Annotated in this window: 49 protein-coding genes (2 of these 49 only partly in view); 34 read left to right on the plus strand and 15 right to left on the minus strand. The window is 69.8% G+C overall.

The window, feature by feature from the left end; translation table 11 throughout:
• Nucleotides 1-705, plus strand: partial view of a type 2 periplasmic-binding domain-containing protein gene (locus D3272_RS10210; protein ID WP_129219056.1) — the 3' portion only. The gene continues 321 nt to the left of window position 1, outside the view; the window shows 705 of its 1026 coding nt (coding positions 322-1026); its start codon lies beyond the left edge, outside the window; it ends in the stop codon at nt 703-705.
• 16 nt (nt 706-721) lie between these two features.
• Here D3272_RS10210 and mbfA read toward each other — a convergent pair whose 3' ends face one another.
• The 4 genes from mbfA to D3272_RS10230 all read right to left on the minus strand — a co-directional run bounded on the left by mbfA (nt 722) and on the right by D3272_RS10230 (nt 4749).
• Entirely contained in the window at nt 722-1681 is a 960-nt protein-coding gene (gene mbfA, locus D3272_RS10215; protein ID WP_129219057.1) for an iron exporter MbfA, read from the minus strand.
• A 61-nt stretch (nt 1682-1742) separates the two neighbouring features.
• Nucleotides 1743-2105 carry an AtuA-related protein gene (locus D3272_RS10220; protein WP_129219058.1) on the minus strand — a complete coding sequence of 121 codons (363 nt, stop codon included), beginning with the start codon at nt 2103-2105 and terminating at the stop codon, nt 1743-1745.
• Entirely contained in the window at nt 2102-3445 is a 1344-nt protein-coding gene (locus tag D3272_RS10225; protein ID WP_129219059.1) for an acyclic terpene utilization AtuA family protein, read from the minus strand. Before D3272_RS10225 ends, D3272_RS10220 begins: the two co-directional genes overlap by 4 nt.
• Nucleotides 3442-4749, minus strand: coding sequence for a CitMHS family transporter (locus D3272_RS10230; RefSeq protein WP_129219060.1), 1308 nt, complete (start codon nt 4747-4749; stop codon nt 3442-3444). Before D3272_RS10230 ends, D3272_RS10225 begins: the two co-directional genes overlap by 4 nt.
• A 110-nt stretch (nt 4750-4859) precedes the next feature.
• Here D3272_RS10230 and D3272_RS10235 point away from each other — a divergent pair, with 110 nt between their 5' ends.
• The 5 genes from D3272_RS10235 to D3272_RS10255 all read left to right on the plus strand — a co-directional run bounded on the left by D3272_RS10235 (nt 4860) and on the right by D3272_RS10255 (nt 10985).
• Nucleotides 4860-5780 (plus strand): LysR family transcriptional regulator, encoded by a 921-nt coding sequence (locus D3272_RS10235; protein WP_129219061.1) that lies wholly within the window; start codon nt 4860-4862, stop codon nt 5778-5780.
• 587 nt (nt 5781-6367) lie between these two features.
• Nucleotides 6368-7282 carry a substrate-binding domain-containing protein gene (locus tag D3272_RS10240; RefSeq protein WP_129219062.1) on the plus strand — a complete coding sequence of 305 codons (915 nt, stop codon included), beginning with the start codon at nt 6368-6370 and terminating at the stop codon, nt 7280-7282.
• 88 nt (nt 7283-7370) lie between these two features.
• Nucleotides 7371-8882, plus strand: coding sequence for a sugar ABC transporter ATP-binding protein (locus tag D3272_RS10245; protein ID WP_129219063.1), 1512 nt, complete (start codon nt 7371-7373; stop codon nt 8880-8882).
• Entirely contained in the window at nt 8869-9852 is a 984-nt protein-coding gene (locus tag D3272_RS10250) for an ABC transporter permease (protein ID WP_129219064.1), read from the plus strand. The genes D3272_RS10245 and D3272_RS10250 overlap by 14 nt, the downstream gene beginning before the upstream one ends.
• Before the next feature lie 32 nt (nt 9853-9884).
• Nucleotides 9885-10985 carry an alcohol dehydrogenase catalytic domain-containing protein gene (locus D3272_RS10255; protein WP_245496480.1) on the plus strand — a complete coding sequence of 367 codons (1101 nt, stop codon included), beginning with the start codon at nt 9885-9887 and terminating at the stop codon, nt 10983-10985.
• A 126-nt stretch (nt 10986-11111) separates the two neighbouring features.
• Here D3272_RS10255 and D3272_RS10260 read toward each other — a convergent pair whose 3' ends face one another.
• On the minus strand, nt 11112-11837 hold the full coding sequence (locus tag D3272_RS10260) for a GntR family transcriptional regulator (RefSeq protein ID WP_129219065.1): 726 nt from the start codon (nt 11835-11837) through the stop codon (nt 11112-11114).
• A gap of 181 nt (nt 11838-12018) precedes the next feature.
• Here D3272_RS10260 and D3272_RS10265 point away from each other — a divergent pair, with 181 nt between their 5' ends.
• The 10 genes from D3272_RS10265 (at nt 12019) to D3272_RS10310 (ending at nt 24705) form a co-directional block, all read left to right on the plus strand.
• Nucleotides 12019-13158, plus strand: a complete 1140-nt coding sequence (locus tag D3272_RS10265; protein WP_129219066.1) for a sugar ABC transporter substrate-binding protein — start codon at nt 12019-12021, stop codon at nt 13156-13158.
• A 71-nt stretch (nt 13159-13229) separates the two neighbouring features.
• Nucleotides 13230-14804: a sugar ABC transporter ATP-binding protein gene (locus tag D3272_RS10270; protein ID WP_245496481.1), complete on the plus strand. Its 1575-nt coding sequence runs from the start codon at nt 13230-13232 to the stop codon at nt 14802-14804.
• Nucleotides 14801-16855, plus strand: a complete 2055-nt coding sequence (locus D3272_RS10275) for an ABC transporter permease (RefSeq protein ID WP_129219067.1) — start codon at nt 14801-14803, stop codon at nt 16853-16855. Before D3272_RS10270 ends, D3272_RS10275 begins: the two co-directional genes overlap by 4 nt.
• Nucleotides 16856-16932: 77 nt before the next feature.
• Complete coding sequence (locus D3272_RS10280; protein WP_129219068.1) at nt 16933-17709, plus strand: SDR family oxidoreductase; 777 nt, start codon at nt 16933-16935, stop codon at nt 17707-17709.
• A 24-nt stretch (nt 17710-17733) separates the two neighbouring features.
• Nucleotides 17734-18678 (plus strand): 3-hydroxyacyl-CoA dehydrogenase, encoded by a 945-nt coding sequence (locus tag D3272_RS10285; protein WP_129219069.1) that lies wholly within the window; start codon nt 17734-17736, stop codon nt 18676-18678.
• An 11-nt stretch (nt 18679-18689) separates the two neighbouring features.
• On the plus strand, nt 18690-19622 hold the full coding sequence (kce, locus tag D3272_RS10290) for a 3,5-dioxohexanoate:acetyl-CoA acetone transferase (protein WP_129219070.1): 933 nt from the start codon (nt 18690-18692) through the stop codon (nt 19620-19622).
• Between the two features lie 41 nt (nt 19623-19663).
• Complete coding sequence (locus D3272_RS10295; RefSeq protein ID WP_129219071.1) at nt 19664-20539, plus strand: SMP-30/gluconolactonase/LRE family protein; 876 nt, start codon at nt 19664-19666, stop codon at nt 20537-20539.
• A 203-nt stretch (nt 20540-20742) separates the two neighbouring features.
• A complete protein-coding gene (locus tag D3272_RS10300) occupies nt 20743-21405 on the plus strand; it encodes a (2Fe-2S)-binding protein (RefSeq protein WP_129219072.1) in 663 nt (220 codons plus the stop codon).
• 4 nt (nt 21406-21409) lie between these two features.
• Nucleotides 21410-22432, plus strand: coding sequence for an FAD binding domain-containing protein (locus D3272_RS10305; protein ID WP_129219073.1), 1023 nt, complete (start codon nt 21410-21412; stop codon nt 22430-22432).
• A gap of 2 nt (nt 22433-22434) precedes the next feature.
• Nucleotides 22435-24705, plus strand: a complete 2271-nt coding sequence (locus tag D3272_RS10310) for a xanthine dehydrogenase family protein molybdopterin-binding subunit (RefSeq protein WP_428977979.1) — start codon at nt 22435-22437, stop codon at nt 24703-24705.
• 156 nt (nt 24706-24861) lie between these two features.
• Here the strand turns inward: D3272_RS10310 and D3272_RS27265 are convergent, their stop codons facing one another.
• Nucleotides 24862-26931: a beta strand repeat-containing protein gene (locus tag D3272_RS27265; protein ID WP_165361300.1), complete on the minus strand. Its 2070-nt coding sequence runs from the start codon at nt 26929-26931 to the stop codon at nt 24862-24864.
• Nucleotides 26932-26950: 19 nt separating this feature from the next.
• Here D3272_RS27265 and D3272_RS10320 point away from each other — a divergent pair, with 19 nt between their 5' ends.
• Together D3272_RS10320 and D3272_RS10325 are read left to right on the plus strand one after the other, a co-directional pair.
• Nucleotides 26951-27232 carry a hypothetical protein gene (locus tag D3272_RS10320; protein ID WP_129219074.1) on the plus strand — a complete coding sequence of 94 codons (282 nt, stop codon included), beginning with the start codon at nt 26951-26953 and terminating at the stop codon, nt 27230-27232.
• Between the two features lie 578 nt (nt 27233-27810).
• On the plus strand, nt 27811-28314 hold the full coding sequence (locus D3272_RS10325) for a MarR family winged helix-turn-helix transcriptional regulator (RefSeq protein WP_129219075.1): 504 nt from the start codon (nt 27811-27813) through the stop codon (nt 28312-28314).
• Nucleotides 28315-28329: 15 nt separating this feature from the next.
• On the opposite strand, the gene D3272_RS10330 is transcribed toward D3272_RS10325, so the two are convergent.
• Nucleotides 28330-29109 (minus strand): alpha/beta fold hydrolase, encoded by a 780-nt coding sequence (locus tag D3272_RS10330; RefSeq protein ID WP_129219076.1) that lies wholly within the window; start codon nt 29107-29109, stop codon nt 28330-28332.
• Nucleotides 29110-29228: 119 nt separating this feature from the next.
• Between D3272_RS10330 and D3272_RS10335 the strand changes: the two genes are divergently transcribed.
• From D3272_RS10335 to D3272_RS10345, 3 genes are all read left to right on the plus strand, one after another.
• Entirely contained in the window at nt 29229-29885 is a 657-nt protein-coding gene (locus D3272_RS10335) for a GntR family transcriptional regulator (RefSeq protein ID WP_129219077.1), read from the plus strand.
• Nucleotides 29886-29935: 50 nt separating this feature from the next.
• Nucleotides 29936-31465, plus strand: a complete 1530-nt coding sequence (locus D3272_RS10340; protein WP_129219078.1) for an aldehyde dehydrogenase — start codon at nt 29936-29938, stop codon at nt 31463-31465.
• Nucleotides 31466-31574: 109 nt separating this feature from the next.
• A complete protein-coding gene (locus D3272_RS10345) occupies nt 31575-33002 on the plus strand; it encodes an MFS transporter (protein WP_129219079.1) in 1428 nt (475 codons plus the stop codon).
• Here the strand turns inward: D3272_RS10345 and D3272_RS10350 are convergent.
• Nucleotides 32962-33960 carry an AraC family transcriptional regulator gene (locus tag D3272_RS10350; protein WP_207210183.1) on the minus strand — a complete coding sequence of 333 codons (999 nt, stop codon included), beginning with the start codon at nt 33958-33960 and terminating at the stop codon, nt 32962-32964. The genes D3272_RS10345 and D3272_RS10350 overlap by 41 nt on opposite strands.
• Nucleotides 33961-34097: 137 nt before the next feature.
• On the opposite strand from D3272_RS10350, the gene D3272_RS10355 reads away from it, so the two are divergent.
• On the plus strand, nt 34098-35291 hold the full coding sequence (locus D3272_RS10355) for an MFS transporter (protein ID WP_129219081.1): 1194 nt from the start codon (nt 34098-34100) through the stop codon (nt 35289-35291).
• Between the two features lie 88 nt (nt 35292-35379).
• Here the strand turns inward: D3272_RS10355 and D3272_RS10360 are convergent, their stop codons facing one another.
• The 3 genes from D3272_RS10360 to D3272_RS10370 form a co-directional block, all read right to left on the minus strand.
• Nucleotides 35380-36615, minus strand: a complete 1236-nt coding sequence (locus D3272_RS10360) for a serine hydrolase domain-containing protein (protein ID WP_129219082.1) — start codon at nt 36613-36615, stop codon at nt 35380-35382.
• A gap of 42 nt (nt 36616-36657) precedes the next feature.
• Nucleotides 36658-37884, minus strand: coding sequence for a glycogen synthase (gene glgA, locus D3272_RS10365; protein ID WP_129219083.1), 1227 nt, complete (start codon nt 37882-37884; stop codon nt 36658-36660).
• 723 nt (nt 37885-38607) lie between these two features.
• A complete protein-coding gene (locus D3272_RS10370) occupies nt 38608-39603 on the minus strand; it encodes a LacI family DNA-binding transcriptional regulator (protein ID WP_129219131.1) in 996 nt (331 codons plus the stop codon).
• A 355-nt stretch (nt 39604-39958) separates the two neighbouring features.
• Between D3272_RS10370 and D3272_RS10375 the strand changes: the two genes are divergently transcribed.
• From D3272_RS10375 to D3272_RS10400, 6 genes are all read left to right on the plus strand, one after another.
• A complete protein-coding gene (locus tag D3272_RS10375) occupies nt 39959-40834 on the plus strand; it encodes a sugar ABC transporter substrate-binding protein (RefSeq protein ID WP_245496490.1) in 876 nt (291 codons plus the stop codon).
• Between the two features lie 166 nt (nt 40835-41000).
• Complete coding sequence (locus tag D3272_RS10380; protein ID WP_129219085.1) at nt 41001-42119, plus strand: ABC transporter permease; 1119 nt, start codon at nt 41001-41003, stop codon at nt 42117-42119.
• Nucleotide 42120: 1 nt separating this feature from the next.
• Nucleotides 42121-42903, plus strand: a complete 783-nt coding sequence (locus D3272_RS10385; RefSeq protein ID WP_129219086.1) for an ATP-binding cassette domain-containing protein — start codon at nt 42121-42123, stop codon at nt 42901-42903.
• Between the two features lie 50 nt (nt 42904-42953).
• The gene (locus tag D3272_RS10390) at nt 42954-43763 is read left to right on the plus strand and encodes a TIM barrel protein (protein WP_129219087.1); all 810 of its coding nucleotides are present in this window, start codon (nt 42954-42956) and stop codon (nt 43761-43763) included.
• A gap of 71 nt (nt 43764-43834) precedes the next feature.
• Nucleotides 43835-44821, plus strand: coding sequence for an inositol 2-dehydrogenase (gene iolG, locus D3272_RS10395; protein WP_129219088.1), 987 nt, complete (start codon nt 43835-43837; stop codon nt 44819-44821).
• Nucleotides 44822-45484: 663 nt separating this feature from the next.
• Nucleotides 45485-45976, plus strand: coding sequence for a GNAT family N-acetyltransferase (locus tag D3272_RS10400; RefSeq protein ID WP_428977982.1), 492 nt, complete (start codon nt 45485-45487; stop codon nt 45974-45976).
• 55 nt (nt 45977-46031) lie between these two features.
• Here the strand turns inward: D3272_RS10400 and D3272_RS10405 are convergent, their stop codons facing one another.
• Together D3272_RS10405 and D3272_RS10410 are read right to left on the minus strand one after the other, a co-directional pair.
• Nucleotides 46032-47153, minus strand: coding sequence for a Nif11-like leader peptide family natural product precursor (locus tag D3272_RS10405; protein ID WP_129219089.1), 1122 nt, complete (start codon nt 47151-47153; stop codon nt 46032-46034).
• 114 nt (nt 47154-47267) lie between these two features.
• Complete coding sequence (locus tag D3272_RS10410) at nt 47268-49493, minus strand: EAL domain-containing protein (protein WP_129219090.1); 2226 nt, start codon at nt 49491-49493, stop codon at nt 47268-47270.
• 273 nt (nt 49494-49766) lie between these two features.
• Here D3272_RS10410 and D3272_RS10415 point away from each other — a divergent pair, with 273 nt between their 5' ends.
• The 3 genes from D3272_RS10415 (at nt 49767) to D3272_RS10425 (ending at nt 52542) form a co-directional block, all read left to right on the plus strand.
• Nucleotides 49767-50810: a LysR family transcriptional regulator gene (locus D3272_RS10415; protein WP_342634174.1), complete on the plus strand. Its 1044-nt coding sequence runs from the start codon at nt 49767-49769 to the stop codon at nt 50808-50810.
• Between the two features lie 103 nt (nt 50811-50913).
• The gene (locus D3272_RS10420; protein WP_129219091.1) at nt 50914-51666 is read left to right on the plus strand and encodes a glucose 1-dehydrogenase; all 753 of its coding nucleotides are present in this window, start codon (nt 50914-50916) and stop codon (nt 51664-51666) included.
• A 108-nt stretch (nt 51667-51774) separates the two neighbouring features.
• Nucleotides 51775-52542 carry an SDR family NAD(P)-dependent oxidoreductase gene (locus D3272_RS10425; protein WP_129219092.1) on the plus strand — a complete coding sequence of 256 codons (768 nt, stop codon included), beginning with the start codon at nt 51775-51777 and terminating at the stop codon, nt 52540-52542.
• Nucleotides 52543-52740: 198 nt separating this feature from the next.
• On the opposite strand, the gene D3272_RS10430 is transcribed toward D3272_RS10425, so the two are convergent.
• A complete protein-coding gene (locus tag D3272_RS10430) occupies nt 52741-53625 on the minus strand; it encodes a LysR family transcriptional regulator (protein ID WP_245496482.1) in 885 nt (294 codons plus the stop codon).
• Between D3272_RS10430 and D3272_RS10435 the strand changes: the two genes are divergently transcribed.
• The 3 genes from D3272_RS10435 (at nt 53573) to D3272_RS10445 (ending at nt 56292) form a co-directional block, all read left to right on the plus strand.
• Nucleotides 53573-54862, plus strand: coding sequence for a Gfo/Idh/MocA family protein (locus D3272_RS10435; protein ID WP_245496483.1), 1290 nt, complete (start codon nt 53573-53575; stop codon nt 54860-54862). The two genes, D3272_RS10430 and D3272_RS10435, sit on opposite strands and share 53 nt — an antisense overlap.
• 145 nt (nt 54863-55007) lie before the next feature.
• Nucleotides 55008-55403 carry a GFA family protein gene (locus D3272_RS10440; protein WP_129219095.1) on the plus strand — a complete coding sequence of 132 codons (396 nt, stop codon included), beginning with the start codon at nt 55008-55010 and terminating at the stop codon, nt 55401-55403.
• A 1-nt stretch (nt 55404) separates the two neighbouring features.
• Nucleotides 55405-56292 carry an alpha/beta fold hydrolase gene (locus tag D3272_RS10445; RefSeq protein WP_129219096.1) on the plus strand — a complete coding sequence of 296 codons (888 nt, stop codon included), beginning with the start codon at nt 55405-55407 and terminating at the stop codon, nt 56290-56292.
• A 62-nt stretch (nt 56293-56354) separates the two neighbouring features.
• Here D3272_RS10445 and D3272_RS10450 read toward each other — a convergent pair whose 3' ends face one another.
• Nucleotides 56355-57452 carry the 3' portion of a TadE/TadG family type IV pilus assembly protein gene (locus D3272_RS10450; protein WP_165361302.1) on the minus strand. The gene runs 219 nt beyond the window's last position, so only the last 1098 of its 1317 coding nucleotides appear in the window; its start codon lies off the right edge, out of view; its stop codon occupies nt 56355-56357.

Genomic DNA, 57452 nt, shown 5'->3' on the forward strand with positions numbered 1-57452 from the left:
CCCTCGACCTCGGCGGCGATCGCCTTCGGCGCCAGCTTCGCCCGCCCCATGTTCCTCGACGGCGACGCCCTGCTGGTCCACAAGGACGCCGGGATCAGGAGTTTCGCCGACCTCCAGGGCCGCGTGGTGTGCTACGCCCCGGCCACCGAGGGCGAGGACGCGCTCGTCGCCGAGGCGGCGCGGCGCCACGTCGCCTACACGCCGTGGCCCTTCGAGGAGAACGGCGAGATGCTCGGCGCCGTGGTGGGCCGCAAGTGCGATGCCCTCTTCGGCAGCGCGTCGCGCCTCGCCGAGGACAGGACCGCCTTCCACGCCCGGACCAGTGATTTCCTGCTGCTGCCGGAACGCTACTCGGTGCTGCCCCTGTCGCCCGCCGTGGCGAGCGGCGACCCCGCCTGGAGCGAGGTGGTGGATTCCGTCGTGTCGCTGCCGCTGCAGGCCGAGGCCGCCGGGGTCGACATGGCCCATGCCGAAGCCCTGCGCGACAGCCAGGACCCGCTGTTCCGGTCCTTCGGCGGCACGCTTCCGGGCATCGATGCCGCGGTGGTCGACGCCGGTTGGGCGGTGCGCGCCTTGGGGGCGGTCGGCAATGCCGCCGAGATCTTCGACCGCGACCTCGGCGAGGGCTCCGACCTCAAGCTGCCGCGCGGCGACAACGCCCTGCGCAGCCAGGGCGGCCTGATGGTGCCCGACACGATCCGCTGACGCCGGCGCTCCCCGGTCAGCCCGCCTGTCCGATGAGGATGCCGGTCGCCAGCACGAGGCCGCCGCCCAGCATGACCTTCGCGGCCGCCGAAACCGGCGGGGTGTCCATGTAGCGCCACTGGATCCAGGCGATGACGGCGAGCTCGATCACCACCACGACGGCCGCCACGGCCGTCGCGGTGGCGAAGGCCGGGATCAGGTAGGGGATCGTGTGGCCGATGCCGCCCGCGATCGTCATGAGGCCGCAGACGAGGCCGCGCAGCAGCGGCGTGCCGCGCCCCGACAACTTGCCGTCGTCGGCGAGGGCTTCGGCGAAGCCCATGGAGATTCCGGCGCCGAGCGAGGCCGCGAGCCCGACCAGGAAGGCGTTCCAGGAATTGTGCGTGGCGAAGGCGGCCGCGAAGACCGGCGCCAGCGTCGAGACCGAGCCGTCCATGAGGCCGACGAGGCCGGGCTGGATGACCTGCAGGACGAAGCGCCGCCGCGCGTCCTCGTCCTCGCGTCCCCGGCTGTCCCCCGGCAGGCGCTTCTCGGTGGCGGAGACCGCCGACCGCTCGTGTCCCGCCTCGGCCTCGGCGAGGTCGCCCAGCAGCTTGCGGATCCCGGCATCGGTCGAGCGGGCCGCGGCGCCCCGGTAGAAGCGCTCGGCGTCGCGCTCCATCTCGGCGGCCTGCCGGCGCATGGCGTCGACGCCGAGGGCGCGGACCTGCCAGACGGCCTTGCGGGCGATGTTGCCCTTCACGTCCTGGCGCCGCACGAGGGGGATGTGCTCGCCGAAGCGGCTCCGGAACGTTTCGATGAGCAGGCGCCGGTGATCGTTCTCCTCGATCGCCATGTCGTCGAACACCCGCGCCGTGTCGGGATAGTCGGCCCGCAGCGCGTGGGCGAAATCGGCGTAGATGCGCCCGTCCTCCTCCTCGTTGGAGACGGCGAGGGCCAGGATCTCGGCTTCGGTGAGTTCGTCCAAGCGCTTCATGGAAGATCCAGTCTGGAAATGTTCTAATTCCAGACTGCATAGGAAAGGTCGCCGGTGCCCGTCAACACCCCGATGCAGGCGGCCGCAGTTCGGGCGCCGCCGCCTGGGGGGCCGTGCCGCCGTCGTCCAGCTCCATGTCGAGCAGCGAGGACGACAGCGACTTGCCGTGCGGGTCGAGCGCCAGCGACCGCGTCACGCCGCCGCCGAGCGCCCCGTCCATGACGAAGTTCAGCGCGCAGAGCGCCGGCAACGCGTGGCGCCGGACGCCGCCCCGCACCGTGTCGCCGAAATAGGCCCGCACCCGCTCGGCCGTGAGCACGGCGTGCAGGAGCCGGTAGTCCTCGGCCCGGTAGGCGATGACGGAGATGTTGGACACGTCGCCCTTGTCGCCCGTCCGGGCGTGGGCGATCTCGCGCAGCTTCATGGGGCGACCTCGTAGGCGACGGCCGGCGTGACCCAGTCGCGCGGCACGAGGGTGGAGGCGACGGCCAGCACCTCGCGGGCGGAGGACCAGGCGCCGCCGCCCCCTGCCGGGCCGTTGGTGTAGAGGGTCTCGACCTCGTTGCCGATGCGGCGCGCGTCCCGCAGCGTGGCGGTGCGCCCCGCCACGCGCAGCCGTATCTCGGCGGGCTCGCTCGGCGCGGAAACCGGCGGGCCGCGGCGGACGGCGTCGAGGCCGATGAGGTCGAAGCGGAGTTCGGAGGCTTCGAGGCCGGTGAGGCGGAAGCGCTCCTCGACGATGGCGCGCGCCAGCCGGGCCCGCGCCAGCGCCCCCGCGCCCGCATAGGAGATCTGGCCCTCGCCGATGAAGCCGTCGTGATAGCCGATCGAGGCCTTCAGGGTTTCGGTCCGGGCATGCCCGGTGGCGCCCGACACGGCGACGCGGTCCGGTCCGACCTCGCGCAGGGCGACGCCGGAGAAGTCTGCCACCACGTCGGGCTGGAGATAGCGCGCCGGGTCGTGCACCTCGTAGAGCAGTTGCTCCGTGCAGGTCGCCCGGCTGACCCGCCCGCCCGATCCCTCGACCTTGGTGATGACGGCGTCCCCGGCCTCGTCGACCTCGGCCAGGGGGAAGCCGAGGCGCGCGAGGTCCGGCACGTCCTTGCATCCGGGATCGGCGAAATAGCCGCCGGTGACCTGGCCGGCGCATTCGAGCAGGTGGCCCACGAGGGTGCCGCGGCCGAGGCGCACCCAGTCGTCCATGGCCCAGCCGAAGGCGTGGATCAGCGGCGCCAGGAACATGGCGGGGTCGCCGACCCGGCCCGTGACGACGACGTCGGCTCCCCCCGCCAGGGCCGCCACGATCGGCGCCGCCCCGAGGTAGGCATTGGCCGACACCATGGTGGCGGCCACGTCCGCCGTGCGCCCGGCGCGCTCGATCAGGGGCAGGTCGGCGCCGCGGATGGCCGCCGTGACGTCGTCGCCCGTGACGGCCGCGACCTTGAGGCCGGACAGGCCGAGTTCCGCGGCGATGCGGGCCGTCTCTCGCGCCGCCGCCGACGGATTGGCGGCGCCCATGTTGGTGACGATGCGGACCCGCCTCTCGGCACAGGGGCGCAGCACGGCGCGCATGCGGTCCGCGAGCAGCGGGTCGAAGCCGGCGCCCGGGTCCGCCCGGCGGGCGGCTTGCGCCAGCGCGATGGTGCGCTCGGCCAGGCACTCGAAGACGAGGTAGTCGAGCCCGCCCTTCTCGGCGAGTTCGCGCGCGGGCTCGATCCGGTCGCCCGAATAGCCGGCGCCGGCCCCGATCCTGACCGTCCTCATAGGGGAAAGACTCCGAAGGCCACGCAGGCCGCCGTCATGATGACCGAGGCGGCGAGCAGGTAGGGGATGGTGAAGCGCTGGTGGGCGCCGAGTTCGATGCCGGAGAGCCCCACCACCAGAAAGGTGGCGGGCGTCAGCGGGCTCACCGGGAAGCCCACCGTCATCTGGCCCAGGAGGGCCGCCTGGGCGACCTGGATGGGCTGCCCGCCCAGGGTCTTCGACACTTCCGCCACGACCGGCAGCACGCCGAAGTAGAAGGAATCCGGGTCGAACAGGAGCGAGAGCGGCATGGAGATCAGCCCGAGCCCGACGGGGATCTGCCGCCCGGCGTCGGAGGGCACGAAAGACACGGCGGCGCTCGCCATGGCCTTCAGCATGCCCGACCCCGTCATGATGCCGGTGAAGACGCCGGCGGCGAGCAGGATGCTGGCCATGAGCAGCGCCGCCTTGGCATGGGCGTCGATGCGGGCGCGCTGTTCGGCGACGTCCGGGTAGTTGATGACCAGCGCCAGCACCACCCCCACCATGAACATCACCACGGGGTCGACCCAGCCGCCGATCATCACCGCCATGACGGCGGCCGTCAGGGCGAGGTTGACCCAGAACAGGTGCGGGCGGCGCAGGCGGCGCTGCTCGGGCGTGAGTTCGGGTGCGGCCGGCGCGCGCGGGGGCCTGCCGTCGCCCGCACCGCCGAGGCCCAGGCGCCTCTCCTCGCGGCGGCCGAGCCACCAGGCGGTGGCGAAGACGAAGACGAGGCCCACGATCTGCACGCCGATCATGGGATTGAAGATGTCCGCCACCGGGATCTTCAGGGCCGCGGACGCCCGCAGCGTCGGCCCGGTCCAGGGCAGGAAATTGACCCCGGCGGCGAGCGAGGCCGCGCAGGCCAGCACGCGGCGGTCCATGCCGAGCCCGTCGTAGAGCGGCAGCATCGCCGGGATGGTGATGAGGAAGCAGACCGCGCCCGAGCCGTCGAGGTGGATCAGCAGGGCCAGCAGGGCCGTGCCCATCACGATGCGGGTCGGCCGGACGCCGACGACGCGCAGGATGCGGGCGATGATCGGGTCGAGCAGCCCGGCGTCGGTCATGATGCCGAAGAACAGGATGGCGAAGACGAACATGCCCGCCACGGGCGCGATCGACGCGATGCCCGCCACGATGAGCTTGCTGATGCCGAGGCCGAAACCGCCGAGCAGGGCGGCGGCGATGGGCACGGCGATCAGCGCCACGAGCGGCGACAGCAGGTTCAGCATGATGGTGGCGAGCAGCACCAGCACGGTGGCGGTGCCGAGCAGGGCGAGCATGGATCCTCCGGAGCGTGTCGGTCTTGGGGCCGATCGTGCTCCCGACGCTATCGGGCCCCGTGAATCCATGCAACAAACGCATTCAGGACATGAATTGATGTCGAGCGCGCATGAAAGCCACCCCGCATCAACTGCTCTGCTTCCAGGCCGTGGCCGAGACGGGCAGCTTCAGCGCAGCGGCCCGCCGCCTCGGCCTGTCGCAGCCGGCGCTGAGCCGCACGGTCCGCCTGCTGGAGGAGGCCCTGGGCGCCCGCCTGTTCGACCGCAACACCCGCAACGTGGCGCTGACCCCCGTCGGGGCGGAACTGAGGCCCATCGCCGAGCGGCTGGGCGCGGAGTTCGGCGGCGCCTACGGTGAGCTGGCGCGCTTCGTGGCGGGCGGCCGCGGCCGCGTCACGGTGGCGGCCCTGCCGTCGATCGCGGCCGTGCTGCTGCCCGCCGCCATCGCGGCCCTGGCGGCGGACCGGCCCGACGTGGAGGTGCTGATCGCCGACGCCCTGTCGGGCCCGGTGCTCGACGCCGTGCGGGACGGGCGCGCCGAGATCGGCCTCACCGTGCAGCCGCCGCCCTCCGCCCAGCTCGACTACCGGCCCCTGCTGTCCGACGCCTTCGGCCTGGTGTGCCGGGACGACGACCCCCTGGCGGCGCGGGACGGGCCCGCGTGGTCGGTCTTCGCCCAGAGGCCCTTCGTGGCCATGGCGCCGGCCAGCAGCGTGCGCCTGATGACCGATGCGGTGTTCCTCCAGGCCGGGCTCGCCGTGACGCCGCTGTTCCAATGCGCCTTCCTGGGGACGGCCGGGCGCCTGGTGGCGGCGGGGCTCGGCATCACGGCGCTGCCGCGCCTGACGCTGCCGCTGGCGGCGCCCCCGGGCCTCGCCTGGCGCCCGCTCGCGCGGCCGGCCACGCGGCGGCAGATGGGGATCGTGACGCGGGCCAACCGGTCCCTGTCGCCGGCGGCCGCCGTCCTGCTCGACCTCATCGTGGCCGAGGCGCGCCGCGCCGCGTCCCTGTCCGAAGCGGACGGGCCGTGACGCCGCGCCGGGCTGCCGATGCTCCAGTGATGATTTGCGCGACGGCGCCCCGCATGGCTCTATTGTGCGCTGCACCCTGCAAGAGAGTATAAGTCGAGCGCTTCCGAGCCGCTAGTTTCCGGTCCACTGGCGTGTATGGTTTCGAGGTGCCCCGCGCACCCTCGGCCGAGGACGGCCGGCGGGACGGATCGGGGCGCGGAAGAGATCGAAGACGATCCTGGCACGGGGAGGGACGATGTCGTCGACACCGATCGACGCCGGGCGTGGGCGCCCTGCTAGGCGCCATCGCGCCGCTGCGCGCCATCGCCCTGCTGCGCGCCATCGCGCCGCTGCGCGCCAACACCTTGCTGCGCGCCATCCGACCGAAGCCGCCGTTCTCGCGCCGCGGTGACGCCGGCCCACGGGGCCGCGACCCCGACGGGCTTCCTCGACGAGGCCGGCTCCGCGGCATGTCTGCCCGGCCGATCGTCCCGGCGCCGCACCGGTTCGGTGCGGGCCCTCGGCCGACGGCGCCCGCGGCGTCGGCATCTGCGTATCGGCACCACACACCGACAATCACAACACGAGACCCCGGGGGGAGACCAACCATGTCGACACAGTTCAAGACCGTGATGCTGGCGTCCGTCGCGCTGCTGGCCGGCGGCATCGCCGCGCAGGCGGCCGAGCCGATCAAGATCGGCATGACGTTCCAGGAGCTCAACAACCCTTACTTCGTCACCATGCAGCAGGCGCTGAACGACGCCGCCAAGTCCATCGGCGCCACCGTGGTGATCACCGACGCCCACCACGACGTGTCGAAGCAGATCAGCGACGTCGAGGACATGGTGCAGCAGAAGATCAACATCCTGCTGGTCAACCCGACCGACACGACGGGCATCGAATCCGCCGTCAACACGGCCCACAAGGCCGGCGTCGTGGTGGTGGCGGTCGACGCCAACGCCAAGGGGCCGGTCGACAGCTTCGTGGGGTCGAAGAACTACGACGCCGGCCTGATGGCCTGCGAGGCGCTCGGCAAGGCGCTGGGCGGCTCGGGCGAGGTCGCGATCCTGGACGGGATCCCGGTCGTGCCGATCCTGGAGCGGGTCCGGGGCTGCAAGGACGCGCTCGCCAAGATGCCGGGCCTGAAGCTCGTCGACACGCAGAACGGCAAGCAGGAGCGGGCCGCCGCCCTCTCGGTGACGGAGAACATGATCGAGTCCCACCCGAACCTGAAGGGCATCTTCAGCGTCAACGACGGCGGCGCCATGGGCGCCCTGTCGGCCATCGACGCGAGCGGCAAGGACATCAAGCTGACCTCGGTGGACGGGGCGCCCGAAGCCATCGACGCGATCAAGAAGCCCGGCTCCAAGTTCATCGAGACCACCGCCCAGTATCCGCGCGACCAGATCCGGCTGGCGATCGGCATCGCCCTCGCCAAGCTGTGGGGTGCGCATGTCCCGGCCGCCATCCCGGTCGACGTCACCCCGATCGACGAGAAGGCGGCCCAAACCTTCACCTGGTGACGGGACGGGCGCGGGCAGCCCCGCGCCCGACGAGGCCGCCCCGCGCCCGCGCGGGGCGGCCCAAGCGCGGAGGCCCGGGGGAGGCGACATGGGCGAAGTTCTCGCACTCAAGAACATCTCGAAGGCCTTCGTCGGCGTGCAGGCGCTGTCCGACATCGACTTCAGCCTGCTGGGCGGCGAAGTGCACGCCCTCCTCGGCGAGAACGGGGCGGGCAAGTCGACCCTGATGAAGATCCTCGCCGGCATCACCCGGCCGGATGGCGGCGAGATCGTCATCGACGGGGTGCCGCGCCGCTTCCAGAGCGCCGAGGAGGCCGCGAAGGCCGGCGTCGGGATCGTGTTCCAGGAATTCAGCCTCATCCCCGACCTCGACGCCGTCGACAACATCTTCCTCGGCCGGGAAAAGCGGGGCCGGTTCGGGCTGCTGGACCGGACGAGCATGCGGCGGGCGGCGGCGGGGATCATCGCGCGGCTGAACGTCGAGCTCGACCTGTCGGTGCCGATCGGCCGCCTCAGCGTCGCCCAGCAGCAGTTCGTCGAGATCGCCAAGGCCCTGTCGCAGGACGCCAGGATCCTCATCCTCGACGAGCCCACCGCGACGCTGACCCACACCGAGGCCGAACACCTGTTCCGCGTCATGCGGGACCTCAGGCGGCAGGGCGTCGGGATGATCTTCATCTCGCACCACCTCGAGGAGATCTTCGAGATCTGCGACCGGATCACGGTGCTGCGCGACGGCCGCTACATCGGCACCGTGCCGGTCGCCGGCACCACGACCGATGCCCTGATCCAGATGATGGTGGGCCGCCGCATCGAGAACAGCTATCCGCCCAAGCCCGCCGGGTCGGGGCCGGGCCGGGTCGTGCTCCGGGTGTCGGACCTGCAGCTCGAGAAGGACGGGCCCGTCAACGCCTTCGAACTGCGCGAAGGTGAGATCCTGGGGTTCTCGGGCCTCGTCGGCTCCGGCCGCACCGAGACGGCGCTCGGCGTCATCGGCGCCCTGCCGTGCCAGCGCAAGCGCATCGAGATCGACGGCCGCGCCACGACCGTCACGGATCCCGCCGACGCGCTGCGCCAGGGCATCGGCATCCTGCCCGAGAGCCGCAAGGCGGACGGGCTCATCATCCCCTTCGCCATCCGGGACAACATTTCGATCAACAACCTCGGCAAGTACCGCGCCCGGCTGGGGCTGATCGACGGCGGCAAGGAGGTGGCGTCGACCGCGGAGGTGATCCGCCGGGTCGGCGTCAAGGCGCCCAGCATGGAGACGCGGGTCGAAACGCTGTCGGGCGGCAACCAGCAGAAGGTGGTGATCGCGCGCTGGCTCAACCACCACACCAGGATCCTCATCTTCGACGAGCCGACGCGCGGCATCGACGTCGGGGCCAAGGCCGACATCTACGTGCTGATGCGGGCGCTGACGGCGCGCGGCTACGCCATCGTGATGATCTCGTCCGAACTGCCCGAGATCGTCGGCATGTGCGACCGGGTCGCGGTGTTCAGGAGCGGCAAGCTCGTCAACACCCTCGAGCGCGACGCCATCGATCCCGAGACGATCATGAAATGGGCCACGCAGGAGAGAACCGATGAGCTCGTCTGAACCCGCCGCCAAGGGCGACATCCGGGCGCCGGTGCGCGGGACGAGCCTCGCGGCCCTGCGGCGCTCGACGCTGTTCTACCCGCTGATCGGGCTCGCCGTCGTGTGCCTCATCATGGTCTTCGCCTCCGACAGCTTCCTGTCGGTCAACAACCTCAGCAACGTCGGGCGGCAGGTCTCCATCAACGCGCTGATCGCCGTCGGCATGACCTTCGTCATCCTGACCGGGGGCATCGACCTGTCGGTGGGCTCCGTCATGGCCCTGTCGGGCACGCTGGCGGCGGGCCTGATGATCGGCGGCGTCAACGCCGTGCTGGCGCTGGTGGCCTGCCTCGCCGTGGGCGTGGCCTTCGGCGTGTTCAACGGCGCGCTCGTGGCCTACGGGCGGATGCCGCCCATCATCGTCACCCTCGCCACGATGGGGATCGCCCGCGGGCTCGCCCTCATCTACACCCACGGCTACCCGATCGACGGGCTGCCGGGGTGGATCGCCTTCTTCGGCAGCGGCAACGTCCTCGGGCTGCAGATGCCCATCGTCATCACGATCGTGGTCTATGCCGTCGCCTGGCTGGTGCTGGAGCGCATGCCGGTCGGCCGCTACGTCTACGCGATCGGCGGCAACGAGGCGGCCACGCGCCTGTCCGGCGTCCGGGTCGGGCGGTTCAAGATGGTCGTCTACGCGGTCAGCGGCCTCACCTCCGCCATCGCCGGCATCGTCATCACGGCACGGCTGATGAGCGGCCAGCCCAACGCCGGGGTCGGCTTCGAGCTCGACGCCATCGCCGCCGTGGTGCTGGGCGGGACGGCCATCAGCGGCGGGCGCGGCTCCATCATCGGCACGCTGCTGGGCGCGCTCCTGCTCGGCGTGCTCAACAACGGCCTGAACATGGTCCATGTCGACCCCTACGTCCAGAACGTCATCAAGGGCGGCATCATCCTCCTGGCCATCTATATCGGGCGCGACCAGCGCTGAGACTGGCGCGACTGCGTGAAAGGACGACAACCATGAGCACCATGACCGGAAGCAACCGCCTGATGACGGCGATCGTCTGTCACGGCCCCGAGGACTACCGCGTCGAACAGGTCGAGCGGCCGAGCGCCGGGCCGGGCGAACTGGTCATCAAGGTCCAGGCCTGCGGCATCTGCGCCAGCGACTGCAAGTGCTGGTCGGGCGCCAAGATGTTCTGGGGCGGCGAGGGCAAGCCCTCCTGGGTCAAGCCGCCCGTCATCCCGGGTCACGAGTTCTTCGGCGTCGTCGACGAGGTCGGCGAGGGCGCCGCCGGCCACGCCGGCAAGTTCAAGATCGGCGACCGGGTCATCGCCGAGCAGATCGTGCCGTGCTGGGACTGCCGCTACTGCAGAAGCGGCAAATACTGGATGTGCGAGGTGCACGACATCTACGGCTTCCAGCGGCAGGTCGCCGACGGCGGCATGTCCGACTACATGCGCCTGTCGACCCGCGCGCTGGTGCACCGCATCCCCGACGAGATCCCGCTCGAGGACGCCGCCATCATCGAGCCGCTCGCCTGCGCGATCCACACCGTCAACCGCGGCGACGTGCAGCTCGACGACGTGGTGGTGATCGCGGGCGCGGGGCCGCTCGGGCTCATGATGACGCAGGTGGCGCGCCTCAAGACGCCGAAGAAGCTGGTCGTCGTCGACCCGATCGAGGAGCGTCTCGCCCTCGCGCGGCGGTTCGGGGCCGACGTCACGATCAATCCGACGACGCAGGACGCGCCGGCCGTCGTCCGCGCCCTGACGGAGGGCTACGGCTGCGACGTCTACATCGAGACCACGGGCGCGCCGGTGGGCGTCGTGCAGGGCCTCGACATGATCCGCAAGCTCGGCCGGTTCGTCGAGTTCTCGGTGTTCGGCAAGGAGACGTCGGTGGACTGGTCGATCATCGGCGACCGCAAGGAGCTCGACGTCCGCGGCTCCCACCTCGGCCCCTACTGCTACCCGATCGCCATCGACCTGCTGCAGCGCAAGCTCGTGACCTCCGCCGGCATCGTCACCCACAGCTTCGCCCTGCCGGACTGGGACCGGGCCATCGGCATCGCGAACTCGCCCGAATCGATCAAAGTGCTGCTGCAGCCCGCCGCCTGACGGGTCACGCAGGAGCTTATCGGCTGGAGCGCTTTCGCCCTCGGCGACTTCGCTCCAGCTCTCGCATCGAGAACGATGCCATCGACTTGGGACCGACGAGGCGCCCCCAAGGCAGTCGATGCTGCTCTACGGCAGGCGCTTCGAGCGCCGGGACGTGGCGGCGATGGGATCGGGCCGGGTGAGGACGAGGCCGAGCGCTTCCGCGGCCCCGTCGATGTCGGCCACGAGCGCCGCCCGGACGGCCGCGCCGTCGCGGCGGGCAAGGGCGGAGCGCATCGCCTTGTGTTCGAGGTTGGCCGAACTCCAGTTCTCCGTCGCATTGAGGATGTTGAAGTAGGGCCCGATCTGCAGCCAGAGCGATTCGATGATGGCGAGCAACGTTTCGCTTCCGGCGGCCCGGTAGATCGTGAAGTGGAAGTCGCGATTGGCCGGAACGTAGCGGGCCCGGTCGCGCTCGGCCTTGGCGCCGTCCATCTCGGCGATCAGGGCGTCGAGATGACCGAGCGCCTCATCGGGCAGGCTCGACGCGGCCCAGGCCGCCGCCATCCCTTCCACCTCGGCCCGGACCCGCCGTAGGTCTTCGAGCCGATCTGGCGTCAGGTGGGGGATGCCGACCGAGCGCCCCGCCACTACCGTCAGGGCCTTCTCGGCGACGAGGCGATGCATGGCTTCGCGGACCGGCATGGCGCTGCAGCCGAAGGCTTCCGACAGGCTCTGGACCGTCACGGTCCGGCCCGGCTCGATGGCGCCGTTGAGGATCGACTCGCGCAGCTTGCCGTAGACGTGGTCCTGGATGGTCGCCCGGGACACGGGCGAGAAAGGCAGGCCCTGCTGCAGCCGTACCACCGTCATGCGTGCCCCTCGCCGTCCAAACCCGATCCCGGTCCGTCTTACAGCCGAAGCCGAGCCCGTGAAATCGGTTGTGGGTGGCCTCGATCTATAATCTTTGATCAAAAATCGAATGTCGACGCCGCGCAGCCTGCCGGGCGATCGACACGGGTCCCGCAAAGACGGGGCGCACGGGAGGGACCACATGAAGACCAGCACGCTTGCAGGGGCGGCGCTCGCCAGCCTGCCATTCATCGCCGGTGCCGCCGGCCTCGGCCATGCACAGGAGCCGGCGAAGGACAAGGCGAAGGTCTTCCTGAGCATGAGCTACATCGGCAACGACTGGCAGGCCGAAGCCACCAACATGATCAAGGCGATGGCGGCGAGCCCCGATGTCGCCAGCCGCATCGACCTCGACGTTCAGGTCGCCGGCGCCAACGCCCAGAAGCAGATCCAGCAGATCAACGCCATGGTGCAGGCCGGCGCCAAGGCCATTCTGGTCTACCCGATCTCGCCGACGGCCCTGAACCAGGTCGTCAAGAACGCCTGCAGCAAGGGTGTCATGGTCATCGCCTACGACGCGCAGATCACCGAACCCTGCGCCTACAATGTTTCCATGGACCAGGAGGAGGCCGGTCGCGTCACGGCCGAGTGGCTCGTGAAGGTGCTGGGCGGCAAGGGCAATATCGTGGCCGTCACGGGCGTGCCCGGCACCTCGGTCGACACGCTGCGCACCAAGGCCGCCAAGGAGGTCTTCGCCAAGAGCCCCGGCATCAAGATCGTGGCGGAGGCCCCCGGCATGTGGAGCCAGGCCGTCGCCCGCACCGAATTGTCGAAGATCCTGGCGACCCAGAGCTGGGACAGGATCGACGGGCTCTGGATGCAGGTCGGCTGCTTCACCGCCGACCAGATGCAGCTCGAGTCGGGCATCGCCGAAGACAAGCTGAAGCCCTGCGCGGGCGAGGGCTCGAACGGCGGTCGCGTCCAGATGCTGCCGAAGGGTACACCCGTCGAGGGCGCGAACGGCGCCTACAAGCCGATGGCGGCGCCGCGCATCTCCTACGCCTCGCCGCCCTATTCGGGCGCCTATGCGCTGCGGCTCGTGGTGGACAAGCTGTCGGGCAAGGACGTGCCGCTGAAGACCGTGCTGCCGCTACCCATCGTGACCAACGACACCGTCAAGCTCTGCAAGACCGGGACCTGGCAGGAGATGTCGGAGGGCTGCAACGTGTTCCAGCCCGCGGTCGTGTCGAACCCCGGCTGGTTCGCGTCGATCTTCTCCGCCGGGACACCCGAGGTCGGCCTGAAGGCCGCCCTCTCGGCCGAGCCCGAAAAGCTCCGCTGACGCCCGGCCCCGCCCGCGCGGGGTCGTGCCCGGCCCCCGCTCCCGCTTCCCGTTCCCGGGGAACCGCGCCCATGTCCGCGCCCATGTCCGCACCCGTGTCCCTCAACCCGGAGGCTCTGCGCCTCGAAACGGTCGTCAAGGCCTATGGGGCCACGCTCGCCCTCGGAGGGGCCTCGCTCAGCGTGCGGTCGGGCGAGGTCCACGCGCTCCTGGGCGAGAACGGCGCGGGCAAGTCCACCACCGTCAAGCTGCTGTCGGGCCTCGTCCGGCCGAGCCTCGGCTCCATCCGGATCTTCGGCGAACCCGTGCAGCTGGCGCGCCCGAAGGACGCCCATGCCCTGGGCGTACAGACCGCCTTCCAGGAGATCAGCCTCGTGCGCGACCTCACCGTCGCCGAAAACATGCTGTTGCCGGAAGCCCCGGTGAATGCCGGCGGGCTGCTGCGCCGCCGCCACGCGCTGGCGCGCGTCGCCGAGCACCTGGAACGGCTGGGGCTCGGCGACATCGACCCCCGGGCCGAAATCGGCCTGCTCGACCTGCCGCAGCGCCAGAAGATCGAGATCGCCCGGGCGGTCTTCCGCCAGCCCCGCATCCTGTTGCTCGACGAGCCGACCTCGGCCCTCGCCGGGGCCGACATCGACTGGCTGGAAGGTCTCGTCGCGGGCCTCAAGGCCGGAGGTGTCACCACCATCTTCATCTCGCACCGCATGGTGGAGGTGCGCCGCTTCTGCGACCGGCTGACCGTGTTGCGCAACGGCAAGGACGTGGGTACGGCGGAGGTCGCCGACATCAGCGACGACGCGCTGGTCCGCATGATCATCGGTCGCTCGCTCGACGCGACTTTCCCACCCCGCCCGCCGCGTCGCCCGCCCGCTCCGGGCGCGATGCCGGTGCTCAGCGGCGAGGGCCTCGCCACCGCCGGCCGCCTCGCCGACGCGAGCTTCGCGCTCTGGCCCGGCGAGATCCTGGGGGTGGCGGGCCTGCAGGGCATGGGACAGCAGGACCTGTTCCACGCCTGCTTCGGCCTTGCCGCGCTCACGGGCGGGACGCTGCGGGTGGATGGCGAACCCGTGACGCTGGCCTCGCCGGCCGATGCGATCCGCCCCAACATCGGCATCTCGCTTGTGCCGGAGGAGCGCAAGACCGAGGGGCTCTTCCTCAAGCGCGACGGGCGCTTCAACGTGTCCCTGCCGATCCTCGGCCGCTTCTCGCGCGCGGGGCTCATCGACCGCAGGGCCGAGGGGGTCGCCGTGGCGCGCGTGCTCGATAGCGTCGAGATCGACCCGCGAGCACTCTACACCGACGCCGGGGCCTTCAGCGGCGGCAATCAGCAGAAGATCGCCATCGCCAAATGGCTGCTGACCGGCGGGCGCGTGCTGTTGATGTTCGACCCCACCCGGGGAATCGACGTCGGCACCAAGCACCAGCTCTACGTCCTGATGCGGGACTTCGCCGCCGCCGGCGGTGCCGTACTGTTCTACTCGACCGAGATCACCGAGCTCGTGAACCTCGCCGACCGCGTCCTCGTCATGTACGGCGGCGCGGTGGTCGACGAGATCGACGGGACCGCGCTCGACGAGGAGCGCGTCATGCGCGCCGCGCTCGGCGGCGCGGTCCGGCCCGCCGGCGGCCGGAGGGTCGCATGAGCGCCGTCCTGCCGCGCCCGGCGCTGCACCGTCGCAAGGCCTGGGGCTCCGCCCTCGCGCGCCACCGCGGCGCCCTCGTCGCCCTGGCGGTGTTCCTGGTGCTGTTCTGCGGCGTCAACCTCCTGTCGGGCAGCTTCACCTATTTCCAGGTCTCCTTCATCGCCTCGGGCGGGGCCGCGTTGGCGCTGGCCGCGGTGGGGCAGACCTTCGTTGTCCTGACCGGCGGCTTCGACCTGTCGGCCGGTGCCGTCGTGTCGCTGGTCAACGTCGTGCTCGGTGCCGGAATGGGCACGAGTGCCGGCTCGCAACTCCTGTTCGGCCTCGTTGCCCTGGGCATCGGGGGCGCGGTCGGCGCCGTCAACGGCGTCCTCGTGGCCTATCTGCGCATGCAGCCCATCGTGGTGACGCTGGCCACGATGTTCATCGTGCAGGGCATCACGCTGCTGGTCGCCGACAAGCCGGGCGGGGCCATCGCGCCGGAATTCGTGGCGGCGCTGACCGGCGACGCCGTGCCGGGATGGCTCCCGGCGCCCGTCGTGGTGGTGGCGGCGGCGGCGCTGGTGTGGTGGCTGGCGCGCAACACGCGCTTCGGGGTCTCGCTCTACGCGGTCGGCAGCGACGAGGACGCCGCCTTCGCGGCGGGCGTGGCGACGCGATGGGCGAAGCTCCGCGCCTACGTGATGGCGGGCCTGTTCTACGGCGCCGCCGGCGCCTTCGTGTCGGCCCAGACGGGCTCGGCGGACCCGCTCGTGGGCCGCGCCATGCTGCTCGAGATCTTCGCCGCCGTGGCGTTGGGCGGCACCGCGCTGGGCGGCGGGCGGGGCGGTGCCATGGGCTCCATCATCGGCGCCTATACGCTGATGATCGCCGTCAACGTCCTGCTCGTGCTGAACGTACCGGCCTTCTACAGTTCGGTGGCCGAGGGCGCCCTGCTGATCCTGGCGGTGCTGGGCGGCTCGGCCGGGCGCCGCTCGCCGCTGGCCGCCCATGTCCGGCTCGCCCTCCTCGCCCTCGAGGCTCGCCGCACCGGCACGTCGGCGGCGCGCCACCGCTCCCCGCCCGCGCGCCCGCGCCTGCCCGACGCACCGCGCCGGACATCCGAAGCCGCGCCGCCGGGCTGGGTCGCCCGGAACCGGAAGACGCTGGCCTACGTGCTGCCCGCCTATGCCGGCCTCGCGCTCGTCCTGCTCGCCACCCAGGCCCTGTTCGGCAACACGCTGACCAACCCGGGGTTCTTCAACGCGCTCGTGGTGCTGTCGTCGTTCCTGGCCATCCTGGCCCTGGGGCAGGGCACCGTGATCCTCACCGGCGGGCTCGACCTGTCATTGCCCTGGGTCATCACGCTTGTCGGGATCGTGGTGGCGGGATCGGTGCGCGGCTCCGACGCCGCCGCGCTCTGGGCCGTGCCCCTGGGGCTGGCGCTGGGCACGGCGGTCGGTGCGCTCAACGGCCTCGGCATCGTGCTCTTCGGCCTGCCGCCGATCGTCATGACGCTGGCCATGAACGGCATCCTGCAGGGCGCCGCCCTGGTCTACAGCGGCGGCACGCCGGACGGCTTCGCCTCGCCGGGGATGCGATGGATCATGACCGGCCACATCGGCGGCCTGACGCCGGTGGTGGTGGTGGTGGGGGCCTTCGCCGCGGTCGCCACGTTGCTGCTGGGCAGCACCCTGTTCGGTCGCCGCGTCTACGCGGTCGGAAACAGCCCGCTGGCGGCTCGCTTCAGCGGCGTCGGGGTCGGGGCGACGCTGATGGGCGCCTATGCGCTGTCGGGGTTCTGCGCCGCGCTGGTCGGCATCCTGCTGGCGAGCTTCAGCGGCCAGGCGAGCCTCGGCATGGGCGACGAATACCTGCTGCCCTCCATCGCCGCCGTGGTGGTGGGGGGCAGCCTCATCACGGGCGGACGCGGCCACTACCTCGGCATGCTGGGCGGCGTGCTGCTGTTGACGGCGCTCTCGACGCTGCTGTCCGGCACCATGCTGCCCCATGCCGTGCGCGACATCGTCTTCGGCCTCGTCGTGCTCGGCGCCGTTCTGGCCCTGCGCGATTGACGCTCCGGCCCCCACCGCCGGCAGCCCCACCCCGGGGCGGCCGCATCGACCCGATCGAAACCACGAGGACGCGACCCATGACGGCGAGGCCAGCGGAAGGATTGAGGGTTCTGGTGACGGCGGGCGCGGCGGGGATCGGCGGCGCCATAACGGCGGCGCTGGCCGCGGCCGGCGCGACCGTGCATGTCTGCGACGTCGCCGAGGCTGCCCTGGCGCAGTGCCGGGCCGCCCTGCCGGAGGTCGGCACCACGATCGCCGACGTCTCGGACGAGGCCGCTGTGGACCGGTTGTTCGGCGAGGTCGAGGCGCGGCTCGGCGGGCTCGACGTCCTGGTCAACAACGCCGGCATCGCGGGGCCGACCGGCGCCGTCGAGGACATCTCGGTCGCCGACTGGCGCCGTTGCCTGGACATCGACCTCACCGGCCAGTTCCTCTGCGCCCGTCGCGCCGTGCCGCTCATCAAGGCCGCGGGCGGGGGCGCCATCGTCAACATGTCGTCCTCGGCCGGGCGCTTCGGCTACGCGTTCCGCACCCCCTATGCGGCGGCGAAATGGGGCGTGATCGGCTTCACCCAGAGCCTCGCCAAGGAACTCGGGCCCGCCAACATCCGCGTCAACGCCATCCTGCCCGGCATCATCCGGGGACCCCGGATGGAGGGCGTGATCCGCGACCGCGCCGCACAGGTCGGCGTGCCGTACGACGCCATGGAGCAACAGTATCTCGAGCGCATCTCGCTGCGCCGCATGACCGACCCCGAGGATGTCGCCGCCATGGTGGTCTTCCTGGTTTCGCCCGCGGGGCGCAACCTGTCGGGCCAGTCGCTCGGGGTCGACGGCAACGTCGAGTCGCTCTGAAGCGCCGTGAACAGGGAGAAGCGCATGAAGACCGCCATCGTGGGTTCGGGGTTCGTCGGGCGGGCCTGGGCCATCAGCTTCGCCCGGGCGGGGCACGAGGTGGCGCTGTGGGACGCCGATCCCGCGGCGCTGCCCGCGGCGCTCGACTACATCGCGACCGTGCTGCCGAACCTGGCCGCCGAGGGCCTCCTCGGCGGCCAGGAGCCCGGCGCCGTCCTGGCGCGCCTGCGGCCCACGGCCGAGCTCGCCGAGGCCCTTGCCGAGGTGGACCACGTTCAGGAGAACACGCCCGAGCGGGTCGAGGTGAAGCGCCAGGTCTTCCAGGACCTCGACGCCCTCGCGCCGCCCGGCGCCGTGCTGGCGAGTTCGACCTCCGCGCTGCTGCCGTCGCGCTTCGTCGAACACGTCCCCGGCCGGGCCCGCTGCCTCGTGTGCCACCCCATCAACCCGCCCTATCTCGTCCCCGCCGTCGAGGTCTGCCCCTCGCCCTGGACCGCGCCCGAGACCGTGGCGCGCGCCGCCGACTTCATGCGCGGCTGCGGGCAGGCGCCCCTCGTGATGAAGCGCGAGATCGAGGGTTTCATCATGAACCGCCTGCAGGGGGCGCTGCTGGAGGAAGCCTTCCGCCTCGTCGCCGACGGGGTGGCGGGCGTCGAGGACGTCGACATCGGCCTGCGTGACGGCCTGGCGCTGCGCTGGTCCTTCATGGGGCCGTTCGAAACCATCGACCTCAACGCGCCGGGCGGCGTGCGCGACTACGCGGCCCGCTACCAGGGCATCTACGAGGCGATCTTCCCTTCGGTGCAGCGGCGGGTCGACTGGACCGGGCCGGTGATGGATGCGGTGGAGGCCGAGCGGGCCGGGCAGCTGCCGCGCGACGCCCTCGACGAACGCCAGCGCTGGCGCGACCGCCGCCTCATGGCGCTGCTCGCCCACAAGCGCCGGGCCGCCACCGACATCGGACAGTGAGGACAGGCACCATGGCAGACGCCAAGAAGGTCATCATCTCCTGCGCCGTGACGGGCGCCATCCACACGCCGTCGATGTCGCCGCACCTCCCGGTCACGGCCGACGAGATCGTCGAGGCCGCCGTCGGGGCCGCCGAGGCCGGGGCCGCCATCGTGCATCTCCACGCCCGCAACCCCGAGACCGGCGCGCCCGACCAGTCGCCGGAGGGTTTCGCCGCCTTCCTGCCCCGCATCAAGGCCCGCAGCGACGCCGTCATCAACATCACGACGGGCGGCGCCCCCACCATGACGGTCGAGGAGCGGGTGCGCCCGGCCGAAACCTTCAAGCCGGAACTCGCCTCCCTCAACCTCGGCTCGATGAACTTCGGCCTGTTCGGCATGCTGGGCCGCTTCGGCGACAGCCTGAAGCACGAGTGGGAGCGCGGCTACCTGTCCAACAAGGACATCGTCTTCCGCAACACCTTCGGGCAGATCGAATACATCCTCGACGCCTGTTCCAAGAACGGCACCCGGTTCGAGTTCGAGTGCTACGACACGGCGCATCTCCACAACCTGAAATACTTCGTCGACCGCGGCCTCGTGACGGCACCGCTGTTCATCCAGACGGTCTTCGGGCTGCAGGGCGGCATCGGCGCGCATCCCGACGAGGTCATGCACATGCGCCGCACGGCGGATCGGCTGTTCGGCGACAGCTACCGCTGGTCGGTGCTCGGCGCCGGCCGGAACCAGATGCCGGTCGCCACCATGGCGGCCGCCATGGGGGCCAACGTCCGGGTCGGGCTGGAGGACAGCCTGTGGATCGGCCCGGGCCGCTACGCGACGAGCAACGCCCAGCAGGTGACGCGCGTGCGCGGCATCCTGGAAGGGCTCGGCCTCGCGATCGCGACCCCCGACGAGGCGCGCGCCATGCTGGGCCTCAAGGGCGGCGCCGAGGTCGGGTTCTGACGACATCCGAGGCAGGGCAGGGCAGGGGAGGGGAGGGGCGCATGCGCATCGAAGTGCTGGTCGACGTCAAGACGACCTTGGGCGAGGGTCCCCTGTGGGACGTCGAGGAACAGCGGCTCTACTGGATCGACAGTTTCGACGGCCGCGTCTTCCGCGCCACGGCGGACGGGCGCGAGGTCCGCGCCTGGGACGTGCCGCAGAAGATCGGCTCGATGTGCCTGAGGCGGGACGGCGGCGCCATCGTGTCGCTGCAGCGCGGGTTCCACACGCTCGACTTCAAGACCGGCGTCGTCGCGCCTCTCTACGACCCCGAGCCGGGCCTGCCGCAGAACCGGCTCAACGACGGCAAGGTCGACCGCCAGGGCCGCTTCGTGGCGGGCTCCATGGACACGATGGAGGAGGGGCCGAGCGGGGCGCTCTACCGGGTCGACCCCGACCTCAGCGTCCATACGCTCGACCGGAACATCATCTGCTCCAACGGGCCCTGCTGGAGCCCGGACGGCGCGACCTTCTACTTCGCCGACACCTGGTCGGGCGAGATCTGGGCCTACGACTACGATGTCGGGACCGGCGCCGTGTCGAACCGCCGGACCTTCGCCAGGGTGGACCGTTCGCGCGGCGGCGCCGCCGACGGCGCGACGGTCGACGCCGAGGGCTTCCTCTGGAACGCGCTGGTCTACGATGGCCGCCTGGTGCGCTACGCGCCGGACGGCACGGTCGACCGCATCATCGCGATGCCGGTCAAGAAAGTGACCAGCGTGATGTTCGGCGGTCCCGACCTCGACGTGCTCTACGTGACGTCCATGGCCAAGCCGCCGTTGCCGCGCTTTCCCGACGACGGTCCGCTGCGCGGCAGCCTCTTCGCCATCCACGATCTCGGCGTCAGGGGCCTGCCGGAGATGCGCTTCGCGGGCTGACCGCCGGACCCTCGAGGCCGCGGGCCGGCGTCCCGGCCCGCCCCGAAGCCCCGTCCCTCGACGGGCATGTCGACGGAGCGCGCCGCCCCGCCTTGGAAACGCTCCAATGTGGGCTAGGCTGGCCGCGAAAGACGGCGACCGGCGCCGGCCCGCGGCGGATCGCGGTCCGCCGGGTCGCCGCGATGCAGCCCGCGGAGGCAGTCATGGCGAACCACCACGGCGACGACGGTCCGGCCTCCGTCAGTCGAAGGCGGTTCCTCGGCGCCACCGCCTCCACGGCGGCCCTGCCGCTCATGGCCTCCACGGCGGCCCTGCCGCTCATGGGCGGCGCCGCGGCGGCGGAGGTCGCCCTGCTGGCAGCCGCGCCGAACCTGTCGCCCCCCGATCTGCAGGCCCCCGTCGACATGCGGCTGTCGATCAACGGCAGCCCCCACCGGCTGGGCCTCGACGTGCGCACCACGCTGCTCGACGCGTTGCGCGAGCACATCGGCCTCACCGGGTCCAAGAAGGGCTGCGACCACGGCCAGTGCGGCGCCTGCACGGTGCACGTCGACGGCCGGAGGACGCTGGCCTGCCTGACGCTCGCCGTCGCCGTGCAGGGGCGGGAGGTCACCACGATCGAGGGCCTGGCCCGTGCCGATGCCCCGCTCCATCCCATGCAGCAGGCCTTCGTCGACCATGACGCCTTCCAGTGCGGCTATTGCACGCCGGGGCAGATCATGTCGGCCATCGGCTGCGTGAAGGAGGGCCACGCCGACAACGACGACGCCATCCGCGAATACATGAGCGGCAACCTGTGCCGCTGTGCCGCCTATCCCAACATCGTCGCGGCCGTGCGCCAGGCGAAGACCCGGATGGAGGGCTGAGCCAATGCGCCCCTTCCTCTACGACCGCGCGGCCTCGGCCGACGGCGCACCAGCCGCCCTGGCGCTTCCGAAGGACGCGGCCCGCATCCAGGGACGCCTGCCGGCCGAATATCTCGCCGGCGGCACCACGCTGCTCGACCTGATGAAGCTCGACGTGATGCAGCCCGGCCGCCTGGTCGACATCACGCCGCTCGAACGCCGCGAGGGCGCCATCGCGGTGAGCGACCGGGGGCTGAGGCTCGGCGCCCTCGCCAAGATGTCGGCGGCGGCCGACCATCCCGAGATCGTCCGGTCCTATCCCGTGCTGGCGCAGAGCCTGACGCTCGCCGCCAGCGCGCAACTGCGCAACATGGCGACGCTCGGCGGCAACGTCCTGCAGCGGACGCGCTGCAACTATTTCCGCGACACGGCGTGGACCGCCTGCAACAAGCGCAGCCCCGGCTCGGGCTGCGCCGCGCAGGGCGGCGTCAATCGCCAGCATGCCGTGCTGGGCACCAGCGCCGACTGCATCGCCACCTATCCGGGCGACTTCGCCCAGGCCCTCATGGCGCTCGACGCTTCGGTGGAGATCGCCGGGGCGACGGGCCCCCGCACCATCCCCTTCGCGTCCCTGCACCGGCCGCCCGGGTCGACGCCCGACCGCGAGACCACCCTGGCCCCCGGGGACCTCATCACCGCGTTGCTGGTGCCGGCCGCGCCCTGGACCCGGCGTTCGCTGTACCTGAAGATCCGAGACCGCCAGTCCTACGAGTTCGCGCTGGCATCGGCGGCCGTCGCCCTCGACCTGCAGGACGGTGTCGTGCGGCAGGCCCGGATCGCGCTCGGCGGCGTCGCCACGACGCCCTGGCGGGCGCGGGATGCGGAAGCCTCGCTCGTCGGCCGGCCCGTCACCCCGGAAACCGCCGCCGAGGCGGGCCGCATCGCCTTCGCCGGGGCCCAGCCGCGCCAGCACAACGCCTACAAGGTCGCGCTCGGTCGCAACACCGTGGCCCGCGCCCTGCTGCAAGCCGCGACGCTGGAGGGCTGACCATGGCCGACGCCACCACGACCCCCGCCAAGACTCTCGCCACGATCCCCGCCGGGCTCCCCGCCACCGCGCCGGCCCTCCCGCCCGGCATGGGACAGCCCGTGCCCCGCTACGATGCGCGCGCCAAGGTGACGGGAAGCGCCGTCTATGCCGCCGATGTCGCCCTGCCGGACGTCGCCTACGCCTATCTCGTCACCAGCGCGATCGCCAAGGGCCGCATCCGGTCCTTCGACCTGCGGGAAGCCCGGGCCCTGCCGGGCGTGCTCGACATCCTGACGCACGACACCATCGGGGACGCCATCCGTCCCGTGAAGTTCTTCACGGAGGGCGGCCCGGCGTCGAACAGCGTTGTGCCGCTCGGCTCTCCCGAGATCGCCTATGCCGGCCAGACGATCGCGGTCGTCCTCGCCGACAGCTACGAGGTGGCGCGCGACGCCGCGCACCGCGTCGTGGTCGACTATGCCGTGGAGCCGCCCTCCGCCACCTTCGGTTCGCCGGGCGCGGTCGACCAGGAGCTGGCCACGCAGAACAAGCGGCACGACGATCCCAAGGTCGGCGACTTCGCCGCCGCCTATGCGGCGGCTCCCGTGACGGTCGATGCCGCCTATGCCACGCCGGCCCAGCACCACAACCCGATCGAACTCTTCGCCACCCAATGCTCCTGGAACGGCGCCCAGCTCACCGTCCACGAGCCGAGCCAGAACGTCTACGGCATCCGGGCCGGCCTCGCCGCGCAGCTCGGCATCGCCCCCAGCCAGATCCGGGTGCTCAGCCCCTTCGTGGGCGGCGCCTTCGGGTCCAAGGGCGGGCTGACGCAGCGGACCGCCATCGTGGCGGTGGCGGCCCGCAAGCTCGGCCGCCCCGTCAAGCTCGTGCCGACCCGCGAGCAGGGGTTCACGGTCGCCACCTTCCGGGCCGAGACGAAACACCGCGTCCGGCTCGGCGCGACGCGCGACGGCAAGCTCCAGGCGCTCAGCCACGACGGCTTCGAGGTGACGTCCCGCCCCGACCCCTACGCGGTCGCCGGCACGGATGCCTCGACGCGCATGTATGCCTGTCCCAACATCGCCAGCAACGTCGCCATCGTACGGGCGGATCGCTCGACGCCGGGCTTCATGCGGGCGCCGGCCGAGACGCCCTACTTCTTCGCGCTCGAGAGCGCCATGGACGAGCTCGCGGTGGCGCTCGCCATGGACCCGGTCGAGCTGCGGCGCGTCAACGACACGGCGCGGGAGCCCATCAAGGGGCTGCCCTACACGAGCCGCAACCTCATGCCCTGTTTCGACCGGGCGGCCGAGGCCTTCGGCTGGTCGAAGCGCGACGCGCGGCCCGGCTCCATGCGCGACGGGGACTGGCTGGTCGGTTGGGGCTGCGCCACCTCCGCCTATCCGACCCAGATGGCCGCGGCCGCGGCGCGGGTCTCGCTGTTCCCGGACGGGACGGCCCGGGTCGAAACGGCCGGGCACGAGATCGGCAACGGGCTCTACACGGTGCTGGCGCAGACGGCCGCCGAGCGGCTCGGGCTCCCGGTCGGCCAGGTGTCGGTGCTGCTCGGCGACACGGACCTGCCGCCGGCGCCGGTGGCCGGCGGGTCGATCTCGACGGCGAGCGTGTGTTCGGTCGTGGCCCAGGCCTGCGACGCCATCAGGGCGCGCCTCGCCGAGGGCGGCGCGCCGCCGACCGACGTCGTGGCGGCGTTGAAGGAGCGCGGCATGGGCTCGGTGCAGGAATATGCCGAATGGGCGCCGCACGGCGCGCCCAAGGGCGCGCTGGGCCTCCTCTACCAGGGCAAGGCCCAGCCGACGGGCGGCGCCAAGCTCCAGGACCGCATCCAGTTCGCCTTCGGGGCGCAGTTCGTCGAAGTGCGGGTGCATGCCCTGACACGCGAGATCCGCGTGCCCCGCATCGTCGGCGCCTTCGCGTCCGGCCGCATCATGAACACCCGCACGGCGCGGAGCCAGTACATGGGCGGCATGATCTGGGGCATCGGTTCGGCGCTGCACGAGGAGACCGAGATCGATCCGCGCGCCGCGCGCTACGTCAACGCGAACCTCGCCGACTACCTCGTCCCGGTGAACGCCGACGTCGTCGACGTGGAGGTCATCATGGTGCCGGAGGAGGACACGCTGGTGAACCCGCTCGGCATCAAGGGGATCGGCGAGATCGGCATCGTCGGCACGTCGGCCGCCATCGCCAACGCCGTGTACCACGCCACGGGCCAGCGGCTGCGCGACCTCCCGCTCCGGATCGACACGCTGGTCACGGGGGCCTGACGACGACCCGCCCCTCGCGGCACGCGACAGGCCCGACCGGGGCCGGGCCTGCAGGGCGGGAACGGGGGTTGGATCGACTTCGGGTGCGACGCCCCGGAGCTCGACCCGGTCCTCGACGGCGGGGGGAGGGCGGGTTCCGACCTCCCCCGGCCGCCCTCAGGCGTGGAACTTGAAGTCCCCCGGGTTGGCCTTCAGTTCCGCCTTGCTGACCCCGGCGATGCGGATGGTGTCGCCCGAGACGGGATCGGTGATGGCGGCCCCGCCCGCCGTGTTGTGGGTGTTGCGCAGCACGTCCGCGACGTTCGCGAAATCGGCGGACGGGAGGCTGATGGTGTCGTGGTCGGTGCCGTTGGCCCGGAACCCGTCGACGACGCTCAACCCGTGTCCCTGGTTGAACACGAAGGTGTTGTCGGGCGCGGACCCGTTCAGGAAGGTGGTGAAGAAGTCGGTCTGGAACGTTTGGCCGCCGTCGCCGACCTTGACGGTGCTGGAGCCGTCGCGGTGGAGGTTCGTCAGGCCGATGGCCTCGCTGCCGTCCGGGTTGAACAGCACCTGCTGGGCCACGAAGCCGGCACCCTTGATCCCGGCCTGGAGGGAGTAGGGCGTCTGGACCGACGTCGTGGCGCCGACCCCGTCGGTCTCCGTCGCCGTGATGAAGCCCTGGAGGTGGGGCCCCACCTTGTCGCGGAACGCGAAGCTTCCGTCGGCCGCCACATCCGCCGTCCCCAGCGTGACCCGCTCGCCACCGTCGACGATGGCCGAGATCGCGACGCTGCCCACGCCCGACAGGCTCGACACGTGACCCGTGACGGTGAACGTGCCGCCCCGGTTGTAGGTCGCCGCGGGATCGATCGCGATCACGTCGCCCTGCGCCGCTCCCGTGCCATAGGCGATGCTGCTGCCCGCCGGCAGGGCGATGGTCGAGGTGGCGCCGAGCGGCGTGGTCCTCACCACCGTGGTGTCGCCGTTGGGGTCCGTCGTGACCGTCGTGGTCCCGGCGGATGTGGAGGTGCTGCCCGTGCCGGTGCCGCCCGTGCCGGTGCCGCCCGTGCCGGTGCCGCCCGTGCCGGTGCCGCCCGTGCCGGTGCCGCCCGTGCCGGTGCCGCCCGTGCCGGTCGTGACACTGGTGCTGGTGCCCAGTCCGCCGACCACCACGCCGAGGCCGTCGGGCGTCAAGGCCAGCGACGCTCCAATGGGCACGGAGATCGGCAGGATGGAGGTGATGCCGGAGGCCGTGGTCAGCTTCAAGCCGGAGCCGGACGCCAGACTCACCGTCGTGCCGGCGCCGAGGCCCGTCAGATCCAGGGTGTCGTCGAGCCCGAGATTGGCGATGGTGCCGGCGAAGCCGGTTGGATCGCCCAAGGTCAACGTCGTGCCGGTCCCGGACAGGTCGATCGTCACACCCGCGCTGACCGGACCCCCGATCTTGAGGGACGCCCCGCTGCCGAGCGACACGGTTCCGGGTGCCGTGATGGCGCCGAGGACGTCGGCGGCCGCACCCGCGTCGACGAGGATGTTGTCGAAACCCGTGATGGTGGTCCCGATGTCCTGGACCGCCGTCGAGCCCGTTCCGGCGGCGAATTCCAGGATGTTGTTGGTGCCGGCCGCCTGCGCGATCCCGGTGAGGGCCGCGCCTGGATCGAGCACCAACCTGCTGTTACCCGCACCACCGAGGTTCACGGCGACACCGCCCGGGTTGCCGCTCGCATCCGTGCCGCTGATGACGCCCGAGTCGATGACGATACCGCCGCCGAGCAGGTTGACGCCGATCCCGTTCGGGCCCGAGGCGGAGATCGTGCCGGCGTTGGTGAGCGTGCCGGTGGCGGTGTCGAGCACGCCGTTGGTCGCGCCCGTGATCGTGCCGCCGGCCGCGTTGGTGAGCGAACCGCTGCCCATGACGACGCCGCTGGCCGCGGACCCCAGGATGGTGCCGGCATTGGAGACGGTCGTGGTCCCGGTGGCATCGACGCCATCGGTCGCGCCCTGGATCACCGCACCGGCGCCGTTGGTGAGGGTGCCGGCAACCTGGTCGACGCCGGTGCCCGACGTCCCCGAGATGGTGTCGAGGTTGTTCACGACGGTCGACCCTGTGGCATCGAGGCCGTCGAGCGCGCCGGTGATCGTGCCTCCGGCGGCGTTGTCGGCCGTGCCGGTGCCGATCGTCGCGCCGACGCCCGCCGACGCGATCGTGCCGCTGTTGGACAACGCTCCGATGTCGAGCGCCACACCGATACCGGTCCCCGCCGTGGCCGAGATCGTGCCCGAGTTGGTAACGGACGACGGCGTGCCGGCCGACGAGCCGGAGATCGCGACGCCGTCGAGATCGACGCCGGTGTTGGCGACGACGCCGCCCGCCGACAGGTCGATGCTCTGGGCCGTCGATCCAACGATCGGAACATTGTTGATCGTCGTCGGGCTGACAACGGACGGCGTGTTCAAGAGACTCATCTGCTACTCCGATTACAGCAATCAATGCGGTGATGTGCCCGTAACAGAAGACGTCAGCTGCTTTGAAGCGCTGGTATAAGGTAAAAATGATAGTAAGTTTCATTTCGAAGCATGTTGAATGTCAGGAATATAGCGGTATTTCATGCGATGACAGCCGTCGCGATACTGCTCGACAGCGAGCGCGGCAAACACCACGAGCATGACAAGGAAAAGCTCTAGCTCTGAACGGCTTAGCCGAGGGCCTGTCCTGGCCGGGCCATTGTCACGGCGGCGGAGACCCGTCGGCGATTGAGCCGCATGAATGTCAGGGGTGAAACGGGCCTTTCCGGTCGATCAGGCCGAGCCGGGGACGCCGTTTCCCGGTGGCATTGATGGCGGTTCAAGGTGGAGCACGGCGGCCGAGTTCATCGCCGGACACTCTGGCGGACGTCGTGTCATGGCGTGAAAGGACTCGCGGCGAAGAGCCGGCCCGGCAGGCGCTGATGTGACTTTCGATCACGTTTTCGTGATCGCCGGTGCGGCGGCGTCCGGGATCGATGGCTCCCGGCGCGTCGGCCTCAGTCCGCCGGGATGGGCCTGGTCCTGGCCACGTCGCCGGCCGTCTCGACAGCGGCCTGTCATGTTGACGGGTCGATGATGTGCCCGTAGGGGGAGCCCATGCCCCGCCTCGATCCCACCCTCGCCCAGCCCGAGGACCCGCTGCGCCGTGCCGTGACGCGCCTCGTCCTCGAGGTGTTCCGCCTCAACGGCGCGCTTCTCGCGGCCGGGGACGGCCTGGTGGCGGATCTCGGGCTGACCAGCGCCCGCTGGCAGGTGCTCGGGGCCATGGCGCTCTCCCCGGTTCCCCTGCCGGTGGCGCATATCGCCCGCAACATGGGCCTGACCCGGCAGGCCGTGCAGCGCTCCGTGGACGAGATGCGCGAGGACGGCCTCGTCCGCCTCGTACCCAATCCCCACCATCGCCGCGCCATGCTGGTCACCCCGACGGAGCGGGGCGAAGCGGCCTACGAGGCCGCAAGCGAGCGGCAGGGACGATGGGCCGAAGCGCTCGCGGCCGGCATGTCGCCCGGGGGCATCGAGGCCGCCGCCGAGCTGCTGCACGAGATGCAGCATCGCCTGGCGCGTCCCGCGGCTCCGGCCGCCGCCGACGCGGAGGTCTGAGGCGCCGTCCCGCGATCAGCGGCGCCCGTCCAGGAAGTCGCCGACCGCCTCCAGGAACCGATCCGGGTCCTGCAGTTGCGGAACATGCGCGCAGCCGTCGAGGACGACGAGACGGGCGTCGGGCAGAAGGGCGGCGAGTTCGCGGGACATGGGCGGCGGCGTGGCCTCGTCCCGCTCGCCGACCAGCACCAGGGTCGGGACGCGGACCTGCGGCACCTCGCCCCTGAGGTCGAGGTCCGCCAAAGCCTGGCAGGCCGCCACCAGCACGGCAGGGTCGGTGCGAAGGAAGGCGGCGCGGCGCTCCGCCATCAGGTCGGGATGGGCCTCCTGGAAGTCCGGCGCGAAGAGGCGACGCATGGCGACGTCGGCGATCTTCGCCGTCCCGCCCGCCGTGACGCCCGCCCCCATCGCCCGGAACGCCTGGCGCCCCGGCTCCGAAAAACAGGCGCCGCAGTCGGCCAGCACGAGTCGGCGCAGGAGGCCGGGGTGCCGGATGGCCATCTGCAACGCGACGAACCCGCCGTAGCCGTTGCCCAGCACGGTCGGCGCCTCCCCGCCGCGGTCCCGCACCGCCTCGGCCATGCGGTCCGCGACGGCGGCGAGGCCACCCGGCACCGGAGGGGATGCGCCGAAGCCGGGCAGTTCCGGCAGGTGGACGGCGAAGCGTTCGGCGAGGGGGGCGCGGACGGCGGCGAAGCTGTCGCGGTCCGCCAGGAGGGAATGGAACAGCCACAGCGGCGGCCCTGCGCCGGTGATCGACACGGAGACGGTGCCTTTGGCGAAAATCTCGTCCATCGCGCTCTCCTGATAGACTGGAACGGGGCCTCAGCATCGCCGACACGGGCCGCGATGTCGAGGCCGAACCGCGGTGATGGACTTGACGTGATATTTCAGCGGTGTCATTCTCAGGCATCATGAACGACAAGCCCGCCTCGCTCCGCGACAATGTCTATGCCGCCATCAGGTCCGAGATCCTGCTCTGCAGGCTCGCGCCGGGGGAGGACATGCGGGAAGCCGAACTCGCGGCCCGCTTCGAAGTCAGCCGCCAACCCGTGCGGGAAGCCCTGCTGCGCCTCGAACAGGAACGGCTCGTCACGGTGCTGCCGCGCCAGGGCTACCGGGTGAACGCCGTGTCGGTGTCGGATGCCCGCGACCTGCTGCGGTTCCGCCAGGCGCTGGAGCCGGCCTGCGCCACGGAAGCCTGCGAGGCCGCGAGCGATCCGGTGCTGGCCGGGCTCGACGCCTTCCGGAGCGTTTCGGACGATGGCGAGCACGACGGCTTCATCGCCTACAACCGGGACTTCCATGCCGCGCTCGCGGCGGCGAGCGGCAACCGGCGCATGGCCCGCGCCGCGCGTGAACTGATCGAACAGTCGGATCGGCTGACCCGGGCGAGCCTCACCGGCATCCGCGGCCGCGACCCGGCCCAGCTCATCGCCGAACACGCCGCCATCATCGATGCCGTGCAGGCGCGGGACGCCCGCACGGCCGCCCGCCTGGTGCGGGAGCACATCGCCAAGGCGGAAAAACGGATCCTGGCGGCGCTGTCGCGCGCCGCCATCGTGGACTGACGGCATCGGCGCCGCGGCGCGACCGGACCAGCAAGACCAGGGAGGACAGCATGAACGCGCTCGACAAGGCGACCGGACGGGTCGAGGAGCACGGCAACTTCGTGGACGGCGTCGAGATCGAAGCCGGGACGGGCGAGATGATCGACGTCCGCAACCCCGCCACCGGCGTCGTCATCGCCCGGATCCCGAACAGCGGCCCGGCCGACGTGGACCGTGCCATGAAGAGCGCGCGCGCCGCCTTCGAGGGCCGCGCGTGGGGCGGGCTCGACATCCGGGCCCGCGCCCGCCTGGTGAACCGCCTGGCCGACGCCTTCGAGGCCAACCTCGACACCCTCTACCGCCTCGAGACTCTCAACAACGGCCGGCCCGTCAACGAGACGCGGGCCCAGCTCGCACGCCTGCCCGACTTCTTCCGCTACTTCGCGGGCCTCGCCCTCGCGCGCCGCGACAGCGTGATCCCGGTCGAGGGGCCCTACCTGAACTACACGCTGCGCAAGCCCATCGGCGTCGTGGCGAACTGCACGCCGTTCAACCACCCGCTGATGATCATGTGCAAGTCGCTGGCGGCCGTGCTGGCGTCCGGCTGCACCACGGTGGTGAAGCCGTCCGAATACACGCCCCTGACCACGTTGAAGCTCGCCGAGATCTTCACCGAGGCGGGCCTGCCGAAGGGCGTGTTCAACGTGGTGCTGGGGCTGGGGCCCACCACCGGCAAGCACCTGGCCGAGCACCCGGACATCAACAAGCTCGTGCTGACCGGCGGCACCGAGGCGGGCCGCATCGCGGGCGCGGCGGCGGCGCGCGTCTTCGCCCATCAGACCATGGAACTCGGCGGCAAGACGCCCGTGATGGTCTTCGACGACTTCGACGTCGACCAGGCCGTCAACTACGCGGCCTTCGGGGCCTTCATCGGGGCCGGCCAGACCTGCGTCTGCGCCAGCCGCCACATCGTCCAGGCCTCGGTCTACGACGAGTTCGTCGAGAAGCTCGCCCGCAAGGCCAAGTCGATCCGCATCGGCGACCCCTTCGACCCCGCCACGCAGCTCGGGCCCGTCATCTCGGCCAAGCAGCGCGACCGCGTGCTCAGCTACGCGGGATACGGCAATGGCGAGGGCGCGCGGCTGGTGGCGGGCGGCGTCGCCGCGACCGTGCCGGGCCACGAGGGCGGCTATTTCGTCGAGCCCACCGTCTTCGCCGACGTGTCGGCGAAGATGCGGATCTTCCAGGAGGAGGTCTTCGGGCCCTTCACCTCGGTGACGCGGTTCGAGACCGAGGAGGAAGCCCTGCGGCTCGCCAACGACTCGCCCTTCGGCCTCGCCGCCGCGGTGCGGACGCGCGACGTCGCCCGGGCCCATCGCGTCGCCGGGGCCGTCAAGGCCGGCATCGTGTGGATCAACGACCACCATCGCCTCGACCCGGCCTCGCCGTGGGGCGGTGTCGGCGACAGCGGCATCGGCCGGGAGTTCGGCACCGAGAGCTTCGACGACCACTTCGAGGTCAAGAGCGTCATGCTCGGCACCGCCGACCGGCGCGACTTCGACTGGTACCGCGACACGGCGGGGCAGGGCCGCCTCAACTGAGGATCCGACGGCGCGGGGATCTGCTCCCGCGCCGCCCGGCATGCCCGATCGGAGGGACGGCCCGCGCCAAGACGGGCCCTCCGCACATCTCACGAGGGAGGACAACACCATGACGGACGCGGTGAATGCGGGCGGCCGCCTGGACCGGCTGCCCATCGGCCGGTTCCATTATCGGATCATCTGGCTCATCGGCGTCGGGATGTTCTTCGACGGCTTCGACATCTACACGGCCGGCACGGTGCTGGGCGCGACGCTGAAGGGCGGGTTCTCCACCATGGGGCAGAACGCCCTGTTCGTGTCGGCCACCTTCGTCGGCATGATGGTCGGCTCGTTCCTGACCGGCTTCCTGGGCGACCGCTACGGGCGGCGCTTCACCTACCAGGCCAACCTCCTCGTCTTCGGCCTGGCGTCGCTGGCCGCGGCCTTCGCCCCCAACATGGAAGTGCTGATCGCGCTGCGCTTCGTGATCGGCATCGGGCTCGGGGCCGAGAACGTCGTGGGCTACTCGACCCTGACCGAGTTCGTCCCGGCCCGCTCGCGCGGTCGCTGGCTGGGCGTGATGGCGGTCTTCGTCGTCACGGGGCTCCCCATCGCCTCGCTGGTCGGCTGGCTTGTCATCCCGGCCTTCGGCTGGCGCGCCATGTTCATCATCGGCGGGCTCGGCGGGCTCCTGGTCTGGTATGCGCGCAAGAGCCTGCCCGAGTCGCCCCGCTGGCTCGAAAGCGTCGGCCGGGACGGCGAGGCCGAGGCGCTGCTGTCCGCCATCGAGCGCGAAGCCGAGGCGACGACCGGGCCTCTCAGCGTGCCGGCGCCCGTCCCGCCCGCGGCTCCGCCGGTGAGCCTCGGCGCCCTCTTCACCCCGCCGCTGCTGTCGCGCCTGCTGGTCGGCTGCCTGTGCCTGGTGGTCATCAACACGGTGCTGTACGGCTTCGTCGCCTGGTTGCCGACCTTCTTCGTCAAGCAGGGGCTCAGCATCGCGCAGTCTTCCGGCTTCGCCCTGCTGATGGGGCTCGGCGCCCCCGTGGGGTCCGGCATCGGCGCCCTGACGGCCGATCGCTGGGGCCGCAAGCCGACCATCATCGGCGCCTCGCTCCTCGCCGCCGCGCTCGCGCTCGTCTACCCGGCCGTGTCGGACCCGGTCCTGCTGACCCTGGTGGGCTTCGCCCTGACGATCCCCATCTACGTGCTGGTGGCGCTGCTGTTCGGCATCTACATCCCCGAGCTGTTCCCGACGGAGGTCCGCCTGCGGGCGTCGGGGCTGTGCAATACGCTCGGTCGCGGCGCCACCGTGGTGACGCCCTTCATTGTGGTGTGGCTGTTCGGCACCTACGGGGTCGCGGGCGTGCTCGACCTGATGATCGGGCTCCTCGTGCTCCAGAGCCTCGTCGTCTTCGCCTTCGGCATCGAAACCCGCAATCGGCGCCTCGAAACGCTGAGCACGGATCTGTCCTCGGCCGCCGCCGCATCGCTCGGCGGCGTCGATGGGCTGGGGCCCGTCACGTCGGGCTCGACGCGGCGCGGGAAGCCGGTCGGCTGAACGACGCCGCGCTTTCGAGCCCGTCCGCCGTGGCCCGCCCGGACGGGAGCCGGGCCGCTCCCGGCGGGTGGCCGGTCACGCGCTTGAACGCGCGGCTGAACGCCGCCTGGGACGCATAGCCGAGAGAGCCCGCGACCGTGTCGATCGCCATCCGGTCCTGGGCGATCCACTGCGCGGCGAGGCGCATGCGAAGTTCGGCGACGTAGCGCAGCGGCGGCGTCCCGGTCAGCGTTTGGAAGCGTTCCGCGAAGACCGAGCGCGAGCAGCCGGCCTCGGTCGCCAGCGCCGCCACCGTCCACGCCCGCCCCGGATCGCGGTGGAGCGCCGCGATCGCCCGGGCGAGCCGAGGGTCGCGCAGGGCGTCGACGACGCCCGATGCACCGTTGCAGCCGCACTCGACCCAACTGCGGACGATGATGGCGGCGACGACATCGGCGAGCCTGGCCAGGATGCCGGCGAAGCCGACCCGACGTCCGCAGACCTCGCTCTCCATGGCTTTCAAGATCGCCAGGATCTCGGGGTGGCGGTCGGGGAGGGTGCCGACCAGCATGACGGACGGCATGAGGCGGATCAGGCCCTGCATGGCGCCCAACTCGAACTGCATGCAGCTGCTGAAGACGATGGCATTGTCGGGACAGCCCCGGTCCCCGGCGCAGGCCGAAACGTCGCAGAGGCCGTCGCAGACCGGCACGGACGCGAAGCTGCCGATGTCGCGTGTGGACAGGTCCTCGGCCGACAGCACCTGATGGGCGCCGCCGCTCGGCAGGAGGACCGCGGTGCCGGCCGGAAGGTCGTGGACCTCGCCCGCGGCGTCCCGCAGCACGACGGTGCCGGCGGCCACGAAGTGGAAATGCGCCCGTCCCGGCTCCGTGCCGAAGCCGAGGCCGAAGGGGGGCGTGATCTCGATGCGCCGGTGCCGGACGCCCCGGAGGCGCATGTCGAGGAGAAGCTCGCTCATCAGGTCCGGAGGCGGGACCTGTGACTCAAACAGCGCCATTGCCGGACCTTCGGTCAAAAACTGCGGACGATCTATCATAGATCGTCTGGGTCCCCCTGTGTAGCCTGCCGGCAACGGACTGCGGAAAGGGAAGACCGATGAGTGAAGTCGCCGAAACGGCATGGCCCCCGGCTGTCGAGCAGCGGGCGTCGTGGCCGGCCGTCTGGTCCCTGGCGCTGGGCGTCTTCGGGCTGGTCACGGCGGAGTTCCTGCCCGCCAGCCTGCTGACGCCGATCGCGAAGGCGCTCGACATCTCCCAAGCGCTCGCCGGCCAGGCCGTCACCACCACCGCCGTGGTGGCGTTCTTCGCCGGCCTCCTGGCCGCCGTCACCACCCGCGGCCTGGACCGTCGGGTGGTGCTGATGGGCTTTTCGAGCCTGCTCGTCATCTCCGACCTGCTCGTCGCCGCGGCGCCCAACCTTCCCCTCCTGCTGCTGGCCCGGGTGCTGCTCGGCGTCGCGCTCGGCGGGTTCTGGAGCATGGCGACGGCGGTCGCGATGCGGCTCGTCCCGCCCGCCCTGGTCCCGCGCGCGCTGTCCCTGGTGTTCAGCGGCGTCTCGGTCGCCACCATCGTGGCGGTGCCGCTCGGGAGCTGGCTCGATGGGCTGTACGGCTGGCGCGTCGTCTTCGTGCTGGCGGCCGGCATCGGCGCGCTCTCGCTCGTCCTGCAGGCGGCAACGCTGCCCCGCCTCGCCAACCTCGGCACCGCCCGGCTCTCGACCCTGGTGGACGTGCTGCGTCGGCCGGGGATCGGCCTCGGCATGGTCTGCGTCGTCCTGGTGTTCAGCGGGCATTTCGGCCTGTTCACCTATGTGAGGCCGTTCCTCGAAGGCGTCGGCGGGGCCGGGGTCGACGGGATCGCGCTGACGCTGATGGGTTTCGGCCTCGCCAATTTCGCCGGAACCCTGCTGGCCGGCGTGCTGCTCGAGCGCAGCTTATATCTGACGCTCGCCCTCATGCCGCTGCTCATCGCGGCCGCCGGGCTCGGGCTGGCGGGGCTGCACGCCGGCCTGCCGCTCGAGGCGTCGCTCGTGGCGCTCTGGGGCCTCGCCTTCGGCACGATCCCGGTGGCCTGGTCGACCTGGCTGGCGCGTGCGGTGCCGGACGAGGCCGAGAGCGGCGGTGGCCTGATCGTGGCTGCCGTGCAGCTGGCCATCACCTTCGGGGCGGCCGGCGGCGGTGTAATCTACGCGCTGGCCGGCGTCGCCGGTGTCTTCGCCACGGGCGGAGCGCTGATGCTGGTCACGACGGCGGTGATCCTCGTGACGGTTCCCAGGACGGCATCGCGGTAGAGCCGCGAGCCGTCGAACCGGCGCCGCGGCGACCGGCACAGGCCGGACGCGGGCTTCGGCGCGACGCCGCCCGTCGGTCGCCCCGGCGTCAGTCCAGCGCCTGATACACGGCAGCCCGCATGGCGAGCTCGGGCAGGTCGAAGCTCATCAGGGACTGCGCCATGAAGAGGGCGACGACCTCCTCCTTCGGATCCACCCAGAAGTGCGTCTTGGCCGCGCCGGCCCAGCCGAACTCGCCGGCCGAACCCGGCGCGGCACTGGCGGCGACGTCGAGCAGCACCCGGGAGCCAAGCCCGAAGCCGTAGCCCGGGAGCGGAAGACCGCCGATCTCCAGCGGCAGCAGCGCGGCCGGGATGCGGTTCGCGTGCATCAGCTCCAGCGTCTTGCGCCCGATGATCCGCCGCCCTTCGTAGGTCCCGCCGTTGCACAGCATCTGGGCGAAACGGAAATAGTCGCCGGCCGTGCCGAACAGGCCGTGGCCGCCGCGCTGGAACGCCTCCGGCCGGTCGACCGGGTAGGTGCCGGACACGTCGACCCTTTGGTCCTCGCCACGCGCCCAGGCGGCGAGGGCGTCGGGCGAGGTGACGCCGGGGCGGAGGAGGTCCGGGCGGCCGTACATGGCGGCGAGCCGGCCGCGCCCGCCCTGTGCCACGCCGAATCCCGTGTCGGCCATGCCCAGCGGTTCGAACAGGCGCTCGCCCAGCACCTCGCCGAGCGGCTTGCCGGCCACGACCTCGACCAGGCGCGCCGCGACGTCGATCCCGAGGCTGTAGATCCAGCGCGAGCCGGGGTGGGCGGCGAGCGGAAAGCGCGCGAGGTCGTCGATGGCCTCCGCCAGGGGCACGTCGGCGCGCAGGATGAGGGCGTCGTCGTACATCTTGGAGACGGGCGAGTCGCCGAGGAAGTGGTAGGTGAGGCCGCTGGTGTGGGCCATCAGGTCGCCGACCGTCATGGGCCGGGCCGGGTCGACGAGGCTGCCGTCGTCCGAGCGCACCTTCACACCCGCGAAGGCGGGGATGTGCTTCGCCACGGGGTCGACCAGGGTGAGCCGGCCCTCTTCGACCAGCGTCATCAAGGCCGTGCAGACGACCGGTTTCGTCATCGAGTACAGGCGGAAGATCGTGTCGGCCGCCATCGGCGTCCCCGCCTCGCGGTCGCTCCATCCGTAGGTGCCGGCCTGCACCACGGTGCCGCGCCGCGCCACCATCGTGACGATGCCGGCATAGATGCCGCGGTCGACGTAGCCCTGCATGAGGGCGTCGATCCGGCCGAGGCGCCCCGCATCCACGCCGACGCTCCCCGCGTCCCCGATGGCGATCGTCATGGCTCACCTCCCTCTTGCGTTCGGCGGGCGGCGTGCTGGGGATCAGCGGCGCCGCGCGAAGGTCTCCATGACCTTGGCATACATGTCGAGCGTCTGGTCCGCGATTGCATCCCAGGAAAAATGCGCCTCCACGCGCTTGCGCCCGGCCGCGCCGAACCGTTCCCGCAGCGCCGGGTCGCCGGCCAGCCGGTTCACCGCGGCCGCGAGCCTTTCGGCGAAGCCGGCCGGGTCGGCGGGGTCGAAGGTCCCCGGCACGAGGCCGGGATCGACCAGCAGGCCGGTTTCCTCCGGCACCACCACTTCGGGGATCCCGCCGACGCTGGTGGCGACCACGCACGTGCCGCACGCCATGGCTTCGAGGTTGATGATGCCGAAGGGTTCGTAGACCGAGGGGCAGCAGAACACCGCCGCGTGGGTGTAGAGCTGGATGACGTCGGCGCGCGGCAGCATCTCGCGGATCCACACGACGCCGGGCCGCTGCACGGCCGCCACCGCGGCGCTCATCTCCGCCCCGATCTCGGGCGTGTCGGGCGCGCCGGCGCAGAGCACGATCTGCAGCGACGGGTCGATCTTGGGGATGGCGTTGACGAGGTGGATGATGCCCTTCTGCCGCGTGATGCGGCCGACGAAGAGCAGGAAGGGGCGGGACGGGTCGATGCCGTGGCGGGTCAGCACGTCGGTGCCGGCCACCGCGCGGTATTCGTCGAGGTCGATGCCGTTGTGGATGACGTGGACGCGCTCGGGGTCGACATCGAAATGGCGCAGCACATCGGCCTTGGTTTCGCGCGACACCGCCACGATGCCGTCCGCGGAGTCGATCGCGGTGCGCTCCATCCAGGCCGACAGGTGGTAGGCGTTGCCGAGCTGCTCGACCTTCCAGGGGCGCAGCGGCTCCAGCGAGTGGATGGTGAGGACGTTGGGCACGCCCCAGAGCTGAGACGCGATCACCCCGCCCATGTCGGTGTACCAGGTGTGGCAATGCACGAGGTCGGCGTCCAAGGTGTCCTTGGCCATGGCGAGGGACCGCGCGAAGGCGTCGACGGCGCCGACGAAGCGCGGATCGGTCCCCCGCTTGGTCTCCTCCCACTGCGGGTAGCCCTTGACGGTGAGCCGGCCCTCCTGGCTCGCTTGGTCTCCGAAGCAGCGCACCTCGACGTCGATCGACTTGGCGAGCGCCGCCGCCAGATATTCCACGTGGACGCCGGCGCCGCCGTAGACGTAGGGCGGATATTCCTTGGACAGGAACGCGACTTTTTTCGGGGCGGGCATGGGGCGGCCTGGGATCGAGTCGTCGGATCCTCATCCTAGACCAGGTTCGGCCGTCTTGGAATCGCCTTGACGGTTCCAAGCCGATGTAACTGCTCTCGATTCGGAGCCGGAGCGCATCGACCGGAGCTGGAGGCGCTCCAGGCCGTGGCGTGAACTCGCACGCAGGCTCGAAGTCCGTGGCGGAGGCGATCGACCGATCCCTTGCGGGCTGAAGGCCGACTCCATTCGGGTGATGGCGGGGCGACGATGGCGATGCCCTGGCGGCGCGCAGGCGTCACCGAGCTACGATAGCCGTCGGCCGTCAGCGGGAGGGTAGCTCACAGCAACGATGTGATACAGCATCGGATCACCAGACTGCTCCGCCGAATGACATATTCGAGGGCAGAACGACGGCCGCTCTCGACCGGTTGCGTTAACAAGCCCTAAGCGGATCCGCTCGCAAACGGCCGTTGAGGGTCGAGCAGCGTGCCGTCGCAGGGCCGATGGCTGGTTCGCTTTGAGTGGTTCGGTCGAGAAAGTCCGCTTTGGATAGGGAGTCTGAACATCCAGAGCGAATTGGCGGGGTGGTGCGTTTGGGGTGTACCCAAATCGACCCGATCCAGGCTGCCTTCGAGAACCGACTCCGCCGGCTCGTCTGGGGCATACTGAGGACACAAGACGGGAGACGGTGCCACCGTGACTCCCGTCACCCCGCTCGAGCGATCCCGCGAGGCAGAAAGGACGTCATGTGGATCCCCGCACGACGAGCCGGCCTTCCAGACTGACGGTCGTCGGGTCGAGTCGACCGACGATCATGTCGACCAAGCGGTCCACCATCGCCGCCATCGGCTGCTCGTAGGTGGTCAGGTCGTAGGCCGGCGCGGCGGCGAGGTCCGTGCCGTCATAGCCCACGAAGGCGAGGTCTCCCGGAACGTCGAGCCCACAACCGAAGCGGGCCGCATCCATGGCGCCGATGGCCAGGGCATCGTTCTCGCAGACCAGCACGTCGACACGGTCCGACGCCGGGGTGGCGGCGAGGTATCGACCCATGGCCTCCCCGGCGGCTCTCCGGTCGTAGGTCCCCACCGCGATGTCGAGCATCGCCTCGATGCCCCGATCGGCCCAGAAAGCTGCGAAATGCCGCGAGCGGCCCAGCACCGTCGACAGGGTCCTGGGTCCCGACATGAAGCCGGGCCGGCGGTAGCCCCGCGCGACGAGATGCAGGCCGACTGCCTCCATCGAGGCGGCGGCGTCGCAGGACACCGCCTTCACGGCGTCGAGCGTGCTCTCGCGGGCCAAGACGTAGAGCGGCGCGCGGGCGGCATTCAGGGCGGGCTGGCGCAGGGTTTCATCCCTGAACGACGTGCCCAGCAACACGACGGCGTCGACCTGGCGTTGGTCGGCGTCGAGGATCGCGTCCACAGGCCCGTTCTGCTCGTCGATGTTCACCAGAACGGCGACGAGCCTCTCGCGCTGCAGGGCTGCCGTCAGCAGGTGCAGCACCGGCAGCTTGTGCGGGTTGGCGAAGTCGTCGACCAGCACGGCGACCTGCTGGGTCGATTTCGTCGTGAGACTCCGGGCGAGAAGATTGGGCCGGTAGCCCAACCTGTCCGCGGCCGCGAGCACGCGCAGGCGGCTTTCTTCGGCGATCGGGGCGTCCTTCTTGAAGGCGCGGTTGACCGTCCATTTCGAGACGCCCGCCGCCAAGGCCACATCGGTCGCTGTCGCCTTCCGCGCCAGATCCGCGCCTCGCATTGGAAGGCCCATTCTATTTCTCGCCGTCCATGAAACGAACCACTTGCGCGCTGCGCCCGAGCATGCGATGCCTAGCACCGTTGCACCCGGGTGCAAAGAGGGCCGACCACTCGCAGTGGCTCAGAACGAGGATCCGTGCCGAGACGTCGGCCCAGGCTCCCGCCGTCACGGCACGACCGCGAACCGAGGCTGGTAAAAGCCGAGGGCATCAAAATCGACGAGGCTCAAGTCTCTGAGGGAGGACGACGACATGCGACTACAGTTCCGTGATCTCGCGCTCGTTGGCGCACTGCTCGGCGCGACCGCGCTCGGCGCCACCGCGCTCGGCAGCACTGCCGCGATGGCCAAGGACATCAACATCATCGCCGTGACACACGGTCAGGCGTCGGACCCGTTCTGGTCCATCGTCAAGAACGGCATCACCCAAGCCGGCAAGGACCAGGGCGTCCACGTCGAGTACCGTGCGCCGGAAACCTTCGACATGGTGGCGATGGGTCAGCTCATCGATGCCGCCACCAACCAGCAGCCCGACGGGCTGGTGATTTCCGATCCGGATCCGGATGCGCTCGGACCTGCGATCAAGAAGGCCGTCGCCGCCGGCATCCCGGTCATCTCCATGAACTCCGGCATCGGCGCCGCGTCGAAGCTGGGGATCCTGCTGCATGTCGGCCAGGACGAGCTCCCGGCAGGGCGCATCGTCGGCGCCAGGATGAAGGACATGGGGCTGAAGAACGTCCTCTGCGTCAACCAGGAGGTCGGCAACGCCGCCCTCGATCAGCGCTGCCAGGGCGTGAAGGAAGGCCTCGCGGGGGGCAAGGTCACGGTCCTGCCCACGTCGGCCGATCCGACCGAGACCCAGTCGAAGATCCGCGCCGCGCTGAGCTCCGATCCGTCGATCGATGGCGTGATCGGCCTCAGCGCTCCCCTGGTCGGCGAGCCCGCCGTGGCGGCGGTCGAGGCGCTTGGGGCGCAGAGCAAGGTCAAGGTCGGCAGCTTCGACCTGTCCTCGGCCTTCCTGAAGGACGTGGCCGACGGCAAGGCCGCCTTCGCGGTCGACCAGCAGCCCTACCTGCAGGGCTACCTGCCGGTGACCTTCCTCGCCCAGCACGCCAAGAACGGCACCATGCCGGCTGGCAACGTCGCCACAGGGCCGAGTTTCGTCACCAAGGACAATGCCGGTCAGGTCATCGACATGTCGGCCAAGGGCATCCGCTGACCGGAGCCTGACGGACGCCGCCCCCGCGTCGACCGGGGGACCTCGACCCGGCACGCGGATCGCGCGTGCCGGGTCGCACGATGCGACCCAACATGACGGGAACCGGCCGTGACACGCGGCGCAAGGCTCCCACGGTGGACGAAACCCCGAGGGGAGGACGCTCGCGATGAGCACCATCTACGACGTCAAGGACAAGCTCGGACGCGACGAACGCGTCAAGACGTCGTCGCTTCTGACGACGCTGATCCGCAAGCCGGAACTCGGTGCCGTGGCGGGCCTCGTGCTCGTCATCGTCTTCTTCCTGGTCTTCGCCAGCCCGACGATGTTCACGCTCGCCGGCATCATGAACATCATGGCGCCGGCGTCCCAGCTCGGCATCCTGGCGATCGGCGCCGCCCTGCTGATGATCGGCGGCGAGTTCGACCTGTCGCTCGGCTCCATGATCGCCTTCGCGGGCCTCGTGTTCGCCGCGGCCCTGGTCGTCTGGCACATGCCGCTGGCCGCCGCCATCCTGATCGCGTTCCTGGTCGCCTTGGTCGTCGGCACCGTCAACGCCCAGATCGTCATCCGAACCGGCCTGCCGTCCTTCATCGTGACCCTGGCGTTTCTGTTCATCCTGCGCGGCCTCACCCTCGTCGGGCTGAAGTGGGCGAGCGGCGGCGCCACGCAGTTGCGCGGCATCAAGGATGTCGTCGAGGGAAGCACGCTCGCCGGCTTCTTCTCGGGCAACGCCCTCGAAGGGCTGTTCGCCTGGATGGCGGCCCACGACATGATCGACAAGTTCCCCAACGGTCTTCCCAAGGTGTCCGGCGTGCCGGTGGAAGCCGTCTGGTTCGTGCTCTTCGCCCTCTTCGCCACCTGGCTCCTGCTGCGCACCAAGTTCGGCAACTGGATCTTCGCCTCGGGTGGCGACGCTCGGGCGGCGCGCAACTCCGGCGTGCCGGTCAATCGGGTGAAGACGACGCTGTTCGTCGTCACCGCCGCCTGCGCCACGCTCGTCGCCATCATCACGGTGCTCGACGCTGGATCGACCGACGCTCGCCGAGGCTTCCAGAAGGAGTTCGAGGCCATCATCGCGGCCGTGATCGGCGGTTGCCTGCTGACCGGCGGCTACGGCTCGGCGATCGGCGCCTTCTTCGGGTCCCTGATCTTCGGCATGGTGCTGATCGGCCTGACCTACACGACGATCGACCAGGATTGGTACCTCGTCTTCCTCGGCACGATGCTGCTGGTCGCCGTCGTGTTCAACAACGTCGTTCGCAAGCGCGTCACGGGGGAGCGTTGACATGGCCGAGACCCCGATCATCGAGGTCCGCGACCTCGTCAAGCACTTCGGCTCCGTCATCGCGCTGAACGGCGTATCGCTGAAGGTTTCGAGCGGCGAGGTGCTCTGCCTGCTCGGCGACAACGGCGCGGGCAAGTCGACCCTGATCAAGACCCTGGCGGGCGTCCACAAGCGCTCGGCGGGCGACTTCCTGGTCGATGGCAGGAGCATCGACTTCGAAAGCCCGCGCGATGCGCTCGATGCCGGCATCGCCACCGTCTACCAGGACTTGGCGATGATCCCGCTGATGTCGATCACCCGGAACTTCTTCATGGGTCGCGAGCCGCTGAAGGGCTTCGGTCCGTTCCGCTACATGGACATGAAGCGGGCCGATACCGTCACCCGGGAAGAGATGCACAAGATCGGCATCGACATCCGCGACCCTCAACAGGCCGTGGGCACGCTGTCGGGCGGCGAACGCCAGTGCGTCGCCATCGCCCGCGCGGTCTACTTCGGCGCCAAGGTGCTGATCCTCGACGAGCCGACCTCGGCGCTCGGCGTGGCGCAGACGTCGATGGTGTTGAAATACATCGACCTCGTCCGCTCCAAGGGGCTCGGGGTCGTCTTCATCACCCACAACGTCCGCCACGCCTTCGCGGTCGGCAACCGCTTCACGGTGCTGAACCGCGGCCGCACGCTCGGGACCCACGCCAAGGGCGAGATCGCCATGGATGCCCTGCAGAACCTGATGGCCGGCGGCAAGGAACTGCAGGAACTGTCGGGCGAACTCGGCGGCACGATCTGAGCGGACCCATCCCCATCCACGATGCCGGCCGACGCGGCCAAAGGAACCCGATGCCCGACACAGCCCCCTTCACCCTCGCGGTCTGCGCCGAGATGGTGTTCCGCGACCTCCCCGTCACCGAGCGGATCGCCCGCATCGACGCGCTGGGCTTCCAGGTCGAGATCTGGGACTGGAGACGGCACGACATCGACGCCCTCAAGGCGACGGGCGCGACCTTTTCGTCGATGACCGGCTACGTCACCGGCCGGCTCGCGGACGACGAGGGTGCCGACGACCTCCTGCGTACCGCCGAGCAGTCCATCCCGGTGGCGCACCGGCTCAATATCCCGCGCCTCAACCTGCATGGTACCGGGCTGGGCGAGGGTGGGCTGCCGGTGACGCCCAGCCATGTCGTGACCGGCGACATGTGGATGAAAGCGCAGGAAACGCTGACCCGCATCGCCGACCTCGGGAAGCGGCACGGCGTCATGTTCGTGCTGGAGAACCTCAATGCCGCCGTCGACCATCCGGGCGTGCCCTTCGGCCGGGCCGAGGACTGCCTGGCGCTGGTCAAGGCCGTCGACCGGCCGGAGTTGCGCCTGATGCTCGACCTCTACCACGCCCAGATCGGCGAGGGGAACCTGATCGAGCTGCTGCGCCGGGCCGCGCCCTACATCGGCGAGATCCAGGTCGCCGACGTGCCGGGTCGGTGCGAGCCGGGGACGGGCGAGATCAACTACCCGGCCATCGCCCGCGAACTGAAACGCCTGGGCTACCGCGGCACCGTCGGCCTCGAAGGCTTCGCGTCGGGCGACGACGCGCTGGCGTTGAGCCGCTTCCGCGACGCATTCACCGTCCCGGCGGAACGGCAGGCGGCCTGACGCACGCATGCGCGCGACGGGACCTGTCCCGACCGCGCCCCATCCTCATCGCTTCATCAAGGACGACAGACGTGACAACCATCGGATTGCTGGGCGCGGGCCGCATCGGCGCGCTACACGGGCGCAACATCGCGGGGAGCGCCAAGGCCCGCCTGACCGCCATCGCGGATGCCGTGCCGGCCCCCGCCGAAGCCCTCGGGCGGGAACTCGGCGTGCCGGTGCGCAGCGTCGACGAGATCCTGGCGGACCGGTCCATCCAGGCCGTGGTGATCTGCTCCTCCACCGACACCCACGCCGAGCTGATCGAGGCCGCGGCCCGGGCCGGGAAGGCGGTGTTCTGCGAGAAGCCGGTCGATCTCAGCTCCGAACGCATCAAGGGCTGCCTCGACGTCGTCGATGCCGCCGGCATCCCCTTGATGATCGGGTTCAACCGCCGCTTCGACCCTCACTTCGCGACCCTGCAGGCGCGCCTCGCCGAGGGCGAGATCGGCGACGTGGAACTGGTCACGATCCTGTCCCGCGATCCCGCGCCGCCGCCGATCGCCTATATCGCGCGCTCGGGCGGCCTGTTCCGGGACATGATGATCCACGACTTCGACATGGCGCGCTTCCTGCTGGGCGAAGAACCCGTCGAGGTGCATGCGGTCGGCTCTGCGCTGGTCGATGCCGCGATCGGCACGGCCGGCGACGTCGACACCGCGGCCGTCCTGCTCAAGACCGCGTCGGGCAAGATCTGCCAGATTTCGAACTCCCGACGTGCCACTTACGGCTATGACCAGCGTGTGGAGGTGCACGGGTCGAAGGGCATGTTGCGCGCGCAGAACATGCACGAATCGACCGTGGAGCGGGCCGACGCCGAAGGGTTCCGCAGCGCGCCGGTCGTCAACTTCTTCCTCGAGCGCTACCTTCCGGCCTACAAACGCGAACTCGACCACTTCCTTCGATGCCTGGAGACGGGGCAGCGTCCGGCACCGACCGGCCACGACGGCCTCCAGGCCCAGAAGTTGGCCGACGCCGCCACGGTTTCGGCGCAGACCGGACAACCGCAAAAGGTGTGACCCTCGCAGGCTGTGGCGCATGCGGCTGCCGTTCGAGGCTCGACATGCGAGCAGCAGCCGAGCGCGCCCATCATCGGTCGATCGATGGGTGAGGCGGAATCGCCGAAAGGAACGGGCCATGTCCGCCAGAGCGCTTTCGCCTTCGGCGCATTCGCTCCAACTTCGAATCGAGAGTAGTTTCAACGGCTCCGTGTCGCCGAGGCGAGCCAGAGCAAGCCGATACTGCTCTGACCTATGACATAGACCCTGCACCACGTCGTTCGCACGAGGCCGTGCGCTCTATCGGTTCAGCGTCGCCCGACACTGCGCGATGAGGTGGCGCGACTCCTCCATGGTCTGCCGCAAGGCCTCCCGCGCATGTCTCGACCGGGCAAGGGTCTCGCGCGCGCGCGCCAGGAACGCCCGGCTCTCTTCGACGGTGGCGCGGAGAGCAGGGTCTCGGTAAGCGCGGCTCATGGTGCGACCTCCTGTGACATGCGAAGTCAAATCCCGACCATCCAAGATCGGGTGCATGTCGTGCCGCACCCCGGGTTTCGGCCCGGGCCTTGCCGCACCGCTGGTCCGGCACGGGTGCACCCGAATGCGATCCTCCACGTTGGAGGAAGGCCGGGAACCGACGGAGCCTTGCCGGGAAGGTGGCCGAGGCAGGCCCAAGGACGGGGGATCGTGTTGCTCGACATACGATTGATGGAGGCCGCGGATGTCGAGCCCACGGCGACCCTGTTCCAGGAGATGCAGGCGCATTACCGCGTGGCGTGTCCATCCTTCGCCGACATCGTGGCGAGCCTCGCGAAGCGGCCCGGCGGCGTCGACCTGCTCGTCGCGGCGGACCCGACCATCGTCGGCTTCGCGGCCCTCGGTGCGATCTTTCCAGGGCCAGGCCTGAAGCCTGGCCTGTTCCTCAAGGACCTGTTCGTCTCAGCGCAGGCGCGCCGGCGGGGCATCGGACGAAGGTTGATGCAAGCCGCGGCCCGCCTCGCGGTGGAGCGGGGGTTCGCTCGCCTGGATTGGACCGCCGACCGTGGCGACGTCGGTCTCCTCAGGTTCTACGCCGATCTCGGCGGGACCGAGCAGCCCGAGAAGGTCTTCCTTCGGCTCGCCGGGCAGGCCTTGACCGATCTCGCCACGGCCGACTGGGGCGGACGACCGGAGTGAGACCACCCGGTCGGCGACCGGCACCTGTGGCTTTCTCGCACCGGCCCGGGAGGGATCACCCCGCCACAGCAGTTTGCGGTGCCGCCCTGTCGGCGCCGTCGTAGGCCTCGGCGGCGTTCAGCGTCACCATGGAGGCGTGCCAGTCCATCACCTTGGCCCACATCCGATCCTCGGCCCGGCGACGGACCTTCTCCACCGTGAACGAGAAGGCGCCGCGTGCGGCCTCGTCCGGCGCCACGGCGGCGATCTTGCGACGAAGCACCTCGTCGGCCGCGACCAGCTCGAGCAGGCGATCGGCATCCGAACCGGATCCGCCCCGTGTCCGCAGGGCATCGAAGAGACCGATGCGGTACTGCTCTCGTTCCATCTCCGAACCGAGCGACGCGAAGTCGCCGATCACGCGCTCGGGCGACGTCGAGGCGAGGGAAGCGTCGCGCCCCGCCTGGCGGGCACGCTGGTTCGAGCGGTCCGATGCGGGATCGCCGGCTCTGGCGGTCTGGCCCTGGGCCCGTGCCCCGTCGCCCATCCGGATGCCGTCGGGCGCGGAAGCAGACGGGCCGGGGCCGGCATCGGCGACCTTGGAAGACGCCTCCGACCCCTCCACGCTCCCTTGGAGCTTCGGTCGATAGACCAGTCGACCCGCCAGCTGCATGGTGATGGCGAGACCGGCGAGAAGCATGGTGTAGTTGAGAAGGATGAGCTGAGCGGGAACGATGCCGTTCAGCTCGCGGGCCAATCCGAGCGCGACGGGGAACACCCAGCTCAGGGTCGAGATCGCGCCGCAGCCGAGGACGACCGAACGCCGGACCTGGTCGACGCCGTGGAACAAGGGCTTGCCGACGTTGCGGACGAGGAGCGGCAGCGCGAGCGTCTCGACGAAGAGGGCGTTGATGGTCAGCACCACCACGACCACCAGCTTGGCCTGGAGCTTGGGATTGGCGAGCACGGAGGCGGGCCCGTCCGGCGCTATGGCGATGATCAGCAACCCCGATGTCCAGACGACGATGAGCCCGGCCTTGACGAAGATGGAGACGAACTTCGTCAAGTCCACATTCTGCGGCGTGACCTTGGAACCTCGCAGCAGTCGCACCAGGTCGATGTCGAGCATCAGGACACCGCCGACACCGAAGACGACGCCGAGGATGTGGAACAGGAGGAGAATCGTTTTCGGGGTCATGTCCTCAGACCTCTTGTATTGAAAGATGGAAACCGGTCCGTCTGGTCCGTCGCCGAACGCCGGTATGGATGCGGGGATCGCGGCGAGACAGGGAGGCGCCGCGGCTATGCGATGTCAGGCGACGCTCCTGCCGCTCAACATTTGGACGAACAGCATTTCCGCGACGGCGCCTGCCGGTCGGGGAGGGCTGATGAGGTAGCCTTGCGCTTCGACACATCCCTCGCGCTTCAAGTGCGCCAGTTGCTCGGCCGTCTCCACGCCTTCCGCGGTGGTCGACATGCCGAGGCCGTAGCCGAGATCCATCACGGCCCTGACGATGGCCATGCATCCGTCGGTTTCGGCCAGGTCGCGCACGAAGGAGCGGTCGATCTTGATCTTGTCGAACGGGAACTTGCGAAGATAGCTCAGCGACGAGTAGCCGGTGCCGAAATCATCCATGGAGATGCGGACACCGAGGTCGCGCAACTGGTGCAACGTGGCGAGCGTGGCCTCCGTGTCTTGCAGCAGCAGACCTTCGGTGATCTCCAACTCCAGGCGATCCGCCTTCAGGCGCGAGGACGCCAGGGCCGACATGACGTGCAGCACCAGGGAGCCGCTGCGGAACTGCAATGGCGACAGGTTGACGGCGACCTTGATGTCGTCGGGCCAGGTCGCCGCCTCGCGACAGGCCGTCTTGAGCACCCAAGCCCCGATCGCCTCGATCTCGCCGACCTCCTCGGCCAAAGAGATGAACTCGACGGGGGACACCATGCCCCGGGTGGGGTGGTTCCAGCGGATCAGGGCTTCGAAGCCGCAGATGGCGTCGCTGTCGATGTTGACGAGAGGCTGGTAGTAGAGTTCGAACTCGTCGTTGACGAGGGCACGCCGCAGGTCGAGTTCCAACTCGCGCCGGGCCAGCATCTGCGCGTCCATGCCGAGTTCGAAGAAGCGAAGCATTCCACGCCCTTCCGTCTTGGCCCGATACAAGGCCAAGTCGGCGTTCTTGAGCAGGTCGTCCGCGCCATCGCCATCGTGGGGCGCCAGCGATACGCCCACGCTGGCCCCGATCACGATCTGGTATCCCCGGATCTCGTACGGCTCGCTCAAGCGTGCGATGATCTGCTCTCCCAGCAGGGTGCTGTCGGCCGGCTGCTCCGCACCGACCTGGATGAGCGCAAACTCGTCGCCGCCGAGCCGCGCCACCAAGGTCCTGTCCGAGACGAAGGACTGCAGGCGTTCGGCAACGGCCGTGAGCAGAGCGTCGCCGACCGGGTGGCCGAGCGTGTCGTTGACCTGCTTGAACCGGTCGAGATCGAGGCAGAACACCGCAACGGTCTTGTCCGGCAACCATTCCGTCAGGGCGCGCTCGAGCTCCGATCCGAAGAGGACGCGGTTGGGCAGCCCGGTCAGCGCGTCATGGTGCGCCATGTGGCTGATCTGTTCTTCGGCCCGCATCCGCTCGCTGGTCTGCTCCTGCATGTTCATGAGGGCGCGCGCCACGGTGCCGAGTTCGTCGACCCGCTTCGTGTGCGGGATCGCCTCGTGCAGGCATCCTTTCGCGATGTTGTTGATCGAAGCCGCCAGATCGCGGAGGGGGCGCACGAGTTGCAGACCCAGGGCGGACAGGACGCCGAACAGGATGACGCCGGCGACCGAGATGCCGGCGACGAGGTGCCAGGACAGGGCCTGTGCGCCGCGTGTGATCTGATCGATGGGACGGACCACCTCGATGATGCCGCGGACGTCACCCACTTTCCAGTCACGCTTCGGCGACTGGGGGTTCGCGTTATGGCAAGCGACGCAGCTCGCATCCATGCGGTCGCCGACGGCCACGCGCAGCACCTCTCGCCCACCGACGACTTCGCGACGCTCGAAATGGGCCGAAGGATCGAGGGACAGCTTGTCCCAGGCTTCACGTTGGAAGTCGTCGAGCACGCGGCCGGCTCGCGTCGGCCAGGGGAAAGGGCTGACGAGGCCGACCTTGACCTGGTCGTTGCTGAAGGCTTGCGCGACGTCGAGGATGAACGTGGTCGGGACAGGGATGGCGGAAGGGTCGTTCTTGTAGCTTGCCGAAGCTTTCGCGCCGTCTTTCACGGCTTTCGATACGACATTCTCGGAATAGAAGGCGCGCAAGGCCCTGAGCTGGTCGGCCGTCTGCAGGCCCTTCACCACGGCCTCTTCCAGCGCAGTATCGACGACGGCCCTGGGCGTGTAGACGCTGATGGCGATCACCATGACGGCGACCACCAGTAAGATCGGCACCAGCATCTTTATCAGGAGCGAACTCTGCAGCACTCTGACGTGCTGAGGCATCCGCAGCGACCTGAAGTCGCAGGATTTCGCAATCGCAAGCGCGTTCATTGATAGCCGTCCGGGCTGAACTTGAGCCAGAATTAAGCTAAGAGGTCTCTAAATTCCTAATCGTCCTACATTCTGGCTCATAACGGCCGTAATGTCGCAGGCTGCAGTGCATGTCGGGGCGAGCCTGAGCGGGAACACACGCTCCCAGACGCGCTGGACTGCATGAGGCTGCGTCCGCTTCCGCCGACGGCGCGTCAGGCGTGGACCGACCGCACTCCAGCCGTGGCGGTCGCGCCGTCGTCCCAGGGCGTCCCCGCGAAGCACACCGGCTGAATGCTTGGACCCGTCGATCGCGGCGGCACCAGCACACGAGTTCGACAGCCGGGACGCCACCCTCCGCATCCTCTAACGTCGTCCGGCCGTTACCAGCAACAATCCGCGACGACGTTCAACGAGGGATCCTACAAGCTGCAAATCTCGCGTTCCGATATGGCGGACCTGGCGCATTTCCTGGCGGTTGCTCGGCGGCGTAGCTTCCGGCAGGCTGGCCTCGATCTCGGTGTGAGCGGCTCAGCCCTCAGCCATTCATTGAAGGCATTGGAGGCGCGTATCGGCGTACGGCTGCTCAACCGCACGACCCGGAGCGTCACGCTGACCGCTGCGGGAGAGCATCTATACGCGGCGATCTCGGAACCGATCGACACCCTCGGTCAGGCTCTGGAGGCGTTGAACCGCTTTCGGGATCGTCCTGCGGGCCGCATCCGCCTGAATGTGCCGCATGATGCAGCCATCCACCTGCTCACCCCCGTGATCCCGACCTATGTCGAGCGCTATCCCGACCTGGAACTGGAAGTCGCTGTGTCGAACCACATGGTCGACGTGACCGATGGCGGCTACGATGCCGGCATCCGGTTTGGGGGCACGGTTCCGGAAGACATGATCGCTCGACGCTTGTCCTCCGGCATTCGCTGGGTTGTCGTAGGCAGTCCTGCCTATCTCGACCGACATGGCATCCCGCGCCACCCGGATGACCTGATGCATCATCAGTGTCTGCGCATTCGTGACGGTGCCGGACGCGCGTACGAATGGGAGCTCGAACGGGACGGCCAAGCGCGCACGGTTTCCGTTCCCGGCGCCATGATCATCGATGAGACGAGGTTTGCCATCGGTTTGGTCGAGAAGGGGGTGGGGCTCGCCTATGCTCCGAAACTCGCTGTGGAACAGGGGATTGCCCAAGGGTCTCTACGCCAAGTGCTGGAAGATTGGTCGTCGACCGGACCCGGATATTATTTGTATTACTCCAGCAAGCGCCAATTGCCGATGGGCCTCAAGGTCCTGATCGAACTCATCCGCGAGCTTCGTCCGCTCGGCTACTGACCCGCGCCCATTAATGAGGCCGGCTCACCGTCCCGAGAGGAAGAGGTCGGCTAATCGCTGAGCCGCTTGAGGTCTATGTCTCGGGCGAACAGCGGAAAGCAGAATGATGGGCACTTCCTTCGAGGGCAAAGTAGCGTTGGTAACAGGTGGCGCATCGGGCATCGGCCTGGGCACGGCAATGGCTTTTGCGGAAGCAGGCGCCTCGGTCGCCATCGTCGATGTCGATGCGGAGGCTGCAGAGCAGGTCGCTGCGGACCTCAGGATCGGTGACAAAGCCATCGGCATCGTCTGCGATGTTTCCCAAGAGGCGGCGATCGAAGTGATGATCGCCAAGGTCGCCGGCACCTTCGGCCGGCTCAGCTTCGCCTTCAACAACGCCGGCATACACGTCCCCGTCTCCGACACGGCGGATGCCAGCACCCAGGATTTCGGCAGGCTGATGGGCGTGAACCTGCGCGGGACTTGGCTCTGCATGAAGCACGAGCTCCGCCGCATGCGGGCGCAGGGTGGTCCCGCGGCGATCGTGAACTGCTCGTCGCAAAACGGGCTGACCGGCAATCCGGGTCTCGGGGCCTATGTCGCATCCAAGCACGCGGTGATCGGCATGACCCGTGCGGCGGCACTCAAATATGCGCGCAAGGACATCCGCATCAATGTGATCTGCCCTGGTGCCGTCGATACGCCGATGGTGGCCAAGGCCATGGCTGAGCACCCCGACGACATGCAGGGTGCCATCGACAACATTCCCCTCGGCCGCCTCGGCCGGGTCGAGGAGATCGCGTCAGCCGTACTGTGGCTGTGCAGCCCCGGTGCCGGGATGATGGTCGGCCAGATCGTCACGCCCGATGGCGGATAAACCGCGATCTGACCGACCGAAGCAACGGTCGCTGGTGTCCTGAAGCAGGAACGTCGCTTCGTCATCGGCACCGTCATCGTCCCCAATGACCAAATCAGCAGGTCCGATATGAACCCCGTCTATGACTTTTCCAGCAAGGTTGCGCTCGTCACCGGCGCCAAGGGTGGTATGGGCTTCGCCACGGCCGAAGCCTTTGCCAGGAGCGGTGCCGCCGTCATCCTGGGCGACGTCGATGAAAAGGCGGTCCAGGAGGCTGCAGCCAAGCTGACCGCGGCGGGCTACCAGGCGATCGGCATGGCCTGCGATGTCTCGGACGAGGCGCAGGCGGCAGCATTGGTCGGGCGAGCTGTCGGCGAATTCGGGCGGCTCGATTTCGCCTACAACAACGCCGGCATCCAGGCGCCGCCAGCGGACGCTGCGGACGAGACTGCGGAGGATTTCGATCGGGTGCAGGCGGTGAACCTGCGCGGCATCTGGGCGTGCATGAAGCATGAGCTGAAGCAGATGCGGAGCCAAGGCTCAGGGGCCATCGTCAATTGTTCGTCGCTGGGCGGCCTCGTCGGCCTGCCCGGGCGCGTCGCCTATCACGCCTCGAAGCACGGAGTGATCGGGCTGACGAAAAGCGCGGCACTCGACTATGCTCCGCGCGGCGTTCGCATCAACGCCATCTGCCCCGGTGTCATCGAGACTCCCATGGTGGCCGACATGCTCAAGACGCAGCGAGCAGCGATGGACGAGTTCCTGAAGCAGCAGCCGATCGGCCGTCTCGGCACAGCCGAGGAGATGGCCCAGACGGTGCTGTGGCTCTGCAGCCCGGGTGCCAGTTTCGTCGTCGGCGTGGCGCTGCCCGTGGACGGGGGCTTCACCGCTCACTGAGGGCACGCCTTCGCGACAAGACGGACGGGGCTAGAGCAGATCGCGATCAGGTCGAGTCACCTGATCGCGTGAAGATGCTCGCAAGAACATGGCACTAGAGCTGAAGTCGCGAGCCAAGGCGAGCGGCGACGGCTCTAGAGCAGATCGCGATCAGGTCGAGTCACCTGATCGCGTGAAGATGCTCGCAAAAACATGGTACTAGTCCCTCGATCGCGGGCCCAGCTCCGACGCCACCCGGTCCACGAAGGCGCGCAGCTTCGGCGCCGTCGACCGCCCCGCGGGGAACAGGAGATGGAGGGTTCTCTCGGGCGCCCGATAGTGCTGCAGCACCGGGCAAAGCCGTCCGCGGCCGATCGCGGTCTCGACGACCGCCGCCGGTTGAAGGATGACACCGTGGCCCTCGACCGCCGCGGCGACGAGCACGCGGCCGTCGTTGACCTGGAAACGGCTGGCGACCGTCACGGCGCGACTCCGCCCGTCCTTCGTGAACACCCATTCGGCGTAGGGACGGCCCGACCAGTTCACGTATCCGAGACAGTCGTGTGCGACGAGGTCCTCGGGATGCTGGGGAACGCCCCGGGCGGCGAGATAGGCCGGCGACGCGCAGGCGATTTGGCGATGGGTCTCGAGCACGCGCGACACCAGGGTACTGTCGACGAGCGGGCCTAGCCTGAACACGGCGTCGTATCCCTCGTCGACCACGTCCACGTATCGGTCGGACAGGGACAGCTCCACCTGCACCTCGGGGAAGTCGCGCAGGAAGCGCGTCACCAAGGGCGCCACCTTGCCGGCCCCGTAGTTGACGGGCGCGCCGATCCGAAGCCGACCGCGCGGCCTCGCGCCGAGGTCTCGCGCCAGCGCCTCCGCGGCTTCGGTCTCGGCCAGGATGACCCGGCACCGCTCATAGAAGACCTGGCCCGTCTCGGTGAGGCTCTGGCGCCGCGTCGTCCGCCGGAGGAGTTGGGTGCCGAGCCGCTCTTCCAGGGCGCCGACGTGCTTGCCGACCATCTGCGGGGAGGTCCCCATCGCCGTGGCGGCCGCGGTGAGCGACCCGAGTTCGACGGTCTTGGCGAAGGCTTGCATGCTGGTGAGCCGGTCCACGATCCCAAACCATCCGTTTGCAGACATCCCCCGTACCCTACGTTTTTCCCGCCCCGCTGGATGCTATCTCGAGATCCGAGACCGAAGTTCGCGATCCGGCGGGTTCGGGCGTGCAGGGAAGGAGCGCGACATGCGCGATGCGTTGAGGGTCGGCGTCGTCGGGGCGAGCGCCCGGGGCGGATGGGCGCGGGACTCCCACGTGCCGGCCATCCAGGCCCTGAAAGGCCTGGAACTGGCCGCCGTCGCCACCAACGGCCGCGCCACGGCGGACGCCGCCTCGCGGGCCTTCGGCGTGCCCGGCTTCCCGAGCGGACTGGATCTCGTCCGCGACGGCGATGTCGACGTCGTCGCCGTCTGCACGCGGGTGCCGGACCATCGCGAGATCGTGCTCGCGGCGCTCGCGGCCGGCAAACACGTCTACTGCGAGTGGCCACTCGGGTGCGACATCGCGGAGGCGGAGGAGATGGCCGCCGCCGCCGCCGCGGCCGGCGTGCACGTCGCCATCGGGCTGCAACTCCGGAGGAGCCCCGCGGTGCTGACGGCGCGCGACCTGGTCGCCTCGGGTGCGATCGGCCGCCCGCTGAGCGCCTCGGCGCTGTCGACGACCATGGGCTTCGGCCCCGAGGTGCCGTCGCAGTTCCTGTATCTGGAGGACCCAGCCAACTTCGCCAACCTGGTCACGATCCAAGGCGCCCACACGCTCGACCTCGCGCTGACCGTCGCGGGCCCCTTGACCGATCTCGGCGCGCTCCTGACCAGGCAGTTCCCGATCATCCGGGCCGGAGATGCCCGGGAGGAGCGGCCACGGGCCACATTCGACCACCTGCTCGTGCACGGCACACTCGGATCGGAGGCGGCGCTCTCGGTCGGGGTGTCCGGCGGACGGACCGGGAGCACGCCCTTTCGCCTCGAGGTCGTCGGCGAGACGGGCTCGCTCCTGTTGGAGGGCGGGGCGCCGCGCGGGCTGCAGTCCGGCCGCGTTCGGTTGTCGCGCGATGGGTCCCCGCAGCCGGTCGACGAGGGGGAACTCGCCGATCTGTCCGACGCGGCCGCGAATGTCGGCGGCGTCTATGCCGCCCTCCGCGACGACGTGCGGGAGGGTGCCTCGACCTCCGTCGGCTTCGACCACGCCGTGCGCCTGACACGCCTGCTCACCGAGGTGTTCGCCGCGTCCGAGACCGGTCGGCGACGGACGGCGGACGGGTGGCCCGTCCGCTGAACACCCGGCGAGCCGTGCGAGAACACGGTGCGATCGGCTCCATCCGAGTCGTCGAACGGCCTCGACGGCCGGGCCCCTCCGACCGAAGGTCGACATCGGGACCTCACGTCGCTAAAGGCCACGCTACCTTTGTGAGATCGGGCCCATGCTCCACGGACGCTGCCACTGTGGCGCCATCCAGTTCCAGATGCCGGATCGGGTCGTCGCGAGTTCGGTGTGCTATTGCGACGATTGCCGAAGGCAGTCAGGTGCACCCATGCTGGCCTGGGCCATGGTGGCTCGAGATAGCGTGTCGCTCACCGGCAAGCCGAGCGTCTACAGATCGTCTGTCGACGGGCGACGATCGTTTTGCGGATCGTGTGGGACGGGGTTGTTCTTTACGAATGGTGCCCTCGACCAGATGGGGATGACGCAGGTGAGGATCGCGGCGCTCGATGAGCCCGATGCGATCCGCCCGCAGGTCCAAGTCCAGACGGCGGATCGCGCGAACTGGATTGCGTCCGTCCACGAGCTTCCTGCCTTCGAACGCTTTCCGAAGTGACATGCCGGGCAACAGCGACTTCTTTCCCGGCTTCGACCGTCGCGACATCCAGATCGGGAAGGTCAAGATCCACCTCGAGGTCGGAGGGAGCGGGCCGCCGCTGCTCCTCCTACACGGCCACCCGCAGACGCACGTCACCTGGCACAAGGTGGCGCCCCGCCTGGCCGACCGCTTCACCCTCGTGGTTCCCGACCTGCGCGGCTACGGCGACTCCGACAAGCCTGCCGGCGGCGCCGGGCACGAGGCCTATGCGAAGCGTGCCATGGCGGCCGATCAGGTCGGCGTCATGGCGGCGCTGGGCTTCGACCGTTTCGGTCTCGTGGGGCATGATCGGGGTGGGCGGGTCGCCCATCGCCTGGCGCTCGACCACCCGCACGCCGTCGAGCGGATCGCCGTCTTCGACATCGCCCCGACCGCCACCATGTATGCCCGCACCGACATGGCCTTCGCAACCCGTTACTTCTGGTGGTTCTTCCTGATCCAGCCCTTCCCCTTGCCGGAGCGGCTGATCGCGGCCGACCCGGAGTTCTTCCTCCGCACCCACATCGAAGGACAGAGCAAGACCCCGGGCTCGACGTCCGAGGCCGTCTTCGCCGAGTACCTCAGGTGCTATCTCGACCCCGCGACCCGTCACGCCATCTGCGAGGACTACCGGGCCGCCGCCACCGTCGACCTCCGCGACGACGCCGCCGACGCCAGCAACCGCATCGTCGCACCGCTGCTCGCGCTATGGGGCGCGAAGGGAACGGTGGGGCAGCTCTACGACGTGCGGGAGACTTGGCGCGAGAAGGCGTTGGACGTGCGTGGCCGGGCGCTCGACTGCGGCCACACGCTGCAGGAGGAGAGGCCGGACGACGTGGTGCGCGAACTGCTCGCGTTCTTTGCCTGAAGGGCCGGTGCCGATCGATGTCCCGATGCGTCTCGGGCTTCGCCGATGGCGGTCGTTTCCGATTATCTCACGAGGCGGGCGGCCCTGACGGCTTGATTGAACATCGCCTGCAGCGCAGTGTCGATGTCGGCATCGGTATTGGCGGTGAAGAAGAAACCGGGTGAGGCGCACGACTTGAGGTCCGCCGGGATCTTCGAGATGATGGTGTTGACTTGGTCCGACTCGCCCTTCTCACCCGCGGTCGGGTTCAGCACGGGCTGGTAGGGGATGTAGAGGATGGAGATCGTCACTCCGATCGATTGCGCGTACTGGCAATAGTTGAAGTTGTTGGGCTCCTGCGGTTGCGATCCGTTGAAGCCGTTGTTCGTATATTGTTGTGCGTTGTCCATTCCGTCGGTGACGATGAAAAGAAATGGCTTCGGCGAGTACTGGTCGACGCCGGAGCCGATCGTCTTCACGTATTTCTGCATGTCCGGCAGGAGATTTTCGAAATGCGTGCCACCAGCGCCCATGCTCTTGGACTGCGATGTCGAGAGGCCGGCGTCGAGGTAGCTGTCTGCGAGGGTGTTGCCGACGGCCGCGACCCCGTCGTAGCTCGCCGACAGGGCCGATGCCTCGAGTACGTCATCGACGAACGGATAGGCGCCGACCCTGTACTGGTTCGGCATGGTCTGGGTGTTTTTGGCCGTGGTCACGAGGTGGGCGACCGCAGTGCCGACCGAGTCGATGCGCAGCTTGATGCCGCTCGCCCGCGCGGCCCTATAGCCCGCATCGTTGCCCGAGTAGTGGCAGGCGAACTGGCAACCGTTGTTCACGTTCTGCAGCTTCGTCTCATCGTCGACGCTCGTCGGCAGGCCCATGGAACCCGAGACGTCGAGCGCGAGGTAGAAGTCTATGTAGGAACCGAGGGTCAGCGAGGACCCGGCCGACACACCGAGCGCAAACGATTTGACCCCGAACAGGCCGCCGAACGACGTCGGCGACGTCGCGTTATAGCTGACGGTGGACGTGATGGTCTGCCCGACGCGCGTCAGCGTCACGTTGGGCGTGGCCGCGAGGGTGCCGGCGTCGGCGGCGGCGTCGAGTGAGAACGTCTTGCCCCCCTGCGTTTTGCCGGCCGAAATCGCGTCGTTGGTGAGGTTCGGCTCGGCCTCCGAGCT

This window comes from Lichenibacterium ramalinae, from assembly GCF_004137085.1.
Taxonomy (GTDB): domain Bacteria; phylum Pseudomonadota; class Alphaproteobacteria; order Rhizobiales; family Beijerinckiaceae; genus Lichenihabitans; species Lichenihabitans ramalinae.

Bases quoted from the DNA above. Each gene is read 5' to 3' on its own strand.
- mbfA (WP_129219057.1), bottom strand. From the start codon at position 1,681: ATGAAGCGCTTGGACGAACTCACCGAAGCCGAGATCCTGGCCCTCGCC.
- D3272_RS10220 (WP_129219058.1), bottom strand. From the start codon at position 2,105: ATGAAGCTGCGCGAGATCGCCCACGCCCGGACGGGCGACAAGGGCGAC.
- D3272_RS10225 (WP_129219059.1), bottom strand. From the start codon at position 3,445: ATGAGGACGGTCAGGATCGGGGCCGGCGCCGGCTATTCGGGCGACCGG.
- D3272_RS10230 (WP_129219060.1), bottom strand. From the start codon at position 4,749: ATGCTCGCCCTGCTCGGCACCGCCACCGTGCTGGTGCTGCTCGCCACC.
- D3272_RS10235 (WP_129219061.1), top strand. From the start codon at position 4,860: ATGAAAGCCACCCCGCATCAACTGCTCTGCTTCCAGGCCGTGGCCGAG.
- D3272_RS10240 (WP_129219062.1), top strand. From the start codon at position 6,368: ATGTCGACACAGTTCAAGACCGTGATGCTGGCGTCCGTCGCGCTGCTG.
- D3272_RS10245 (WP_129219063.1), top strand. From the start codon at position 7,371: ATGGGCGAAGTTCTCGCACTCAAGAACATCTCGAAGGCCTTCGTCGGC.
- D3272_RS10250 (WP_129219064.1), top strand. From the start codon at position 8,869: ATGAGCTCGTCTGAACCCGCCGCCAAGGGCGACATCCGGGCGCCGGTG.
- D3272_RS10255 (WP_245496480.1), top strand. From the start codon at position 9,885: ATGAGCACCATGACCGGAAGCAACCGCCTGATGACGGCGATCGTCTGT.
- D3272_RS10260 (WP_129219065.1), bottom strand. From the start codon at position 11,837: ATGACGGTGGTACGGCTGCAGCAGGGCCTGCCTTTCTCGCCCGTGTCC.
- D3272_RS10265 (WP_129219066.1), top strand. From the start codon at position 12,019: ATGAAGACCAGCACGCTTGCAGGGGCGGCGCTCGCCAGCCTGCCATTC.
- D3272_RS10270 (WP_245496481.1), top strand. From the start codon at position 13,230: ATGTCCGCGCCCATGTCCGCACCCGTGTCCCTCAACCCGGAGGCTCTG.
- D3272_RS10275 (WP_129219067.1), top strand. From the start codon at position 14,801: ATGAGCGCCGTCCTGCCGCGCCCGGCGCTGCACCGTCGCAAGGCCTGG.
- D3272_RS10280 (WP_129219068.1), top strand. From the start codon at position 16,933: ATGACGGCGAGGCCAGCGGAAGGATTGAGGGTTCTGGTGACGGCGGGC.
- D3272_RS10285 (WP_129219069.1), top strand. From the start codon at position 17,734: ATGAAGACCGCCATCGTGGGTTCGGGGTTCGTCGGGCGGGCCTGGGCC.
- kce (WP_129219070.1), top strand. From the start codon at position 18,690: ATGGCAGACGCCAAGAAGGTCATCATCTCCTGCGCCGTGACGGGCGCC.
- D3272_RS10295 (WP_129219071.1), top strand. From the start codon at position 19,664: ATGCGCATCGAAGTGCTGGTCGACGTCAAGACGACCTTGGGCGAGGGT.
- D3272_RS10300 (WP_129219072.1), top strand. From the start codon at position 20,743: ATGGCGAACCACCACGGCGACGACGGTCCGGCCTCCGTCAGTCGAAGG.
- D3272_RS10305 (WP_129219073.1), top strand. From the start codon at position 21,410: ATGCGCCCCTTCCTCTACGACCGCGCGGCCTCGGCCGACGGCGCACCA.
- D3272_RS10310 (WP_428977979.1), top strand. From the start codon at position 22,435: ATGGCCGACGCCACCACGACCCCCGCCAAGACTCTCGCCACGATCCCC.
- D3272_RS10325 (WP_129219075.1), top strand. From the start codon at position 27,811: ATGCCCCGCCTCGATCCCACCCTCGCCCAGCCCGAGGACCCGCTGCGC.
- D3272_RS10330 (WP_129219076.1), bottom strand. From the start codon at position 29,109: ATGGACGAGATTTTCGCCAAAGGCACCGTCTCCGTGTCGATCACCGGC.
- D3272_RS10335 (WP_129219077.1), top strand. From the start codon at position 29,229: ATGAACGACAAGCCCGCCTCGCTCCGCGACAATGTCTATGCCGCCATC.
- D3272_RS10340 (WP_129219078.1), top strand. From the start codon at position 29,936: ATGAACGCGCTCGACAAGGCGACCGGACGGGTCGAGGAGCACGGCAAC.
- D3272_RS10345 (WP_129219079.1), top strand. From the start codon at position 31,575: ATGACGGACGCGGTGAATGCGGGCGGCCGCCTGGACCGGCTGCCCATC.
- D3272_RS10350 (WP_207210183.1), bottom strand. From the start codon at position 33,960: ATGAGCGAGCTTCTCCTCGACATGCGCCTCCGGGGCGTCCGGCACCGG.
- D3272_RS10355 (WP_129219081.1), top strand. From the start codon at position 34,098: ATGAGTGAAGTCGCCGAAACGGCATGGCCCCCGGCTGTCGAGCAGCGG.
- D3272_RS10360 (WP_129219082.1), bottom strand. From the start codon at position 36,615: ATGACGATCGCCATCGGGGACGCGGGGAGCGTCGGCGTGGATGCGGGG.
- glgA (WP_129219083.1), bottom strand. From the start codon at position 37,884: ATGCCCGCCCCGAAAAAAGTCGCGTTCCTGTCCAAGGAATATCCGCCC.
- D3272_RS10375 (WP_245496490.1), top strand. From the start codon at position 39,959: ATGGCCAAGGACATCAACATCATCGCCGTGACACACGGTCAGGCGTCG.
- D3272_RS10380 (WP_129219085.1), top strand. From the start codon at position 41,001: ATGAGCACCATCTACGACGTCAAGGACAAGCTCGGACGCGACGAACGC.
- D3272_RS10385 (WP_129219086.1), top strand. From the start codon at position 42,121: ATGGCCGAGACCCCGATCATCGAGGTCCGCGACCTCGTCAAGCACTTC.
- D3272_RS10390 (WP_129219087.1), top strand. From the start codon at position 42,954: ATGCCCGACACAGCCCCCTTCACCCTCGCGGTCTGCGCCGAGATGGTG.
- D3272_RS10405 (WP_129219089.1), bottom strand. From the start codon at position 47,153: ATGACCCCGAAAACGATTCTCCTCCTGTTCCACATCCTCGGCGTCGTC.
- D3272_RS10410 (WP_129219090.1), bottom strand. From the start codon at position 49,493: ATGAACGCGCTTGCGATTGCGAAATCCTGCGACTTCAGGTCGCTGCGG.
- D3272_RS10415 (WP_342634174.1), top strand. From the start codon at position 49,767: ATGCTTGGACCCGTCGATCGCGGCGGCACCAGCACACGAGTTCGACAG.
- D3272_RS10420 (WP_129219091.1), top strand. From the start codon at position 50,914: ATGATGGGCACTTCCTTCGAGGGCAAAGTAGCGTTGGTAACAGGTGGC.
- D3272_RS10425 (WP_129219092.1), top strand. From the start codon at position 51,775: ATGAACCCCGTCTATGACTTTTCCAGCAAGGTTGCGCTCGTCACCGGC.
- D3272_RS10430 (WP_245496482.1), bottom strand. From the start codon at position 53,625: ATGCAAGCCTTCGCCAAGACCGTCGAACTCGGGTCGCTCACCGCGGCC.
- D3272_RS10440 (WP_129219095.1), top strand. From the start codon at position 55,008: ATGCTCCACGGACGCTGCCACTGTGGCGCCATCCAGTTCCAGATGCCG.
- D3272_RS10445 (WP_129219096.1), top strand. From the start codon at position 55,405: ATGCCGGGCAACAGCGACTTCTTTCCCGGCTTCGACCGTCGCGACATC.